Below are 57,671 nucleotides of genomic sequence, written 5' to 3' on the forward strand. Positions count from 1 at the left end.
GCTGCCATTTTGCAAAATAAGAGAGCGGAATCGCCTTCCCGTCGCTGTTAATGACGAACATCTTCTCCAGCGCGCTGATGTCCTGGGTATAGCGTGAGTCAACCTCCATCACAACCTTATACTGGTTCATCGGCTGATAGATGGTGGAAATTTGCCGTTGACCGAAGGCATTATTCAGCAGACTGTTGGCGGCCTGCACGTCGATCCCCAGCCGGGACATGGTTTCGCGGTCGTAAATCAGGTTCATCTCCGCGCCGTTATCTTGCTGGTCGGAGTTAACGTCCGCCAGTTGGGGGAGCGCCGCCAGCGCTTTACGGATTTTCGGCTCCCATTCCCGCAGCGCGCTTAAATCATCAGACAGCAGGGCATACTGGTAGCTGGCGTTAGCCTGCCGCCCGCCGACGCGGATATCCTGCACCGCCATCAGAAACAGGTTTGCGCCCGGCTCTTTTGCCAGCGCGACCCGCAGCCGGTCGATAACCTGCTGCGCCGTTTCATGGCGCTCGCCGCGTGATTTCAGCGTAATAAACATCATCCCGCTGTTGACCCGCGAACCGCCGGTGAAGCCGGTCACGTTGTCGACCGCCGGATCGTCGCGAATGATCTTCATAAAGTCCTGAAGTTTGCCGCGCATCGCCTGAAACGAAATACTCTGGTCAGCCTGAATGCCGCCCATCAGTACGCCTGTATCCTGTTCGGGGAAGAAGGTTTTGGGGATGGAAATATAGAGCCAGATATTCAGCGCAATGGTGCCCAACAAGACGACGCCCACCAGCCGCGTATGGTTTAGCACCCATTTCAGCGATGTGCCGTACCCCTGTTGCAGGCCAGTCAGCAGACGGCCAAAGCCGCGGCTTCGCGTCTGCTCGCGAGGCTTGCTGGACTTCAGCATCCAGCCGCACATCATGGGGGTTAGCGTGAGCGAGACGAGCAGCGAGATGCCGATCGCCACCGAAAGGGTGACGGCAAACTCGCGTAATAATCTTCCGGGCAATCCCCCCATCAGCAAGAGCGGCAGGAATACCGCCACCAGGGAGAGGCTCATGGAGAGCACCGTAAAGCCAACTTCACGCGTTCCCTGAAGCGCCGCCTGCAAGGGCTTCATGCCGGCTTCAAGATGGCGGGAGATATTTTCCAGCACCACAATGGCGTCATCGACGACAAACCCGGTGGCGATAGTCAGCGCCATCAGCGACAGGTTGTTCAGGCTAAAACCGCACAGGTACATTGCGGCGAAGGTGCCAATCAGCGACACGGGAACCGCAACGGCAGGAATCAACGTTGCGCGCCCGGAGCGCAGAAATAAAAAGACCACCAGAATGACCAGCGCGACGGAAATAACCAGCGTCTGCTCCACTTCCTCCAGCGAGGCGCGAATCGTCGGGGAACGATCCTGAGCGATTTGCAGGTCAATTGAGGCGGGAATCAGCGTTTGTAATTCCGGGAGCTTCTCGCGAATGCTGTCTACCGTCTGGATGATATTGGCTTCCGGCAGCTTGCGAATCATCAGCAAAATCGCCGGTTTGGCGTTGGTCATCCCGGCGTTACGCACATCCTGTACCGAGTCAGTTACCGTGGCGACATCGCCCAGACGCACGGCGGCGCCGTTGTTGTAGTGGATAATCAACGGCTGGTATTCCGTCGCCGTTTTCAGTTCATCATTTGTCTGAACCTGCCAGCGATGAGTCTTGTCGTCGATCGCGCCCTGCGGCTTACGCACGTTGGCATTGCTGATGGCGCTGCGCACGTCATCCAGCGATACGCCCTGATTAAACAACGCCTGCGGGTTAAGCCCCACGCGCACGGCGGGCAGCGAACTGCCGCCGACATCCACATCGCCGACGCCGTCAATTTGCGCGATTGTCTGCGCCAGCTGCGTTGAGGCGAAGTCATACAGCTCTCCCTGCGACCAGGTGTCCGATGTGAGCGTCAGAATCATAATCGGCGCGTCGGACGGGTTGGCTTTACGGTAGGTCGGGCGGCTGGGCATCCCGCTGGGCAGCAGACTCTGTGCGGCATTAATTGCCGCCTGTACGTCACGCGCCGCGCCGTTGATATCGCGGTCAAAGTTAAACTGAAGAATAATTCGCGTGCTGCCCAACGAGCTGCTGGAGGTCATCTCACTGACCCCCGCGATGCGTCCGAGCGAACGCTCCAGCGGCGTGGCGACCGACGACGCCATGGTTTCCGGCGAAGCGCCCGGAAGCGATGCGCTCACCATAATGACCGGAAAATCCACCTGTGGCAGCGGGGCGACCGGCAATAACCGGAAACCCAGCACGCCGCAGAGCGTAATGGCGATGGAGATTAAAATGGTCGCCACCGGGCGGTAAATGAAAAGGGCGAAAAATTTCATTTACGCCTCCTCTTCCTGGCGGGGGAAGCGGCTTTTCACATACAGCGACAGGCGGTCGAACAGCAGATAGATGACGGGCGTGGTGAACAGGGTTAAGACCTGGCTGACCAGCAGGCCGCCTACCATGCCAATCCCTAACGGGCGGCGTAATTCCGCGCCTGTGCCGGTACTTAACATCAATGGCAGCGCGCCTAACAGTGCCGCCAGCGTGGTCATCAGAATCGGGCGAAAACGCAGCAGACAGGCCTGGAAAATCGCATCACGCGGCGCCATTCCCTGCTCGCGCTCGGCGGCCAGGGCGAAGTCGATCATCATGATGGCGTTCTTCTTCACAATACCGATCAACAAAATGATCCCGATGATGGCAATCACGTCCAGTTCACTACCGGCAATCATGAGCGCCAGCAGCGCCCCGACGCCCGCCGTCGGCAGGGTGGAGAGGATCGTGATTGGGTGGATAAAGCTTTCGTACAGCACGCCAAGCACGATATACATCGCCACCACTGCCGCCACGATCAGCCAGACGGTGCTGCCGAGCGCGGCCTGGAAGGCCAGCGTGCTGCCCTGAAACTGGGTGGTGATATCGACTGGCAGGTTGACCGTTTTCTCCGTGTCCAGAATGGCCTGTACCGCATCGCCGAGCGAATAATTATCCGGCACGTTAAACGAGAAGGTCGTTACCGGGAACTGATCCAGGTGATTAATGGAAAGCGGCGCGAAACGCTGCTCGATTTTGGCGATGGCGCTAAGCGGCACAATCCCGCCGTCGCTGCTGGTCAGACGGATGGTGTCCATTGCCGCCAGCCCCGGCGTGGTGTCGGTGTTATGTTCCAGCACGACGCGATATTGATTCGCCTGGGTGTAGATGGTCGAAATCAGGCGCTGGCCAAAGGCGTTATACAGGGCGTTATCGACATCCGCCATGCTGATGCCAAGACGGCTGGCGCTGTCGCGGTCAACGTTCACATACGCCACCAGACCTTTGTCCTGCCAGTCGCTGCTGACGTCAGAAAGCTGCGGAAGCTGCTGGAGTTTTTCCATCAGTTGCGGCACCCAGGTGCTGAGCGCATCCAGTGAGGTGGCCTGTAGCGTAAACTGGTACTGCGTGCGGCTCACCTGAGTATCAATGGTGAGATCCTGCGTTGGCTGGAGGTAGAGATCGACGCCGGGCACTTTCGCCACGGCGTGTTGCAGGCGGGCGATGACTTTCTGTACCCGATCGTCACGTTCATTCAGCGGTTTAAGGTTAATTTGCAGACGCGCGCTGTTCAGCGCCGGGTTGGTGCCATCAACGCCGACAAAGGCGGTCAGGCTTTCTACCGCCGGGTCTTTTAAAATCACATCAGACACCTGGCGCTGGCGCTGGGCCATACTGGCGAACGAGCTGGATTGCGGAGCCTGCAATGTGCCCTGAATAATGCCGTTATCCTGCACCGGGAAGAATCCTTTCGGGATAAAGACCCACAGCATGATGCTGAGAAGCAGGGTGCCGAGCGCCACGCTCAGCGTCAGCCACGGATGGTTGAGCACTTTTGCCAGCCACTGACCGTATTTCTCAATGACGCGATCAAACATTTTTTCCGCCGCGCGGGAGAAGCGGTTTTGCTTGCGCAGCGACGCCTGGCTGAGCATCCGGGCGCACATCATGGGCGTCAGGGTCAGCGACACGACGGCGGAGATCAGGATCGCTACCGCCAGCGTGACCGCAAATTCGCGGAACAAACGCCCGACGATATCGCCCATGAATAACAGCGGGATCAGTACCGCAATCAGCGAGAAGGTTAATGAAATAATGGTAAAGCCGATTTCGCCAGCGCCTTTAAGCGCCGCCGCCAGCGGTTTTTCCCCTTTTTCGATGTAACGCGAAATGTTCTCAATCACCACAATCGCGTCGTCCACGACGAAGCCGGTGGCGATGGTCAGCGCCATTAGCGTCAGGTTATTGATCGAGAAATCGAGAAAGACCATTACCGCAAAAGTGCCGATCAGCGATAACGGCACGGCGACGCCCGGAATGATTGTGGCGGGGACATTACGCAGGAACAGGTAGATGATCATCACCACCAGCGCAATCGCCAGCATCAGTTCGAACTGGGTGTCGGTAACGGAAGCGCGAATGTTGGTGGTGCGATCCGACAGCACGGTGACATTGACCGATTTCGGCAGGCTTTCCGTAAGCTGCGGCAGCATCTGACGAATGCTGTCCGCCGTGGAGATAATGTTGGCGCCGGGCTGGCGCTGCACATTCATCACAATGGCCTGTTCTTTATTGGCCCACGCGCCGAGCCAGCTGTTTTCCGCGCCTTGTTCGACCGTTGCCACATCGCCCAGACGTACCGGCGCGCCGTTCTGCCAGGCGATGATTAACTGGCGATACTCATCGACAGACTGCATCTGATCGTTAGCAGAGAGCGTGACCGCGCGAGTTGGGCCATCAAGGCTCCCTTTCGCCGAGTTGACGTTAGCGCTGGTGATGGCGGCGCGAACCGTTTCGCTGGTAAGCCCCAGCGCGGCAATCGCCTGCGCATTCAGCTTCACACGCACGGCCGGGCGTTGGCCGCCGGACAGCGTGACCAGCCCTACGCCGGAAACCTGGGAAATTTTCTGCGCCACCCGGGTTTCCACCATATCTTCCACCTGCGTCATGGGCATAGCGGTTGAGGTGACGGCCAGCGTCATGATCGGTGGATCTGCCGGGTTAACTTTGCTGTATACCGGCGGGTTAGGCAGATCGCTCGGCAGCAGGTTTGTGGCCGCGTTAATGGCGGCCTGTACTTCCTGCTCGGCGACATCCAGCGGCAGAGTCAGCTGGAACTGCAACGTTACAACCGATGCGCCGCCGGAACTTTGCGACGACATCTGTTTCAGGCCGGACATTTGCCCGAACTGGCGTTCAAGCGGCGCGGTGACGGCAGAGGTCATCACATCCGGGCTGGCGCCGGGGTAGAGCGTTACCACCTGAATGGTGGGGTAGTCCACCTCCGGCAACGCGGCGACGGGCAGGAAGCGGTAACCGATAATCCCGGCGAGTAAAATCGCCACCATCAGCAGCGTGGTCGCGACAGGGCGCATAATAAACAGGCGCGACGGGCCGCCTGTGCTGCTCGGAGGTAACACCTGCATCAGGAGCGCACTCCTTTCTTACCGTATTCCCGATTCGTGGCTTTATCTTCTTTCGCCGCAGGCGCTTGCGCTTCCACCACTTCGACTTTCGCCCCATCCGTCAGACGATCGATCCCGTCCGTCACTACGCGATCGCCTGCCGACAGCCCGGCGCTGATTACCACTTTCTGACTGTCCTGAATACCCGGTTTAACCAGATGCTTGCTGACTTTGTTCTCATCGTTTAGTACCCAGACAAAGTGGCCTTCGTTACCCATTTGCACGGCCGCTGTCGGTATCACCACCGCGTTTTGCTGCGTATCGACCAGCATGCGGGCGTTAACAAACTGGTTAGGGAACAGCGCGTCATCCTGGTTGTTAAAACGGGCTTTGATTTTGATGGTGCCGGTCGTGGCGTCGATTTGGTTGTCCAGGCTGAGCAGTACGCCGTCGCTTAATTTCTGTGAGTTAGTGCGATCCCAGGCTTCAACGGTCAATGTTTTACCCGTTTTTTGCGCCTGTACGACGGTGGCGATATCGCTTTCCGGCAAGGTAAAAATAAGATCGATTGGGTGTGTCTGGGTGATAACGACAATGCCTGTGGTATCGCCGCTGGAAATTTGATTACCGACATCCACCTGTTTTAACCCCACGCGACCCTCTACCGGTGCGGTGATGCGGCTCCAGTCAAGCTGCAACTGCGCGCTGGCGACGCTGGCTTCATCGGCCTTAATGGTGCCTTCTGTTTCGCTGACCAGCGCCTGTTGCGCGTCCAGCTCTTGGCGGGAGACAAGGTTGGTTTTCACCAGCTGTTGATAGCGTGCTAAATCGCGACGGGCATTCGCCAGCGTGGCTTTGTCTTTCGCGAGCTGCCCCTGCGCTTGCGCTAAGGCGACTTTAAACTGGCTGGGATCGATTTCCGCCAGCAGATCACCCGCTTTGACCTGTTGTCCTTCCTGGAAGTGCAGCGCCATCAGTTGACCATCCACGCGGCTGCGTACCGTGACGGTATTGGCGGCAGCGATCGTGCCCAGCCCGGTCAGATAGCGTGGTACGGCTTGTTCCGTTGCGGTGGCCGCCTGAACCGGCGCCAGCGGGCCGGAACGCATGCCGCGACGTCCTGCGCCAGCCTGACGTTGCGCATGTTCGTTAGCGCCCGGCGCATTCCCCTGGGTTTCGCTGCGACTATGCCAGAACCCGTACACGGCAATGGCCGCCACAACGACCACGATTGCTATCACCCAGCGGGATTTTTTACTGCCTTTCATCGTTATAAGTTTCTCATCCTGAAACGTTTCGCGGAATGATACTAGTTTAGTCATCCATAACGGGAGAAAAATGGAGGAATTATGAAACACTGTCTGGATTCGTCTGAATGACGTCGGCCTTTGCGAGGCGGTTAACGAAATACGACGTCCGCCCATCGCGCAAGACCGGCGGTGACGGAACCGAAGTCATCGCCGCCAGCAATCGGAATGCCCGGCAACTGCTCCGCCAACGCGTTTTTGATCAGCGGTGAGCGTGCGCTGCCGCCGGTCAGATAGATGACATCCGGTTTTTCCTGCGCATTGTCCAGCGCCAGTTGTACCTGCTCCAGTATACGCGCCAGCGGCTGGCTCAGCGCTGCTTCCAGCCCCTGCTGACTGACAGACGTCGCCAGCTCATCGCTGATAAACGGCAGCGTGGTGAGGATATCGGGCTGCCCGGACAGGGCGATTTTGCTCTCTTCCGCGCTGCGTACCAGACGATAGCTGAGGCGCTGACGCCAGACTTTAAGCAGCAGCGCGACTTTATCCGCATCGCGGGCGTCCCGAACCAGCTCGTTGAGCAGGCGACCGTTGGCGCTGCTGTAGAAATCGCTTTGTGCGGGAACATCATTGATCGCGACAGCGTTCCACCACGGCAGAACCGGCAATGCGATGCCTTTTTCGGTTTCGCCGCCCATGCCCAGCAACGGCATCAGGTGTTTAAACGCCAGCGCGATGTCCAGGTCGTTACCGCCCACGCGACAGCCGCTGTGCCCGAGCAGGCTGGAGGCGCGGTCAGCGCGCTGATGCCACTGCGGCCCCATCAGCAGCAATGAACAGTCGGTCGTCCCGCCGCCAATATCCACCACCAGTACGCGTTTCTCTTCCTGCAACGTGGCTTCATAATCCAGACCCGCCGCAACCGGTTCAAACTGGAAGACGACATCCTGAAAACCGGCGCGTTTTGCCGCGCGCTCCAGAATGCCTTGCGCCTGGCGGTTGGCCTCGTCGCCACCCAGCCCCTGAAAGTTAATTGGTCGACCAATCACCGCCTGCGTGATGCTTTCCGGCAACTGCGTTTGCGCCATATGACGGATGTGCAACATCATCGCGCAAACCAGATCCTCAAACAGCGCAACCTGCTGCGGTTTTAGGCCGTTAGCGCCGAGGAAGGATTTTGGCGATTTAACGAAGTAAACCTCTTCCGGGTCGTCAATGTAGTGGCTCAGCGAAGCCAGCCCGAACTGCACGCTGCCTGCGCCGACCTCAATATCTTCTTCACGGTTGTAGCGCATTGCGCGCCGCAACAGCGCCTGTGTTTCGTCATCCGTCGCCGGAACCGCGTGATGGCGGTACAGCCACTCGCTGACGGCTTCACGCGTCGGGGCGCAAAGCATTGAGGGCAACAGCGTGCTGTTATTTTCCATTTTTAGCAGCTGCGGTTGCCCGTCGCGCATGACGGCAACGGAACAGTTTGCCGTGCCGTAGTCAAAACCAATAAACACCTTAATAATCCCCATGCCAGTGAAGAAGGGGCGTGACTTTAACGAAATGTTGTAATCCCGACAACTGGAATATGAAAGCAAGGCGCGGCGTTTGAATAGCGTTTATGCTGAAGGAGAATAAAAACAGGAGTTGCAATGTATATCCTAAGCTGGCAGCCGCCTTATGACTGGTCCTGGATGTTGGGTTTTCTCGCCGCGCGTGCGGTGAGCGGCGTCGAAACGGTTGAGCCCGCGCGTTACGTTCGCAGTCTGGCGACGGGAGAACATCGGGGACTGATCGCCGTTGTACCGGAGCACCAGACGCATACGCTGCGCGTAACCCTGAGCGCGGGCTTGTTGCCCGTCGCCGAAGAATGTCTGGCAAAAATTGAACGCCTGTTCGATCTGCGCTGTAACCCCGATCAGATTGCCGATGCGCTCGGCAGTCTGGGGGCTGCGCGACCGGGATTGCGTCTGCCAGGCTCGGTGGATGCCTTCGAACAGGGCGTAAGGGCGATACTCGGGCAACTGGTCAGCGTGGCGATGGCGGCAAAGCTGACGGCGAAAGTCGCCCGTCGTTATGGCGATGTGCTTGCCGACGCGCCGGAGTATGTCTGTTTCCCCACGCCGCAAACGCTGGCGGCGGCGGACCCATTCGCGCTTAAAGCACTGGGGATGCCGCTGAAACGCGCGGAAGCGCTGATCCATCTGGCGCGTGCGACGCTGGATGGAACGTTAGAGACGTCCGCGCCGCCGGATATTGCGCTGGGGGTGAAAAACCTGCAAACCTTTCCTGGGATTGGGCGCTGGACGGCCAACTACTTCGCGCTGCGCGGCTGGCAGGCGAAAGATATCTTTTTGCCGGATGATTATCTGATTAAACAGCGGTTTTCGGGAATGACGCCCGCGCAAATCCGCCGTTATGCGGAGCGCTGGAAACCCTGGCGTTCCTACGCGTTGCTGCATATCTGGTATACGGATGGCTGGCAGCCGTCAGTTGATGGCGAAATAACTGGTGTTCAGTAACAGATCCAGCGGCTGGGCATCGGCAATGACGTCGCCGTAAATCAGATCGATGCCAATACCGGAAAGCGCATCCATGATCAGCGGCATTTGTACCGGGCCGGCAATGGTTCTGACGCCCAGCCGCTGCGCATGGCTCTGAATAATCGATACCAGCATTTCATCCATTAAATTACCGTGAAGGCTGGCGCAGAGTTCGCTATCAAGCAACAGGTAGTCAGCCATGTGGGCGCTTAAGCAATCGAAAAGCGCCAGGTCACGGTTGACCTGGCTGAGAACAATGCGACAGCCCGCCTGACGCAGTATCTGTATCGCGGGTATGGCCTTATCGGACTCTTGCATCAGGACATGTGCCGGGATAACCAGATGCAATAAGCGCGGCGGAAGTGGGCTGCGCTCCAGCTGTTCGAGCAGCTCATCAATGAATGTTGCGCGGCTGAGTCCGGCGGCGGAAAGCGGCAGGGCGATGCTCACCCCCTTACTGGCGACGGTGGATGCCGCGTGCTGGAAAAATGTCTGAAACACGCGACGATCGAGCGCGTGGCTGAGTTCGGGATCGGTTAGCCCTGCGCGGAATGCCTGCTCCTCCATGATTTCGCCGTCGCTGGTCCACAGCCGCAGCGAGATCAGCCAAAAACCGCACGTTTCAGGGATGCGCGGCGACGCGACCCCACGGGCGATCATCAATAGAGGGTTATCTTTGATTATGCGCCATTGTTCATCCTGAGACGTGACTTCCCGCTCGCTGTGCGACTGTTCCTGCTGCGCTTCGTACACGGTGACACGTCCCCGACCGTTGTTTTTAGAGGCATAGCAGGCGATATCTGCCTGGGACATCACGTCTGCCGCAAGGCGATTGGCGTTATTGATTAGCGTGATCCCGGCGCTGGCGCCAATGGGGTGTTCACGGTCTTCCCACGTAAAGCGGTATTCATTAATCGCGTTGACGATCCGCGTAGAAATAAAGCGCGCGCTGTCGATATTGCAATCCGGCAGCAGGAGGCCAAATTCGTCCCCGCCCAGGCGGGCCAGCATATCGCTGGAACGCAGCATACTGAGCATTAAGGCGGCCAGTTCGCGAAGCAGCGCATCGCCTGCGGCATGCCCGGCGCTGTCGTTAACGGCTTTAAAGCGGTCAAGATCAATAAAGACCAGCGCATGATGCTGGCGCGTATCGCGTACCGTAAGCAGGATTTCTTTCAGATGGCCTTCAAAACTGACCCGGTTAGCCAGGTGGGTGAGGGCGTCATGAGAGGCGCTGTAGCTGAGCTGGCGCAGCATTTTCCGCGATTCCGTGACGTCCTGAATGACCAGTACGGAGCCGATATTCCCGCCATCCAGTGTACTGAGCGGCGTAATGCTGTAATGAATGTCGTAGCGACCGCCGTTGCGACAGTGAAGCACCACATCCTGCTCAATGGCGGAACGCGACATATCCGCGCTATAGATATTTTCCATCAGCGGGCCGTTATCGCCAAAAGTGATGCGCAATACCGTCAGCAGCGGGATGCCGATCGCATGCTCCTGCTGCCAGCCGCTCATCTTCTCGGCGACAGGGTTCATAAAGGTTACGTTCATATCGACGTCAATACAGACAACCGCTTCCCCGATGGAGTCCAGCGTAATGTGCAGGCGCTCTTTTTCCTGATACAGCGCCTCGTTAAGCTGCTTGACTTCGGTCATGTCCATGTTGATGCCAAGCAGGCGTTCCACGTCGCCGTCTTTATCCAGCACCCGGTTCGCCAGGGCGCGGATATGCCGGATGCCATCTTTTACGCCAATCCTGAATTCGAGCTTAAAGGGGAGACGCGCCGCCAGAGACTCGCGGATGATCTTTTCCGTCGGCGCGCGGTCTTCCGGCAACAGGCAGTCGTGCCAGAGTTGCCAGGTGGGTTTGATATGCGGCGGAACCTCATACAGCTCAAACATGCGCTTATCCCAACTGATCACGTCAGGCCGCAGTTCCCATTCCCAGATGCCGATACCGCCCGCTTCGTTCGCCAGCGTAATCCGCTCCATCAAGCGCTTGTTTACCCGTTCGGTATGTTTCAGGTCGTTGATATCTTCAATTTGCGCAATGAAATAGAGCGGGGTGTTGTCGCTATGGCGAACCAGTGAAACGGCCAGTAATGCCCAGACCACATCGCCGTCGCGGGTGTAATAGCGTTTCTCCATGGAATAGCTGTTGATATCGCCGCGCACCAGCATATTCAGCTGTTCAAGGTCGTTATGCAGATCCTCAGGCCAGGTGAGCTGTTGAAAGGTGAGGGCGCGCAGTTCATCCTGGCTGTAACCAAGAAACTGACACAATGCCTTGTTGGCCTGTAGCCATTGGCCTTCGGTACCCACTAACGCCATGCCGATCGCGGAATATTCCATCGCGTTACGAAAGCGTAATTCGCTTTCCGTGATATTTTTTTGTTCCGCCCGAAACGCGTACATCACCATTGTCATGATGTTGACGGGCAGCAGGATCATTAAAAGCGGCAGCCAGGGAACGTTCATCATGGCGTATGTTTTGGGCGTTGACAGCAGCGCCGGGTCGGATGCCAGCATCAGCGACGTCATCATGACGGTGGCGAGGAAGATCAGAAACGCTTCCATACGCGGCAGACGTATCGCGCTCCACATCAGCAGAACAATAATACAGGTGAAAGGCCACGGGACGTACAGCATAGAGAGCCAGCTTAGCCCCAGCGTTATCGTCAGCGTAAGCAGCGTTTCAAGCAGTAAACGGGGATCGCGATGGCGAAGCAGGTAGCGCGGTTTAAACAGCAAGCCTAATGGCACCAGCGCCAGCGCGCCGATAGACTCGGACAGAATCCAAATCAAAAATGTTTTTACTGGCGTCCCTTCGGGCATCAGCAGCCAGAGCAGCGCGCCTCCCAGTAGCGGTGGAATCACCGCGCTGCCCGTCGCCAGGCGGAGCCAGTCATTCAGATTTTGTAAGGGGTTATACCAGGGCAGTAGCTTACGTAACAGGATTGCGCCGACCACCGCTTCAATAATATTGATCGCCATCCAGCCAAAATTCAGCGAACCGGCAGGAGAAAAAACGAGTGACGCACTTATGCTGCCGAGGGAACAGACCAGTGCGATCCCCGGCCACATCCGTCCTGCGTGGCGATAAAAACCGACCATCATGATTGACGTCGGGAACCACAGCGGCGCCAGCGGCGTATCGAAACGCGACAGTTCCAGCGAGAAGAGTGTAAAGATAAAGGTGAGCAGACCTAAACTGACGAGACGCAGTAGAGGGTGAGGCAAGGTAACTAAAACATGTTGGGTTTGTTTACTCATTACCACGTTATCCGAATAGCCCTTGCCGTCGCGGAGGGCCCGGACGCGTCAGTTTTCATTCAGGATCATGCTAGTACAAACAATTTACGATTTATACGTCAGCGGCTCATAATTTGACATCTCCGGGGGATTAATTCCGGCATAAACGAATAAATCCGGCAGCTGCTTTAAAAATAAGCATTTTAATTTGCGACAAGGAGAGATGGACGGCAATTTAGCGTTCTGTTATCTCGACTGGTATCGTGCCGCTGAAATCCCTATAATTGCCGCGTTTGACGCTTCGGCGTCGCCCTCCCTAACATCCAGGTTAATCAGGTCGCTAAATTTATGACTGTTCAGTCTCATCAGTGCGTCATTATCGGTATTGCTGGCGCATCGGCTTCCGGCAAGAGTCTTATTGCCAGTACCCTTTATCGCGAATTGCGTGAACAAGTGGGTGATGAACATATCGGCGTTATTCCCGAAGACAGCTATTACAAAGATCAAAGCCATCTGTCGATGGAAGAGCGTGTAAAAACCAACTACGACCATCCTAATGCGATGGATCACAGTTTGCTGTTCCAGCATCTGCAAGCGCTCAAGCGCGGTTCGGCGATTGAATTGCCCGTATACAGCTATGTTGAACATACCCGCATGCAGGAAACCGTTCGCGTCGAGCCCAAAAAAGTCATTATTCTCGAAGGGATTTTGCTGCTGACGGACGCGCGTTTGCGTGAAGAGATGAACTTCTCTATTTTTGTCGATACCCCGCTGGATATCTGCCTGATGCGCCGTATTAAGCGCGACGTCAACGAGCGTGGGCGTTCAATGGATTCGGTGATGGCGCAGTACCAGAAAACCGTACGCCCGATGTTCCTGCAATTTATTGAACCTTCCAAGCAATACGCCGATATTATCGTACCGCGCGGCGGTAAGAACCGCATTGCGATTGATATTCTGAAAGCGAAAATCAGTCAGTTCTTTGAATAAGCCCAGCGAATTGTGTACCGTTCAGTGATAACCTGGTTCGCCCTTGACGCGTTGAACGTTAAGGGCCTGATGCACGAAAGGAGAAAGTGCCATGCGTTTGTGTGACCGAGATATTGAAGCCTGGCTGGATGAAGGCCGCTTGTCGATCAACCCGCGTCCTCCTGTTGAGCGTATTAATGGCGCGACGGTGGATGTGCGCCTTGGCAATAAATTTCGTACATTTCGTGGCCACACGGCTGCGTTTATTGATTTAAGCGGCCCGAAGGATGAGGTCAGCGCCGCGCTGGATCGCGTGATGAGCGATGAAATCGTGCTGGATGAAGGCGACGCGTTTTATCTTCATCCGGGCGAGCTGGCGCTGGCCGTGACCTTTGAGTCCGTCACGCTGCCGCCGGATCTCGTGGGGTGGCTGGATGGCCGTTCCTCGCTGGCGCGTCTTGGGCTGATGGTGCACGTTACCGCGCACCGTATCGATCCCGGCTGGTCTGGTTGCATCGTTCTGGAGTTCTACAACTCCGGGAAATTACCGCTGGCCTTGCGTCCGGGAATGCTGATTGGCGCCCTGAGCTTTGAGCCGCTCTCCGGCCCTGCCGCACGCCCTTATAACCGTCGCCAGGATGCGAAATACCGCGATCAGCAAGGCGCTGTTGCCAGCCGGATTGACAAAGACTGAGTCTGCTCCACTGAGGATAGCATGAGACGATTTCTGACGACGCTGATGATTCTCCTGGTCGTGCTGGTGGCCGGTTTCTCGGCGTTGGTGATGCTGGTGAATCCGAATGATTTCCGCGCGTATATGGTGCAGCAGGTCGCTGCGCGTAGCGGATATCAACTGCAACTGGATGGCCCTCTGCGCTGGCACGTATGGCCTCAACTCAGCATCCTCTCTGGACGGATGGCGTTGACGGCGGAAGGCGCCAGCGAACCCCTGGTTCGGGCCGACAATATGCGCCTGGACGTTGCGCTATGGCCGCTTCTTAGTCATCAGTTGAAGGTTGAACAGGTGATGCTCAAAGGCGCGGTCATCCAGTTGACGCCGCAGACGGAAGCGGCGCGCCGGGAAGACGCGCCTGTTGCGCCAAAAGACAATACGCTGCCGGATGTCCCGGAAGACCGTGGCTGGTCTTTTGATATCAGCAGCTTACGCGTTGCTGACAGCGTGCTGGTGTTCCAGCATGAAGACGACGAGCAAATTACGGTTCGCGATATTCGCCTGCAAATGGAGCAGGATGAACAGCATCGCGGGACGTTTGATTTTTCCGGGCGGGTGAACCGCGACCAGCGCGATCTCTCGCTCTCCTTCAACGGAACGGTCGATGCGTCTGACTATCCGCACAACCTAACGGCCGGTATCGAGCAGCTCAACTGGCAGTTGCAGGGGGCCGATTTACCGAAACAGGGTATTCAGGGCCAGGGGCAATTACAGGCGCAGTGGCAGGAAGGGCAAAAAAGGCTCTCTTTCAGTCAGCTCAGTTTAAGCGCCAACGACAGCACCCTGACCGGACAGGCTCAGGTGACGCTGAGCGATGAGCCGGAATGGGCGATCGATCTGCAATTTGGCAAGCTGAATCTGGATAACCTTCTTCCGCGAAATGACGTGGCAAGCACATCCAAAAACGTGGCGCAAACGGGGCAGCAGTCGACGCGGCCGCGGCCGGTTATCGCATCCCGCGTTGATGAACCCGCTTACCAAGGGCTAAAAGGGTTTTCTGCGGCCCTCTCTCTGCGGGCGGATAACGCGCAGTGGCGTGGCATGGCGTTTACCGGCGTGTCGGCGAAAATGACGAATCAGGCCGGTTTGCTGAATGTCGTCGAGTTGCAGGGGAAACTCGACGGCGGTGAGATTTCTCTGCCCGGTACGCTGGACGCGAGAGCGGCAAATCCGCGCGCCGTGTTCCAGCCGCGCCTTGAAGATGTGGAAATTGGCACGATTCTGAACGCGTTTGACTATCCCATCGCGCTGACCGGCAAAATGTCGCTGGCGGGCGATTTTTCCGGCGCGGATATTGACGCCCAGGCGTTTCGTCACAGCTGGCAAGGGCAGGCGCATGTTGAAATGCGCGACACGCGTATGGAAGGGATGAACTTCCAGCAACTGGTGCAGCAGGCGGTAACGCGTAGCGGTGGCGATGTGCAGCAATCGCAGCAGAATTTTGATAACGCGACCCGTCTGGATCGCTTTGTCACCGACCTGGCGCTGGATAACGGTAAGCTCACGCTGGGCAGCATGGAAGGGCAGTCTGCAATACTGGCGGTTTCCGGTAATGGCGCGTTGAATCTTGTTGAGCAGACCTGCGACACGCAGTTTAACGTGCGCGTGCTGGGCGGCTGGACAGGTGAAAGCAAGCTGATTGATTTCCTGAAAGAGACGCCGGTTCCGCTGCGCGTATACGGTAAGTGGCAGGCGCTGAATTACAATCTCCAGGTTGACCAGATTCTGCGTAAGCATTTGCAGGATGAAGCAAAACGTCGTCTGAGCGACTGGGCGGATCGTAATAAAGAGACCCGCAACGGTAAAGACGTGAAGAAGCTGCTGGATAAGCTGTAAGCGAATCTGAATGCCGGCTGTGAAAACAGACAGCATGTGTAGGCCGGATAAGGCGTTTACGCCGCCATCCGGCAACACCCTACGCCTGATGGCGCTGCGCTTATCAGGCCTACAACGACACAACCGTAGGCCGGATAAGGCGTCAGCCGCCACCCGGCATGCCGTTCAGCCTTACACCTCGTAATCTAACTCGTCATCGCTACGTAACGGAATAATCTGCACTTTCTGTACGCGGTGACTCTCAACCTGCAAGGTTTTCAACAGGTAATCTCCCACCTGAACCTCTTCTCCGGTTTTCGGCACGCGTTGCAGGTATTCCATCAACAACCCCGCGATGGTGTGGTACTCGCGTTTCTCATCCAGCGGCAGCGGAACGTACTGCACCAGATCTTCCAGCGGCATATGGCCGTTGGCGGTCCAGGAGCCGTCCGGGTTTTTCTGAATATCGTGACGGGCGTCGATCTCTTCCACTTCGTTTGGCAGATTACCGGCGATGGTTTCCATGACGTCGCTCAGGGTTACGATCCCTTCAACGGAACCAAACTCATCCACGACAAAAGCAAAATGCGTACGGGCGTTACGGAACTGCTCCAGCGCCGGAAGCAGCGGCAGCGTTTCAGGAAACACCAGCGGTTGACGGATCAACGCCCGCAGATCGAGGGGATCGCCGCGCAGCGATTGCTGTAGCAGGTCGATGACATGCACCACGCCAAGCAACTCTTCCTGTTCGTCCTCTCCGGTTACTACCAGACGCGTATGCTGGTTTTTTTCCAGCAGGGCGCGAATTTCCTCTTCAGGCGCGTCGAGATCGATGTGCTCAATATCATGGCGCGAGGTCATGATACTGCTGACGGTGCGCTGGTTGAGGTTCAGCACCCGCTCAATCATCTGCCGCTCTTGCGGGTTGAAAATCTGGCTGTCGTCATGATCCGCCAGCATAGCGGAGGTGTCAGCATCCAGCTCGGCATCCTCCTTTTTCCCGCTGAGCAAACGCATCACCGCTTCGGTGGTGCGCTGGCGCAACGTATGGTTGGCGGATAAGAAGCGACGACGGTTGAAGATCGCCAGTTGGTTCAGCGCTTCAATCATCACCGAGAAGCCGATCGCGGCATACAGATAACCTTTCGGAATATGGAAGCCAAACCCTTCCGCCACCAGGCTGAAGCCGATCATCAGCAGGAAGCTGAGGCAGAGGATCACGATGGTTGGGTGGCTGTTCACAAACCGGGTCAGGGATTTACTGGCCAGCAGCATCAGGCTGATGGCGATAATCACCGCCGCCATCATCACCGCAAGGTGTTCGACCATCCCCACGGCGGTAATGACCGAGTCGAGGGAGAAGATGGCGTCCAGCACCACAATTTGCGCCACCACGCCCCAGAATTTCGCCCCTTTGCGTTGGGTGGGGTTATCGCTGTCTTTCCCCTCCAGCCGCTCGTTGAGCTCCATCGTGGCTTTAAAGAGCAGGAAGAAACCGCCAAACAGCATAATCAGATCCCGGGCGCTGAAGCTCAGGTCGCGTATGCTGAAGAGAGGCTTCGTCAGCGTGACCAGCCACGAGATAGACGCCAGCAACAGCAGGCGCATGATCATCGCTAACAGCAGCCCGGTAATGCGCGCACGATCGCGCTGCGCAGGCGGCAGTTTTTCAGCGAGGATGGCAATAAAGACCAGGTTATCAATGCCGAGGACTAACTCGATGACGATAAGCGTGACGAGTCCGGCCCAGATTGATGGATCGGCAATCCATTCCATAGTGAGAATAATACCTTTCGTTATATGACAGTTGTCACAATTCGATCATGGATAAAGCTGGCGCAAAATGCAATGACATAACGTCATTTCTCTTTCTTTTATATCAGGCTTTTATGCTGAAAATGTGGCGGAAAAATAACCATAAAATTTCCATATGGTACGATTTTTTTAATGTGGACATATTTCGGAAATATCGCAGGTTGGGCGTTAAATATAGAATTTGTCAACATCAATAAAATCCTAAAATTATAATTTCGCCACGCTTAATATTAATCTTAAAAAGGGTGAAGTACAGGCTTGTTACCTTGCCTGCTATTACGTTAACTGCAACAATTCTTGCAGCATTAATGGTGGGCAACAAAAATATCCTGTCGCCGTCAAGCAGGCCATTACTGAGTAACTTTCTTATTTCCTGTGATGTTTCTCTGTCGCGAAGAAGAGGAAATAAAGAGGATTATAAAAACCTAAATTAATCAGTGTATTGGTAGCTAAAAAGCCAAGGGCGGTAGCGTGTCTGATAACCTGGTGACAAGTCTGAATTATTCTGTCAATAGCCTACGGATGAATCCAAATTTTTTAGGACTGATGCCAGTTAAATTTCTTTTCAATTAACTGCAATGTAAATGTGTACAGGCGAAGTCGCTATTTAAATTGCACGGGATAATTACTCTGCCAAAGTGATAAATAATCAATGATGAAATCCAAAATGAAATTGATGCCATTATTGGTGTCGGTAACCTTGATAAGTGGTTGCACAGTACTTCCGGGCAGCAATATGTCTACGATGGGTAAAGACGTGATCAAACAGCAAGACGCTGATTTTGATCTCGACCGTATGGTGAATGTCTATCCGTTGACGCCGCGCCTGGTGGAGCAATTACGACCACGTCCAAATGTGGCGCAGCCCAATATGTCACTGGACCAGGAGATCTCAAGCTACCAGTACCGCGTCGGCCCAGGCGATGTTTTGAATGTGACGGTCTGGGATCACCCGGAACTGACCACACCCGCCGGGCAGTACCGCAGCTCCAGTGATACCGGCAACTGGGTTCAACCCGATGGCACCATGTTTTATCCCTACATCGGCAAAGTGACTGTGGTGGGCAAAACGCTGGGTGAAATTCGCAGTGATATTACCGGGCGCTTAGCGAAGTACATTGCTGACCCGCAGGTGGACGTTAATATCGCCGCTTTCCGCTCGCAGAAGGCGTATGTCTCCGGGCAGGTGAATAAATCCGGCCAGCAGGCGATCACCAACGTGCCGCTCACCGTTCTTGATGCCATCAACGCCGCAGGCGGCCTGACCGAAAACGCCGACTGGCGCAACGTCGTGCTGACGCACAATGGCCAGGAGCAGCGAATTTCTTTGCAGGCGCTGATGCAAAACGGCGATCTCAGCCAGAATCGGTTGCTCTACCCTGGAGACATCCTGTTTGTACCGCGTAATGACGATCTGAAAGTCTTCGTGATGGGTGAAGTGAAGAAACAGAGCACCCTCAAAATGGACTTCAGCGGTATGACGCTCACCGAAGCATTGGGTACGGCGGAAGGTATCGACCTGACCACCTCCAATGCCAGCGGCATCTTCGTGATTCGACCGCTGAAAGGCGAGGGCGGACGCAATGGCAAGATCGCCAATATTTATCAGCTTGATATGTCTGATGCCACCTCTCTGGTGATGGCGACGGAGTTCCGACTGCAACCTTACGATGTGGTGTACGTCACGACCGCACCGGTTGCGCGCTGGAACCGTCTGATCAATCAGTTGCTGCCGACCATCAGCGGTGTCCGTTATATGACGGATACGGCCAGCGACATTCATAACTGGTAAACGTCATGTTTAACAAAATCTTAGTTGTTTGCGTGGGGAACATTTGCCGTTCCCCGACGGCAGAGCGCTTGCTGAAAAGTTATCACCCGTCGTTAACGGTGGAGTCTGCCGGGCTGGGCGCGCTGGTGGGAAGGGGCGCCGACCGGTCGGCGGTCAGCGTGGCGGCGGCGCATAACCTCTCTCTTGAAGGTCATTGCGCCCGCCAGATCTCCGGGCGTATGTGCCGGGATTATGACCTGATTCTGGCGATGGAAAAACGCCATATCGCCAGACTGTGCGAGATGGCGCCAGAGATGCGCGGGAAAGTGATGTTGTTCGGCCACTGGGACAGCGAGCGTGAAATACCCGACCCGTATCGCAAAAGTCGCGAGGCGTTTGAAGCGGTGTACACATTACTTGAAAGGTCTGCTCGCCAATGGGCGCAGGCATTGAACGCAGAGCAGGTATAACAATGACAGAAAAAGTAAAACAGCTTGCCGCTCCGGTAACGGGCAGTGATGAAATCGATATCGGTCGTCTGGTGGGAACCGTCATTGAAGCGCGCTGGTGGGTGCTTGGCATTACGGCGGTATTTGCGCTGTGCGCGGTGATTTACACGCTATTCGCCACGCCGATTTACAGCGCCGACGCGCTGGTGCAAATCGAGCAAAATACCGGTAACTCGCTGGTGCAGGATATTGGCTCTGCGCTGGCCAATAAACCGCCGGCATCAGAAGCGGAAATTCAGCTGATTCAGTCGCGTCTGGTTCTGGGGAAAACCGTTGACGATCTCGACCTGGATATCTCCGTCACCAAAAACACCTTCCCGCTGTTTGGCGCAGGCTGGGAGCGCCTGATGGGGCGGCAGAATGAGACGGTGAAAGTGACAACGTTCACCCGTCCAAAAGCGATGGGCGAGCAGGTTTTCACGCTTAACGTGCTGAGTGACAAAACCTACGAACTGACCAGCGACGGCGGCTTTAGCGCGCGCGGTCAGGCCGGGCAACTGCTGAGTAAAGATGGCGTGACGATGATGGTGAGCGCTATCCATGCCCGCCCGGACAGTGAATTTACCGTCACTAAATTCTCCACGCTTGGGATGATCAACAATCTGCAAAACAACCTGACCGTGACGGAAAACGGCAAAGATACCGGCGTATTGAGCCTGGCCTTTACCGGTGAAGACAAGGATCAGATCCGCGATATTCTCAACAGCATCACCCGCAACTATCTCGAACAGAACGTTGAGCGGAAATCTGCGGAAGCGGCGAAAAGCCTGGCGTTCCTGGCGAAACAGTTGCCGGAAGTGCGCAGTCGCCTGGACGTCGCGGAAAACAAACTCAACGCCTTCCGTCAGGATAAAGACTCCGTGGACTTACCGCTGGAGGCCAAGGCGGTGCTGGATTCGATGGTGAATATCGACGCCCAGCTTAACGAACTGACCTTCAAAGAGGCGGAAATCTCCAAGCTGTTTACTAAAGCGCATCCGGCTTACCGTACGCTGCTGGAAAAACGTAAAGCGCTGGAAGATGAAAAAGCCAAACTGAACGGGCGCGTGACGGCAATGCCGAAAACGCAGCAGGAAATTGTGCGTCTGACGCGCGACGTCGAATCCGGTCAGCAGGTTTATATGCAACTGCTGAACAAGCAGCAGGAGCTGAAGATCACCGAGGCCAGCACCGTCGGGGATGTGCGTATTGTTGACCCGGCGATTGCCCAGCCGGGCGTGCTGAAGCCGAAAAAAGCGCTGATTATTCTTGGCAGCATTATTCTTGGCCTGATGCTCTCTATCGTCGGCGTGTTGCTGCGTTCGTTGTTTAACCGTGGGATTGAAAGTCCGCAGGTGCTCGAAGAACACGGCATCAGCGTCTATGCCAGCATTCCGCTGTCGGAGTGGCAGAAAGCGCGCGATAACGTCAAAACGATTAAGGGCGTTAAGCGCTACAAACAGAGCCAGTTGCTGGCGGTGGGGAATCCAACCGATCTGGCGATTGAAGCGGTGCGTAGCCTGCGTACCAGTCTGCATTTCGCCATGATGCAGGCGCAAAACAATGTGCTGATGTTGACCGGGGTCAGCCCGTCTATCGGCAAAACCTTTGTCTGCGCCAACCTGGCGGCGGTCATCAGCCAGACCAACAAACGCGTGCTGCTGATCGACTGCGATATGCGTAAAGGCTATACCCACGAGCTGCTGGGCACCAACAACGTGAATGGTCTGTCCGACATTCTGGTGGGCAAAGGGGATATCGCCTCCTGCGCTAAACCCACTTCCATTCCGCATTTCGATCTGGTGCCGCGCGGACAGGTGCCGCCTAACCCGTCGGAACTGCTGATGAGCGAGCGCTTTGGCGAACTGATTGCCTGGGCCAGCGCGCACTATGACCTGGTCTTAATCGATACGCCGCCGATTCTGGCGGTGACCGATGCGGCGATCGTCGGACGGCATGTCGGCACCACGCTGATGGTGGCGCGTTACGCCGTTAACACATTAAAAGAGGTGGAAACCAGCCTGAGCCGCTTTGAGCAGAACGGTATTCCGGTAAAAGGCGTAATCCTCAACTCCATCTTCCGACGGGCGACCGGTTATCAGGATTACGGTTACTACGAGTACGAATACAAGTCGGATTCAAAATAATAAGTCGCCTGATGACGCTGCGCTTATCAGGCCTACAGGGCCGACAAAATTGCTGGTGACTGTAGGCCGGATAAGGTGTTTACACCGCCATCCGACACTATCCGGGGAATGAGAATGACAATAGACAACCCACTGATTTCGATCTACATGCCAACCTGGAATCGGCAGCAACTGGCGATTCGCGCGATTAAATCGGTGCTGCGCCAGGACTATACCCACTGGGAAATGATCATTGTGGATGACTGCTCCTCATCGTATGAGCAGTTGCAGCAGTTTGTTGAAGGGTTAAACGACCCGCGCGTGCGCTACACCCACAATGCGATTAATTCCGGCGCCTGCGCGGTGCGTAATCAGGCCATTATGCAGGCAAAAGGGCAGTACATCACCGGGATCGATGATGATGATGAATGGACGCCGAACCGTCTGAGCGTGTTCCTTGAACATAAGCATCAGCTGGTAACGCACGCGTTTTTATACGCCAATGACTATGTCTGCGAAGGCGAGGTTTACTCGCAGCCGGCCAGTCTGCCGTTGTACCCGAAATCGCCGTACTCACGCCGTCTTTTTTATAAACGCAATATCATTGGCAATCAGGTCTTTACCTGGGCCTGGCGCTTTAAAGAGTGCCTGTTTGATACCGAACTGAAAGCCGCGCAGGACTACGATATTTTCCTGCGTATGGTGGTTGAGTACGGCGAACCGTGGAAAGTGGAAGAGGCGACGCAGATTCTGCACATCAATCACGGTGAAATGCAGATCACCTCCTCGCCGAAAAAATTCTCCGGCTACTTTCATTTCTACCGCAAGCATAAAGACAAATTCGACCGCGCCAGCAAAAAGTATCAGCTGTTTACGCTGTACCAGATCCGCAATAAGCGAATGACCTGGCGCACGTTGCTGACGCTGTTTTCTGTGCGTAACGGCAAACGCCTGGCTGACGGACTGCGGGGGCGTTAAGGATGCTGGAGGATCTACGCGCAAACAGCTGGAGTCTGCGCCCGTGCTGCATGGTGCTGGCCTACCGCGTCGCCCATTTTTGTTCCGTCTGGCGCAAAAAAAATGTGCTGAATAACCTGTGGGCCGTGCCGGTGCTGGTGCTGTACCGCCTGATGACCGAATGCCTGTTTGGTTACGAAATTCAGGCCGCCGCAACCATCGGCCGACGCTTCACCATCCATCACGGTTATGCCGTCGTGATCAATAAGCATGTCGTCGCGGGCGACGACTTCACTGTGCGTCATGGCGTCACCATCGGCAACCGGGGCGGCGACAGCCTGGCGTGCCCGGTCATTGGTAACGGCGTTGAGCTGGGCGCTAACGTCATTTTGCTGGGGGATATCACCATCGGCAATAACGTGACTATCGGGGCGGGCAGCGTGGTGCTCGACACGGTTCCCGATAACGCGCTGGTAGTGGGAGAGAAGGCGCGAGTGAAGGTAATTAAATGAATATTCTGCAATTTAATGTTCGACTGGCGGAAGGCGGCGCGGCGGGCGTGGCATTAGACCTGCACCTGCGCGCGCTACAAAAAGGCCTGACCTCGCACTTTGTCTATGGCTACGGCAAAGGCGGGAAGAAAAGCGTCAGCCACAGCAACTACCCGCATGTGATTAAACAGACGCCGCGTCTGACATCGGTCGCCAATATCGCGCTGTTTCGTCTGTTTAACCGCGACCTTTTTGGCAATCTCGATAATCTGTACCGCAAAGTGACCCGGACACCCGGCCCGCTGGTGCTGCATTTTCATGTGCTGCACAGCTACTGGCTGAATCTGGCGGAGGTTGTCGCTTTCTGCGAGAAGGTGAAAAACCACAAGCCGGACGTGAGGCTGGTCTGGACGCTGCACGATCACTGGAGCGTGACCGGACGCTGTGCCTTTACCGACGGCTGTGAAGGCTGGAAAAGCGGCTGTCAGAAATGCCCGACGCTGACCAATTATCCGCCGGTAAAAGTGGACAGAGCGCACCAGCTGGTGATGGGCAAGCGGCAGCTGTTTCAACAGATGCTCTCGCTGGGCTGTCAGTTTATCTCACCCAGCCAGCATGTGGCGGAGGCGTTTAACAGCCTGTACGGGGCAGGGCGTTGTCGCATTATCAATAATGGCATTGATGTGGCGACCGAAGCGATTCTGTCCGAACTGTCACCGGTGAGCGAGCGCCAGGGCAAACCGAAAATTGCCGTGGTGGCGCACGATCTGCGCTATGACGGCAAAACAAACCAACAGCTGGTGCGCGACATGATGGCGGCAGGCAACAACATTGAGCTGCACACCTTCGGTAAGTTTTCCCCCTTCGACGGTGAGAACGTGGTGAATCACGGCTTTGAAACCGATAAGCGCAAGCTGATGAGCGCCCTTAACCAGATGGATGCGCTGGTGTTCAGTTCCCGGGTCGATAATTACCCGCTGATTTTGTGTGAAGCGTTATCTATCGGCGTGCCGGTGATCGCCACGCACAGCGACGCGGCGCAGGAGGTGCTGGCAAAATCGGGCGGGCGAACGTTCAGTGAAGACGAGGTGCTTAACCTGGTGCAGATGAGCAAATCCGACATTGCCCAGGCCGTATTTGGCGCCTCGCTGGAGGCCTTTTGCGAGCGTAGCCGCACCGCATACAGCGGACAACAGATGCTGGAGGAGTATGTCTCGTTCTATCAGAATCTGTAGTTACCTGCTACTGCCGCTGATCTACCTGCTGGTCAACGTCAAAATTGCCCAACTGGGCGAAAGCTTCCCCATCACCATCGTCACCTTTTTACCCGTTTTGCTGTTGTTGTTCATTGAGCGCATCAGCATTAAAAAATTGATGATTGCGCTGGGCGTGGGGGCGGGGCTGACGGCGTTTAACTACCTGTTCGGTCAGTCGCTGGATGCCAGCAAATATGTCACCTCGACGATGCTGTTTGTTTACATCGTCATCATTATCGGCATGGTGTGGAGTATTCGCTTTAAAACCGTTTCCCCGCATAACTACCGCAAGATATTACGTTTTTTCTATATGGTGGTGGCGTTTGTGGTGGCGCTGGCGGCAGTTGAGATGGCGCAGATCATTCTCACCGGCGGCAGCAGCTTAATGGAAGGAATTTCGAAATATCTTATTTACAGTAATAGCTATGTGCTGAATTTTATTAAATTTGGCGGTAAGCGAACCACTGCGCTCTATTTTGAACCGGCGTTTTTTGCTCTGGCGTTAATCTCAATTTGGCTCAGCATCAAACAGTTTGGTATCAAAACCCCTAAGACCGATGCTATGATTCTGGCAGGGATAATATTATCAGGATCATTTTCAGGGGTAATGACCTTTATCCTGTTTTACTTACTGGAGTGGGCATTTCAGTATCTGAATAAGGATGCGATAAGGAAAAAATTGCCACTGGCGATTATTTCGTTGGGCGTATTTTTAGTCGGTGTGGTTTTTGCGTTTCCTTATATCGCTGAACGTCTTGGAGATTTAGGAACGGAAGGTTCGTCATCGTATTATCGTATCGTTGGGCCATTAGTGATGGTTGGTTATTCGTTGACCCATATTGATGGCGTAGTCAGATTTGGCTCACTTTATGAATATGTCGCATCATTCGGAATTTTTAACGGTGCGGATGTCGGGAAAACAATAGACAATGGCCTGTATCTGCTGATTATTTATTTCTCATGGTTCGCGGTGTTATTGACCGCATGGTACATGTGGAAAATCTTAAAAATGACGCTGAATGCGTTTGGCGATAATCAGAATTTTCGGGTGCAGCTTTATCTCTTTACGCCGGTATCGTTGTTTTTTACCGGTTCGATATTTAGCCCGGAATATGCATTTTTAATCGTTTGTCCTTTTATTTTGCGCAAAGCGCTAAATATTACGAATTCATGACGAGGTGGTTTTATGTTACTTAGCGTCGTTACTGTCGCCTTTCGTAATTACGACGGCGTGGTAAACACCTGGCGCTCGCTGCGCAACCTGGCGCGCGATCCCAGCCTGACCTTTGAATGGATTGTCGTGGACGGCGGTTCGGATGACGGCACCGCCCAGTTTCTGGAAAAACTCAACGGTGAGTTTAACTTACGCTTCGTAAGTGAAAAAGATCGCGGTATTTACGACGCGATGAACAAAGGCATTGCGATGGCGCAAGGGCGCTATACTCTTTTCCTCAATTCCGGCGATGTGTTTCATGAAGATGTCACCGATTTTGTCCGTCAACTGGGGCGAAAAAATGATGACGCGATGTACATTGGCGACGCGTTACTGGATTTTGGTGAAGGAAATAAAACCCGACGAAGCGCCAAACATGGCTGGTATATCTACCACAGCTTACCCGCCAGCCATCAGGCTATTTTCTTCCCGACCGCAGGGCTGAAAAAACATCCATACGATCTGCAATATAAGGTGTCATCTGATTACGCGCTGGCGGCCAGTCTTTATAAATCAGGCTATCCTTTCCGTCGAATCAAAGGGTTGGTGTCTGAATTTTCTATGGGCGGCGTGTCAACCTCAAATAATCTGGAATTATGCCGGGATGCAAAAAACGTGCAGCGTAAAATATTACGCGTACCCGGATTCTGGGCGGAATTATCTTATTTATTACGTCTGAAAACGACAGGCAAAGCAAAAGCCTTATATAACAAAGCCTGAATATAAGGAAAAATGATGCAGGATTTAAGCGGCTTCTCGGTGCCGAAAGGGTTCCGGGGCGGCAATGCAATAAAAGTGCAATTATGGTGGGCGGTGCAGGCGACGTTATTTAGCTGGTCGCCGCAGGTGATGTATCGCTGGCGCGCATTTTTATTACGGATGTTTGGCGCAAAAATAGGAAAAAACGCAGTCATCCGACCTTCTGTAAAAATTACGTATCCGTGGAAATTGACGTTAGGTGATTACGCCTGGGTCGGCGATGACGCCGTTTTATATACGCTGGGTGACATTACGATTGGCGCACATTCTGTTATTTCGCAGAAAAGCTATTTATGTACCGGCAGTCATGATTATGCCAGCGCCCATTTTGATATTAACGCCACGCCAATTGTGATTGGCGAAAAATGCTGGCTGGCGACGGATGTCTTTGTCGCTCCCGGCGTAACGATAGGCGACGGCACCGTCGTTGGTGCGCGAAGCAGTGTTTTTAAATCGCTACCGGCAAACACAATCTGCCGTGGCAATCCCGCAGTGGTAACGCGCGAGCGCGTTGAGAAAGTTACTCCCTAACGGGACTATTTGAGGAAAATAAAATGTCAAAAGTCGCTCTCATTACTGGCGTAACCGGGCAGGATGGTTCTTACCTGGCGGAACTTCTGCTGGAGAAAGGTTACGAGGTTCATGGTATCAAGCGTCGCGCGTCTTCGTTCAATACCGAACGCGTGGATCATATCTATCAGGACCCGCATGCCAGCAACCCGAAATTCCACCTGCACTACGGTGATCTGACCGACTCATCCAACCTGACCCGCATTTTGCAGGAAGTGCAGCCGGATGAAGTCTACAACCTGGGGGCAATGAGCCACGTTGCGGTTTCGTTTGAGTCCCCGGAATACACTGCTGACGTAGATGCGCTGGGTACGCTGCGTCTGCTGGAGGCAATCCGCTTCCTGGGCCTGGAAAAGAAAACCCGTTTCTATCAGGCCTCCACCTCTGAGCTGTACGGTCTGGTGCAGGAAATTCCGCAAAAAGAGACCACGCCGTTCTATCCGCGCTCTCCGTATGCCGTCGCCAAACTGTACGCCTACTGGATCACCGTTAACTACCGCGAATCCTACGGCATCTACGCCTGTAACGGCATTCTGTTCAACCATGAATCTCCGCGTCGTGGCGAAACCTTCGTGACCCGCAAAATCACCCGTGCGATTGCCAATATCGCTCAGGGGCTGGAGTCCTGCCTGTTCCTCGGCAACATGGATTCCCTGCGTGACTGGGGCCATGCCAAAGACTACGTCAAGATGCAGTGGATGATGCTGCAACAAGAGACGCCGGAGGATTTCGTGATCGCGACCGGCGTGCAGTACTCCGTGCGTCAGTTCGTCGAAATGGCGGCGGCACAGTTGGGAATCAAACTGCGCTTTGAAGGGGAAGGCGTGGAAGAGAAAGGGATTGTCGTTTCTGTCACCGGTCATGATGCGCCGGGCGTGAAGCCGGGTGATGTGATTATCGCCGTTGACCCGCGCTACTTCCGTCCTGCGGAAGTGGAAACCCTGCTGGGCGACCCGTCAAAAGCGCACGAGAAGCTGGGCTGGAAACCGGAGATCACACTCCAGGAGATGGTGTCTGAAATGGTTGCGAAAGACCTGGAAGCGGCGAAGAAACATTCCTTGCTGAAATCTCATGGCTACGAGGTTGCCATCGCGCTGGAGTCCTGAGGATGATGAAACAACGTATTTTTGTGGCGGGCCATCGCGGGATGGTGGGTTCCGCCATCGTAAGACAGCTGGCGCAGCGCGAGGATGTGGAGCTGGTGCTCCGCACCCGCGACGAGCTGAATTTGCTGGACAGCCGTGCGGTACAGGCATTCTTCGCTGAAGAACGCATTGACCAGGTTTATCTGGCGGCGGCGAAGGTGGGCGGTATTGTCGCCAACAATACGTACCCGGCCGATTTCATCTACGAGAACATGATGATTGAGAGCAACATCATTCACGCCGCGCATCTGCACAACGTGAACAAGCTGTTGTTCCTCGGTTCCTCCTGTATCTACCCCAAACTGGCAAAACAGCCGATGGCGGAAAGCGAACTGCTGCAAGGGTCGCTTGAACCAACCAACGAGCCGTATGCCATCGCCAAAATTGCCGGGATCAAACTGTGCGAGTCCTGGAATCGCCAGTTTGACCGCGATTACCGCTCGGTTATGCCGACCAACCTGTACGGGCCGCATGACAACTTCCACCCGAGTAATTCGCACGTCATTCCCGCGCTGCTGCGTCGCTTCCATGAAGCGACCGAACAGAACGCGCCGGATGTGGTGGTATGGGGCAGCGGGACACCGATGCGCGAGTTCCTGCATGTGGATGATATGGCCGCTGCCAGCATCCATGTGATGGAGCTGGATCGCGAAGTGTGGCAGGAGAACACGCAGCCGATGCTCTCGCATATCAACGTCGGTACTGGTGTGGATTGCACCATTCGGGAGCTGGCGCAAACGATCGCTCAGGTCGTGGGCTACAAAGGGCGGGTGGTGTTTGACGCCACGAAACCGGACGGCGCGCCGCGCAAACTGCTCGACGTAACGCGCCTGCATCAGCTTGGCTGGTATCACGAGGTGTCGCTGGAGGCCGGGCTTGCCAGCACTTACCAGTGGTTCCTTGAGAACCAGCACCGGTTCCGGGGGTAAACATGTTTTTACGTCAGGAAGATTTCGCTACCGTCGTGCGCTCTACGCCGCTGATCTCCATTGATTTGATCGTGGAGAATGAGCGCGGCGAGTTCCTGCTGGGCAAGCGCACCAATCGCCCTGCGCAGGGTTACTGGTTCGTACCGGGCGGGCGCGTGCAGAAGGATGAGACGCTGGAAAAAGCGTTTGAGCGTCTCACTCAGGCGGAACTGGGGCTGCGTTTACCGCTGTCCGCAGGCGCGTTTTATGGCGTCTGGCAGCACTTCTATGACGATAACTTCTCCGGCGAAGACTTTACCACTCATTACGTTGTGCTTGGTTTTCGCCTGAAGGTGAATCAGGCGGATCTGCATCTGCCTGATGAACAACATGAAGATTATCGCTGGCAGACGCCTGAGCGGCTTCTGGCAAGCGCCAGCGTTCACGACAACAGTCGGGCGTACTTCCTCGCGGATCGTCAGTCCGGGGTGCCTGGATGTTACACGAAATCATTCAGCCTGAATCAAGGCGGCAGGGGTGAGCAGATGCAGCCAACGCAGAGTCAGGTTGAAGGATGAAGCGTATGAGAATCCTTGTGTACGGCATCAACTACTCGCCGGAGCTAACCGGCATCGGTAAATACACCGGCGAGATGGTGGAGTGGATGGCGCGTGAAGGGCATGAAGTTCGGGTGATCACCGCGCCGCCTTATTACCCGCAGTGGAAAGTGGGCGAGCAGTATTCCTCCTGGCGCTATCGCCGGGAAGAGGGGGCGGCCACCGTCTGGCGCTGCCCGTTATATGTTCCGACGCAGCCATCGACGCTGAAACGCTTGCTGCACCTGGGCAGTTTCGCCCTGAGCAGTTTCTTCCCGCTAATGGCGCAGCGACGCTGGAAGCCGGATCGGATTATCGGCGTGGTGCCGACGCTGTTTTGCACGCCGGGTATGCGTTTGCTGGCGAAACTCTCCGGCGCGCGCACGTTGCTGCACATTCAGGACTACGAGGTGGATGCGATGCTCGGTCTGGGGCTGGCCGGGCAAGGCAAGAGCGGTAAGGTTGCCCGACTGGCCGCCGCGTTCGAGCGCAGCGGTCTGCACAACGTCGATAACGTCTCCACCATCTCCCGCTCAATGATGAATAAAGCGCAGGAAAAAGGGGTCGCGGCAGACAAGGTGATTTTCTTCCCTAACTGGTCGGAAGTGGCGCGTTTTCGCGACGTGACCGCTAGCGATGCGGCCCGCTTACGCCAGACGTTGGGGTTGCCGGATGATAAAAAAATCATTCTGTACTCTGGCAATATTGGTGAAAAACAAGGGCTTGAGAACGTGATCGACGCCGCTGAGCGTCTTACCGATCGCCCCTGGTTGTTTGTCATTGTCGGGCAGGGCGGCGGCAAAGCGCGGCTGGAAAAAATGACCCGTGAGCGCGGCCTGGATAACGTCAAATTTTATCCGCTTCAGCCTTATGAAGCCTTACCTGCGCTGCTGAAGATGGGCGATTGCCATCTGGTGGTGCAAAAGCGCGGCGCGGCGGATGCCGTTTTGCCGTCGAAACTGACCAATATTCTGGCGGTGGGCGGCAACGCGGTGATTACCGCTGAACCGGAAACCGAACTCGGCCAGCTTTGTCGCGACTATCCCGGCATTGCCGTTTGCGTGGAACCGGAGTCGGTCGACGCGCTGGTGACGGGGATTACCCAGGCGCTTGCCATGCCTGAGAACAACACGGTGGCATGCGAATATGCCGAACGCACGCTCGATAAAGAGAACGTGTTACGTCAATTTATTACAGATATTCGGGGATAAATCATGGGTCAACGTAAACTTTATCCGGTCGTGATGGCGGGTGGCTCGGGTAGCCGTTTATGGCCGCTTTCTCGTGTACTTTATCCAAAACAGTTTCTCTGCCTGAAGGGCGATCTCACCATGCTGCAAACGACCATTTGTCGTCTGAACGGCGTGGAGTGCGAAAGCCCGGTGGTGATCTGCAATGAGCAGCACCGCTTTATTGTCGCCGAACAGTTGCGCCAGCTAAACAAACTGACGGAGAACATTATTCTTGAGCCTGCCGGGCGCAATACCGCGCCAGCGATTGCGCTGGCGGCGCTGGCGGCGAAACGCCACAGCCCGGAAGGCGATCCGCTGATGCTGGTACTGGCGGCCGATCACGTCATCGCTGATGAAGGAGCGTTTCGCGACGCGGTGCGTAACGCCATTCCGTATGCCGAAGCGGGTAAGCTGGTCACGTTCGGCATCGTGCCGGATCTGCCGGAAACTGGCTATGGCTACATTCGTCGCGGCGATGTCTCTCCCGGCGAGCAAGACGCGGTCGCTTTTGACGTCGCGCAGTTTGTCGAAAAACCCAATCTTGAAACCGCGCAGGCCTACGTGGCGAGCGGCGACTACTACTGGAACAGCGGGATGTTCCTGTTCCGCGCCGAGCGTTATCTGGAAGAACTGAAAAAATATCGTCCCGATATTCTGGACGCCTGCGAAAACGCGATGAGCATCGTTGACCCCGACCTCGACTTTATCCGCGTGGATGAAGAGGCGTTCCTCGCCTGCCCGGAAGAGTCGGTGGACTACGCGGTGATGGAGCGCACGGCGGATGCGGTGGTTATGCCGATGGATGCCGGCTGGAGCGACGTGGGTTCCTGGTCTTCACTGTGGGAAATCAGCGCGCACACCGCCGAGGGAAACGTGCATCACGGCGACGTCATTAGCCATAAAACGGAAAATAGCTACGTTTATGCGGAGTCGGGCCTGGTGACGACCGTCGGGGTGAAAGACCTGGTGGTTGTACAGACCAAAGATGCGGTGCTGATTGCCGATCGCAATGCGGTGCAGGATGTGAAAAAAGTGGTGGAGCAGATTAAAGCTGACGGTCGCCATGAGCACCATATCCACCGTGAAGTCTACCGGCCGTGGGGCAAATACGACTCTATCGACGCCGGCGACCGTTATCAGGTGAAACGTATTACCGTTAAACCCGGCGAGGGGCTCTCCGTGCAGATGCATCACCATCGGGCGGAGCACTGGGTGGTGGTTGCAGGGACGGCAAAAGTCACCATCAACGGCGAAATCAAACTGCTCGGTGAAAACGAGTCTGTCTACATACCTCTGGGGGCGACCCACTGCCTGGAGAATCCGGGAAAAATTCCGCTCGACCTGATTGAAGTTCGCTCCGGTTCGTACCTTGAAGAGGACGACGTGGTGCGCTTCGCCGATCGCTACGGGCGGGTGTAAGCCCGGTAAGTTGCCGGATGGCGCGTTGCTTATCCGGCCGACAGGTCCGTAGGCCCGGTAAGCGTAGCGTCACCGGGCAATAAAACAAAAATTGAAAAAGGCTCTTACGAGAGTCAGGGCCAACTGTTGCCTGAAGAAGGGTAAAAACATGACGAAATTAACCTGTTTTAAAGCCTACGATATTCGCGGCAGGCTGGGCGAAGAGTTGAATGAGGATATCGCGTGGCGTATTGGCCGCGCTTACGGCGAGTTCCTGCAACCGAAAACCATTGTGCTGGGCGGCGATGTGCGCCTGACAAGCGAGTCGCTGAAACTGGCGCTGGCGAAAGGGTTGCAGGATGCGGGCGTTGACGTACTGGATATCGGCCTTTCCGGCACGGAAGAGATCTATTTTGCGACCTTCCATCTGGGCGTTGATGGCGGTATTGAAGTGACCGCCAGCCATAACCCGATGGACTACAACGGTATGAAACTGGTGCGCGAGGGCGCGCGCCCCATCAGCGGCGACACCGGCCTGCGCGACGTGCAGCGTCTGGCGGAAGCCAATGATTTTCCACCGGTCAACGAAGCCAGACGCGGCAGCTATAAGCAGATCAATCTGCGTGACGCCTACATCGACCACCTGTTCGGCTACATCAACGTCAACAATCTCACGCCATTGAAGCTGGTCATCAACTCCGGCAACGGCGCGGCAGGCCCGGTGGTGGATGCCATTGAAGCCCGCTTTAAGGCGCAGGGTGTGCCGGTTGACTTCATCAAAATCCACAACACGCCGGACGGCAACTTCCCGAACGGCATCCCTAATCCGCTGCTGCCGGAGTGTCGCGATGACACCCGCAACGCCGTTATTGAACACGGCGCAGATATGGGCATTGCCTTTGACGGGGATTTCGACCGCTGCTTCCTGTTCGATGAGAAAGGGCAGTTCATTGAGGGCTACTACATTGTCGGCCTGCTGGCGGAGGCATTTCTGGAGAAATACCCGGGAGCGAAGATCATCCACGACCCGCGTCTGTCCTGGAACACCGTTGATGTGGTGACGGCGGCGGGCGGCACGCCGGTGATGTCGAAAACCGGCCATGCCTTTATTAAAGAACGTATGCGCCATGAAGATGCTATCTACGGCGGCGAAATGAGCGCCCATCACTACTTCCGGGATTTTGCGTACTGCGACAGCGGGATGATCCCGTGGCTGCTGGTGGCGGAGCTGGTATGTCTGAAAGGGCAGTCGCTGGGGGAACTGGTGCGTGACCGGATGGCGGCGTTCCCGGCCAGCGGTGAAATCAACAGCAAACTGGCAGAGCCTGCGGTCGCCATCAGCCGGGTGGAAGCACACTTTGCGCGTGAAGCGCTGACGGTGGACAGAACTGACGGCATCAGCATGTCGTTTGCCGACTGGCGCTTCAACCTGCGTTCTTCCAATACCGAACCGGTGGTGCGGCTGAACGTGGAATCACGCGGCGACATTCCGCTGATGGAAGCGCGAACGCGAACCCTGCTGACGTTGCTGAATCAGTAATGTCGGTTCTTCCCTTACCCGGCGACGGGTAAGGGGCTAATAACAGGAACAACGATGACAAATCTAAAAAAGCGCGAGCGAGCCAAAACCAATGCATCGTTAATCTCTATGGTGCAACGCTTTTCGGATATCACCATCATGTTTGGCGGGTTATGGGTTGTCTGCAAGCTGAGCGGATTGCCTTTCCTGTATATGCATCTGTTGGTGGCGCTGATCACGCTGGTGGTTTTTCAGATGCTGGGCGGCATAACTGATTTTTACCGTTCCTGGCGCGGCGTGAAGATTTCGACGGAACTGGCGCTGCTGCTGCAAAACTGGACGCTGAGTCTGGTCTTCAGTGCGGGCCTGATTGCCTTCAATAACGACTTTGATAACCGTCTTACCGTCTGGCTGGCGTGGTATGCGCTCTCCAGCGTGGGTCTGGTGGTCTGCCGCTCGTTCATTCGCTACGGAGCCGGATGGCTGCGTAACCGTGGGTACAACACGCGCCGGGTGGCGGTGGCAGGGGATCTTCCTGCCGGTCAGTCGCTGCTGGACAGCTTCCGCAAGGAGCCGTGGTTGGGTTTTGAAGTGGTCGGCGTTTACTACGATCCGAAACCGGGCGGCGTCTCTTCTGACTGGGCCGGAAATCTGCAACAGCTGGTCGAGGATGCTAAAGCCTCACGCATTCATAACGTCTATATCGCCATGTCGATGAGTGACGGGGCGCAGGTAAAAAAACTGGTGCGCGCTCTGGCGGACACTACCTGCTCGGTCATCCTCATCCCGGATGTTTTTACCTTCAATATTCTGCACTCGCGCATTGAAGAGGTAAGCGGCGTGCCGGTCGTGCCGCTGTATGACACGCCGCTGTCAGGGATCAATCGTCTGCTGAAACGCGCGGAAGATATCGTGCTGGCGTCGCTGATTCTGCTGCTGATCTCTCCGGTGCTGTGCTGCATTGCGCTGGCGGTCAAATTCAGTTCGCCAGGGCCGATCATTTTCCGCCAGACCCGTTATGGCATGGACGGTAAGCCGATCAAAGTGTGGAAATTCCGCTCCATGAAGGTGATGGAAAACGACAAAGTGGTGACGCAGGCGACGCAAAACGACCCGCGTGTAACCCGCGTGGGGAATTTTCTGCGCCGTACCTCGCTTGATGAACTGCCGCAGTTTATCAACGTTCTGACCGGCGGCATGTCTATCGTCGGGCCGCGCCCGCACGCGGTGGCGCATAACGAGCAGTATCGCCAGCTTATCGAAGGCTACATGCTGCGCCATAAAGTCAAACCCGGCATTACGGGATGGGCGCAGATCAACGGCTGGCGCGGCGAGACCGACACGCTGGAGAAAATGGAAAAGCGCGTGGAGTTTGATCTGGAGTACATCCGCGAGTGGAGCGTGTGGTTTGACATCAAGATTGTTTTTCTGACGGTGTTCAAAGGCTTTGTGAATAAAGCGGCGTACTGAGGAACGATCATGAGCTTACGAGAAAAAACCATCAGTGGGGCGAAGTGGTCGGCGATCGCTACGGTTATCATTATCGGGCTGGGACTGATTCAGATGACCGTGCTGGCGCGGATTATTGATAATCACCAGTTTGGTCTGCTGACCGTGTCGCTGGTGATTATCGCCCTCGCCGATACGCTGTCGGACTTCGGTATTGCCAACTCCATTATCCAGCGTAAAACGATAAGCCACCTCGAACTCACCACCCTGTACTGGCTGAACGTTGGCTTAGGGCTGGCGGTGTGCGTTGTGGTGTTTTTGCTTAGCGGCGTGATCGGCAACGTGCTGCATAACCCCGATCTGGCGCCGCTGATTAAAACCCTGTCGCTGGCGTTTGTGGTGATCCCTCACGGGCAACAGTTTCGCGCGTTGATGCAAAAGGAGCTGGAATTTAACAAAATAGGCATGATCGAGACCAGCTCGGTGCTGGCAGGGTTCACCTTTACCGTGGTCAGCGCCCATTTCTGGCCGCTGGCAATGACGGCTATCCTCGGCTATCTGGTCAACAGCGCCGTCCGTACGCTGCTGTTCGGCTATTTTGGCCGGAAGATCTACCGCCCCGGCCTGCGTTTTTCGCTGGCGTCTGTTTCGTCGAACCTGCGCTTTGGCGCATGGCTGACGGCGGACAGCATCATCAATTACGTCAATACTAACCTGTCGACGCTGGTGCTGGCGCGTATTCTCGGCGCGAGCGTCGCCGGGGGATACAACCTTGCTTATAACGTGGCGGTGGTTCCGCCAATGAAGCTTAACCCGATCATTACCCGCGTATTGTTCCCGGCGTTCGCCAAAATTCAGGATGATACGGAGAAGCTGCGCGTCAACTTCTACAAGCTGCTGTCGGTCGTGGGGATTATTAATTTTCCCGCGTTGCTCGGTCTGATGGTGGTATCGAATAATTTTGTACCGCTGGTTTTTGGCGAGAAGTGGAACAGCATCATTCCGGTGCTGCAACTGCTGTGCGTGGTGGGGCTGTTGCGCTCTGTCGGCAACCCGATTGGTTCGTTGCTGATGGCGAAAGCGCGCGTCGATATCAGCTTCAAATTCAATGTGTTCAAAACCTTTCTGTTCATTCCGGCAATTATCGTTGGCGGCCATCTGGCGGGGGCGACAGGCGTGACGCTGGGCTTCCTGCTGGTGCAGATCATCAATACCGTTCTGAGCTATTTCGTCATGATTAAACCGGTGCTGGGGTCGAGTTACCGCCAGTACATCCTTAGTTTGTGGCTACCGTTTTATCTCTCTTTACCTACCCTGGCGGTGAGCTATGGGTTGGGGATTGCGCTGAATGGACATCTGCCGCTGAGCGTACTGCTGGCAACGCAAATCGTGGCGGGCGCGCTGGCCTTCGCCGTGATGATTGTGCTTTCGCGCCATCCGCTGGTGGTGGAGATGAAGCGCCAGTTTTGCCGTAGCGAAAAAATGAAAACACTGCTTCGCGCAGGATAACTTTTGCTGGATGGCGACGTTTACGCGTCGTATCCGGCCTATGAATTGATTTTGCTGTAGGCCGGATAAGGCGACAGCCGCCAGCCGGCAACGATTTTAAGGGGCAAATATGAAATTACTGATCCTGGGCAACCACACCTGCGGCAACCGTGGCGACAGCGCAATTTTGCGCGGCCTGCTGGATGCCATTAACCGTCTTGAGCCTGACGCAGAAGTGGATGTGATGAGTCGCTATCCGGTGAGCTCATCCTGGTTATTGAATCGCCCGGTGATGGGCGATCCGCTCTATTCGCAGATGAAACAGCATAATAACGCGGCGGGCGTGATGGGGCGTGTGAAAAAAGTGCTGCGTCGCCGCTATCAGCATCAGGTACTGCTCTCCCGCGTCACCGATACCGGCAAGCTGCGCAATATTGCCATTGCGCAAGGGTTTACCGACTTCGTGCGTCTGTTATCCGGTTATGACGCCATTATCCAGGTCGGGGGCTCGTTTTTCGTCGATCTGTACGGTGTACCGCAGTTTGAACATGCGTTGTGTACTTTTATGGCGAAGAAGCCGCTGTATATGATTGGTCACAGCGTCGGCCCCTTCCAGGACGAGCAGTTCAACACGCTGGCGAATTACGTCTTTGGTCATTGTGATGCGTTGATTCTGCGTGAATCAGTCAGTCTGGAGCTGATGAAGCGTAGCGATATCACCACGACGAAAGTTGAAGCGGGGGTCGATACCGCCTGGCTGGTTGATCATCACAATGACGATTTTGAACCGGGTTATGCCGTTCAGCACTGGTTAGCCCTCGCCGGAAAGCAAAAGACGGTTGCGATTACGCTGCGTGAACTGGCGCCATTCGATAAGCGTCTGGGAACCACCCAACAGGCTTACGAGAAGGCGTTTGCTGGCGTGGTGAACCGTATCCTTGAGGAAGGCTATCAGGTGATTGCGCTGTCAACCTGTACCGGTATCGACAGCTATAACAAAGACGATCGCATGGTGGCGTTAAACCTGCGCCAGCACGTCAGCGACCCGGATCGTTACCATGTGGTAATGGACGAACTCAACGATCTTGAAATGGGGAAAATCCTCGGCGCCTGTGAGCTGACCGTGGGCACGCGCCTGCATTCCGCCATTATTTCCATGAATTTCGCGACCCCTGCGATTGCCATTAATTATGAGCACAAATCTGCCGGAATTATGCAACAGCTGGGATTGCCTGAAATGGCGATCGACATTCGTCATTTGCTGGACGGCAGCCTGGAAGCGATGGTGGCCGATACGCTGGGGCAGTTGCCCGCGCTCAACGCGCGACTGGCGGACGCCGTAAGCCGCGAGCGTGAACAGGGCTTTCGCATGGTGCAGTCAGTATTAACCCGTATCGGGGAGGGGAAATGAAGGTCAGCTTCTTTTTACTGAAGTTCCCACTGTCGTCAGAGACCTTCGTGCTGAACCAGATCACCGCGTTTATCGATATGGGGTTTGAGGTGGAAATTGTCGCGTTGCATAAAGGCGACCTTGAGAACACGCATGCGGCGTATGACACCTACCGCCTGGGTGAAAAAACGCACTGGCTGCTGGATGAGCCGGAAGGCAAGCTGGCGAAGCTGCGCTATCGCGCCATTGCGTCTTTGCGTGGCGGTACGCGCGCATCGACCTGGAAGGCGCTGAATGTTTCACGTTACGGTGATGAAGCGCGCAACCTGATTCTGTCCGCAATCTGCGGGCTGACGCCAAAAATGTTCCAGGCGGATGTTTTTATCGCCCATTTTGGCCCGGCGGGCGTAACGGCGGCGAAGTTGCGGGAACTTGGCGTGATCAAAGGCAAAATCTCCACCGTTTTTCACGGTATTGATGTATCGCACCGCGATGTGCTCAATCACTACACGCCTGAATATCAACGCCTGTTCCAGCGTGGCGATCTCATGCTGCCCATCAGTGAATTATGGGCAGGACGCCTTAAAACGATGGGGTGCCCGCCCGAGAAAATTGCGGTCTCGCGGATGGGCGTCGATATGACGCGCTTTACTCACCGTCCGGTAAAAGCGCCGGGTACGCCGCTGGAGATTATCTCCGTGGCGCGATTAACCGAGAAGAAAGGACTGCACGTAGCGATTGAGGCCTGCCGACAGCTCAAAGCGCAGGGGGTGGCGTTCCGTTATCGCATCCTGGGCATGGGGCCGTGGGAGAGACGCCTGCGCACATTGATTGAACAGTACCAGCTTGATGATGTGATTGAGATGCCCGGCTTTAAGCCCAGCCATGAAGTGAAAAAGATGCTGGATGACGCGGATGTGTTTCTGCTGCCGTCCATCACCGGTACGGATGGCGATATGGAAGGTATTCCGGTGGCGCTGATGGAAGCGATGGCAGTCGGGCTGCCGGTGGTTTCAACCGTTCACAGTGGAATTCCTGAACTGGTGGATGCCGGTAAGTCGGGCTGGCTGGTGCCTGAAAATGATGCTGAGGCGTTGGCGGAGCAACTGGCGGCATTCAGTCGTATCGACACCGAGTCGTTGCGGCCTGTGGTACAACGCGCCCGTGAAAAAGTTGAGGCTGATTTTAATCAGCAGGTAATTAATCAACAGTTAGCCAGCCTGCTGCAAACGATGTAAACCGAGGTTGTATGCCAGAGAATAAACTCTCCCGTCGCACCTTCCTGACGGCAGGCTCTGCGCTTGCCGCACTTCCTGTCCTCCATTCCCCCTTTGCCCGCGCGCTTGAACCCCGGCAAACCGTCAATATTCAGGATTATAACCCCCGAGACTGGATAGCCTCGTTTAAACAGGCGTTTAGCGAAGCGCAGACGGTCGTTGTTCCTGCGGGGCTGGTCTGCGAGAACGTCAATACCGGCATCTTTATCCCGGCAGGAAAAACGCTGCATGTGCGTGGGCGCTTAAGCGGCAATGGTCGCGGTCGGTTTGTGTTGCAGGATGGCTGCCAGGTAACAGGGGAGCAGGGCGGCGGCCTGCACAACATCACCCTGGATGTGCGCGGTTCAGATTGCACCATCAGGGGGATTGCCATGAGCGGGTTCGGCCCCGTTACCCAGATCTACATTGGCGGCAAAAAGCCGCGAGTGATGCGTAATCTCACCATTGATGATATTACGGTCAGTCATGCAAATTACGCCATTCTGCGCCAGGGATTCCACAACCAGGTGGACGGCGCGCGCATCACCAACGGCCGATTCAGCGATCTGCAAGGGGATGCTATCGAATGGAACGTGGCGATTAACGATCGTAACATTCTGATCTCTGACCATGTTATAGAACGCATCGACTGCACCAACGGGAAAATCAATTGGGGGATTGGCATCGGGCTGGCGGGCAGCACCTACGATAATGCCTACCCGGAAGAGCAAACCGTAAAGAACTTTGTCGTGGCCAATATTACCGGATCGGATTGCCGACAACTGGTTCATGTGGAGAACGGAAAACACTTTATCATTCGTAATGTAAAAGCGCGGAATATCACGCCTGATTTCAGTAAGAAAGCGGGCATTGATAATGCGACGGTAGCAATTTATGGGTGTGATAATTTCGTGATTGATAATATCGATATGGTGAATTGTGCGGGGATGCTTATTGGTTATGGCGTCGTCAAAGGCAAATATTTATCCATTCCGCAAAACTTCAAATTAAATGATATTCATCTTGATAACACTCGCCTGGCCTATAAACTGCGCGGCATTCAGATCTCTTCAGGGAATGCGACCTCCTTTGTGGCGATCACCAATCTGGATATGAAGCGCGCTACGCTTGAACTACACAACCAGCCGCAGCATCTTTTCCTGCGTAATATCAAGGTAATGCAGGAGTCTGCGACAGGGCCCGCGCTGAAGATGCACTTTGATCTGCGTAAAGATATACGCGGCAAGTTTATGGCGAAACAGGACACTTTGCTGTCGCTGGCGAACGTTCATGCAGTCAATGAGAAGGGGCAGAGCTCTGTCGATATCGACAGGATTAACCACAAGGTGGTGAATGTGGAAGCGGTCAATTTCAGGTTGCCGGAGCGGGGGAGGTAGTTTTGCGACCATTCCTGGCGAAAGTTACTCATACTTAAGATTATGGCTACTGCAATCTGCGGATAAGCGGCGTACCATCACATCCAACGCCATAATGTAATTCATGCTGGCTAAAACATGCTAAAGAGCTATAATTCAGCAACCATTTTATAGGTGGATGAAATAATGATTAATTTGAAAGCAGTTATTCCGGTAGCTGGTCTGGGTATGCACATGTTGCCTGCCACCAAGGCAATCCCCAAAGAGATGCTGCCGATTGTTGACAAACCGATGGTACAGTACATTGTTGACGAAATTGTTGCTGCTGGGATCAAAGAAATCGTTCTGGTTACTCACGCTTCCAAAAATGCGGTAGAGAACCACTTCGACACCTCCTACGAATTAGAGTCACTTCTGGAGCAACGCGTGAAACGTCAGTTGCTGGCGGAAGTGCAGTCCATTTGCCCACCAGGCGTGACGATTATGAACGTTCGCCAGGCTCAACCGCTGGGTCTGGGGCATTCCATTTTATGCGCACGTCCTGTGATTGGTGACAACCCGTTTGTGGTGGTGCTGCCTGATATCATCATTGATGACGCGACGGCCGATCCGCTTCGCTATAATCTTGCGGCAATGGTAGCGCGTTTCAACGAAACGGGACGCAGCCAGGTGCTGGCAAAACGCATGAAAGGCGACCTTTCAGAGTATTCCGTTATCCAGACCAAAGAACCTCTGGATAATGAGGGGAAAGTCAGCCGTATTGTTGAGTTTATTGAAAAGCCGGATCAACCGCAGACGCTGGACTCAGATCTGATGGCGGTAGGTCGCTATGTGTTGTCGGCAGATATCTGGGCAGAACTGGAAAGAACAGAACCCGGCGCCTGGGGCCGTATCCAGTTGACGGATGCAATTGCAGAACTGGCGAAAAAACAGTCTGTTGACGCCATGCTGATGACAGGCGACAGCTACGACTGCGGTAAGAAAATGGGCTATATGCAAGCGTTCGTTAAGTACGGGCTGCGCAACCTGAAGGAAGGGGCGAAGTTTCGGAAGGGGATTGAGGCGTTGCTTAACGAGTAAGCTAAGCCAGGATACTGTCATTAGACCCATAGACAGTTATCACTCGACAATAAGCTCGACTGTGGAAAGTTGATGCTTATTGCCGTTTTGTTTTGCACTTTAGTGTAAAATGATCAACAAACAACCCCTGCCAAACTCTTTCTTAGGGCAATCACAAACAACTGTCGTGAGGTTGTGTCTCACACGGAAACGGAAGTTGAGATTGATTTCAGAAGAGGTTGACTGGGGTATTAATTACATGGATTTTTGAATCCTTGTTTCTCAGTGTATTGGTAGCTGTAGAGCCAAGGGCGGTAGCGTGGACAGCATATCAAAAATTCGACGCGATTTTTAATTTTGTCATCAAAAAAGATTTTTGTAGAAATGAAAAAAATAGCAATAATGTCCTTTTATGAGAGTAATTCAAGATATATACATCAACTATCAAAACAGATAAAAGAGGTGACTGGTAGAGATACTGTCCAGTTGTGTATGTATGCTTCTTCGACTAACTATTGCATCAAAAACTCATTAGAATATATTGATTTACCTGGAAATGTTCGTAAATATAAGTCAGAAAAAAATATTACAATACCTCGTCATTTTTATGAGTTTCATGTCTCTCTTTTCCCTGAATTAGAAAAATATTTTTTAGATATCTCTAGGAAATATTGGGATTTTTATGAGAATTATTTCCCATGGGAAGATTTCCACAGTGTGGTATTTATTGGAGATAAACGTTTATATTCTTCTATTGGTGGCTATTTTGCAAAATTAAAAGAGGTTCAAGTATTCTATTTTGAACCTGGCCCATATGGGACGATGATTTTTGATCCGAAAGGCGTCAATTGTAATATGAGCATCACTACTGCTAGTCTCGATATGATGCGGAATAATGTAAATGAAGATGAAATAGAATATTTATATAATAAATGCATTACATCTGTCAGTGAAAAGAAATTTTATGAAAAGAATATTGGTTCTTATTTCAGGAAGATAAAAGATGTCCTTCAAAGTGTCCCTCCATCTATTTTTAGGAAAGTATGTGCTGTCGAGCTATATACAGGGGAGGGTTTTTGGGAGTCTATTCCTTATTTATTAGGACGTCTGCCATTTAAAAAGAATAGTAAAGCAAATAATATTGATATAGAAAAACAAGGGAAATATATTTTTGTTGCGTTACAAGTGCCAAATGATGTCCAGATTATCTCAAACTGTAAATTATTTTCATCAATTGATGATATGTTAACTTCAGTTATTAAATCATTACCTGAGGGATATGATCTTATTGTTCGTGAACATCCAATGAATAAAGGGAGATATAATAAATCACTGTATAAGTTAATTAATGAAAATGTGAATGTACATATTGATAATAATACTCCAATTGATCATTTAATCGATAAATCTTCGTTAGTAATTGTAATAAACTCAACTGTAGGACTTGAGGCTGCTGTAAGAGGTGCTGCTGTATTAACACTTGGTGATATATATTATCCTCAAATAGTAAATAATCTAACATCTCGAGAATCGTTAAAAACTGAAATAGTTAAAGCCATCGATAATAAAGCTACCCAGGAAGAAGTGAAACTTTATATAGCTTATTTATTTAAAAACTATATGGTTAAAGATAATTATAAAAATAGCAATTATTATGATCTCAACAATGCGGTAGAAAAAATATGCTGCAGGTAATATTTTCACCAATTGGTTTTGCAGCATTCTCTGTTTTACAGATTTTTTTTGTTTCTATAATATCTTTCTTAAAAAGAAGCAAGTTTTCCTTTTTTTTATTGGCTATTAACATAACACTTATTGGATTATATCTTGGTATAGCTAATCGTTGGGGATATGATTCTATTCACTATTATATACCTTTTTATGAGGGTGATACCTCCAGAAAGTTTGAGCCAGGATTTACTTTATTAGTCTATATATTACGAACAATAGGTATACCATCTGAGTTATTTCCTGTAATAACAATATTAATTACAACATGGTTATCTTTTATAGCAATACTGAAGCTAACAAATGAATATGTACAGACAACTATAATTGCTTTTTGTCTGACAAGTATGATAAGTTTCATGTATCTCTATATGGGAGGAATGCGACAAGCTATCAGTTTTAGTTTTATTCTTTTATCAATAGCATACCAATCAAGAAATGCATCGATTAAATCTTTTATCACTATTATTATAGCTATCAGTCTACATTTCTCTGCTTTAATATTTTTGGTTATGCCTATATGGAGACGACTTGATTTTCATAAAAAATATATAATTATTTTGCTATCACTTATTTTTGCTTTGGCATCAGAATATATTGTTGGTTTTGTGCTCAAAGCATTACCCCCGGGAAGTGTGTTTGCTAATAAAATAATTCGAGCATTTGAGTATTCAGATCGAAATAATGAACACGCCATATATATATATAAGTTTTTATATTCTTCAATATTTGTATTTATTCCTTTATTCTTATTGGATAAAATAATAAAAAATAAAAGCGCGTCTCTTATTTTAGAATATGCTCTGTTAGCATATGTTTTCTCTGCCATCTTATTTTTCACCAAAGAATCATCGATCAGATATTTGTTTGTAGTAAATGTTTTTTTAATCCCTTTTTATATTATGAGTATAGAACACGTTTTTGTTAAAACTCAACGAAGGGTAATATTATTACTAATAGTTATTATTTTTATGCTTTATGGGGTTATATCACATAACTGGTTATCTGAATTAGTGACTCGATTTATCTAATGACTAGAAAAAAAACTAAGGCATTGTTTGCTGTTATCGCAGCGAGAGTAATTGGTGTATCCATTAGTTTTTTGATGAATATACTTGTTACTCGCTGGGTCAATGTAAATGAAGCCGGAATATTCTTCACCTCCTTCTCTATTATTATGTTGTGGGGACTTATCGGTACATCAGGGTTTTGTGATGCCATTCTTAGAATGCGACCGCAACTTATAGCCACAAGAAATTATATCCAGGCAAGTTCATTGGCATTGTTTGGAGCATTAATAATTATAGTTATATCATGTCTGTTATCAGGCGCTATATATCTTTTTCTGACTTACGGAGAGTCATTAAAGGTCTATGGTGCTTTATATATTTGTGCGAGCATCCCTCTTCTTTCCATGATCCAATATACGGGATATATATTTCAGACTAATGGGAGATCATTATTATCTGTTATTATAATTAATATATCCTATCCGCTGATATTTTCGTTTATTGTTTTAGTATGTGCCGTTCTGCATATGGAAGCTAATGCATTAAATTTAGTAAGGTTTTTATTTTTATCAATTATACTTAGTTTTATCTTTTGTGCTGTTTTGTGGAAAAAATATATATTTACTAATATAAATGCTGTTGTTTATTTGAAGAAGCTTAAATATAAATATATAATTACAACATTACTATCTTTCTTGCTAATATTAATATGTAATACCATTATACAATGGATTACACCTATCATCTCTAACTACTATATTTCAAGTGAAGACGTTGCTCTTATCTCTGTTTGCTTGCGGATTGGTTTAGTTATCAGTTTCTTCCTTATTTCATTAAATGTTGTTTTTGCACCAAATTTTTCCAAGCTGTATACTGAAGGGAAATTTGATGAGCTTAAATTAATGGTAAGAAGTAGCACCCGTCTTGTCGTTATTTTGTCATTGCCAGGAGTAGCGTTTCTCTTACTATTCCCTGAGTTTGTGCTTTCAATTTTTGGGCGTGAATATACTCAAGCATCTATCATACTTAGAATAGTTTGCATTGGTCAGTTAATTAATGTCCTGACAGGGTCGGTCGCTTTCTTATTAACAATGACAGGTAATGAGAAAATATTTAGAAATATTATTTTCTTTAATGCATTTATGATGATTATCAACCTTAACTTCATGGGGGGGGGATTCGGCATAAAAGGAATTGCCTGCGCTGTTGCTCTTTCTGTGATTATACAGAATGTCATTGCTGTCTATTTTGTGAAAAGAAAACTGGATATCAATATCCTTGATTATTTTTATTTGAAGTAAAATTGGTAATATCATGATTAGAATATATATCGCAACACATAAGCAATATGATTTTCCTGTAGATGAAGGTTATCAACCTATCCATGTAGGTAAGAAGAATAGTACATCAGATTTAGGTATAAGTGTTATCGGTGATAATGAAGGAGATAATATATCAGAATTAAATCCATCATATTGTGAATTGACTGCATTATATTGGATCTGGAAAAATTCAGATGAAGATATTGTTGGTTTAGTTCATTATCGTCGTTATTTCGCTGGCGTTCATAATATTATACCGCTCCATGGTAAGGGCATTGCTTCTAGTAATGATTTTGACCTAAATAAATATGATTTAATTGTCGCTCGTAAACGTAATTACTATGTTACGAATATAAAAAATCATTACTGCCGAGCTCATTCAGAAGGTGATTTGAATATATTACGCTCTATCGTGGAGGCTATGTATCCTGATTATAATCAAGCCTTCGATACGGTTATGCATGGTCGGAAAATAAGTCTGTATAATATGTTCGTAGGTAAGGCCGATGTGGTCAATCAGTATTGCCAGTGGCTTTTCCCTCTATTAGACGAAGTGAATAAACAGATTGATTTCTCTGGTTATGATTCTTATCAAAAAAGAATTTTGGGATTCATGGCAGAAAGATTATTTAATGTATGGATTGAACATAATAAAAGAAATATTAAAGTTGGATACAGAAAGGTTGTAAATATTGAAGGTGAAAATTTAATAAAAAAAGGAAGTGCACTCTTGGTTAGGCATTTCCTAAAATAAAATATAAGCAGCGAGAGTATTCAATGACTCGACGTACGGATATAGATATATATCGTGGACTGGGGATATTGTTGGTTGTGTTAGGACATGTATCCTTCCTCAGTCCATCTTGGCATAAGATTATTTATAGTTTTCATATGCCTGCTTTTTTCATTCTTTCTGGTTATCTGATAAATGTTAAAAATCTGGAGTTGAAACCTTGGATATTTATCATCCAGCGATTTTATAGATTGATTATTCCTGCATGGACGATTGGAGTAATTTGTGGCTTGCCGTTTGTTGCTATGTTATTGATGAGTAATATATCTGGTAGTGATTTCCTTATGAAACTATATGGAACATTAACAGGTGCAACAAAAGTAGCAAATAATTTCTTTGTTACTCCCATTTGGTTTTTATATTGCCTGTTTATAGTTGAGGCTATGTTTTATTTAATAATGAAAATCTCTTCAAATAAATATATTATTGCCTTGATTGTAATTTCCTTTTATTTAATTGCGAAAAATGTAGATATTTTTCATTTTTTTAATGTGAATATAGCTTTTATCGCTATGCCATATTTTTTAATTGGATACATATTGCAAAGTATTGTCATAACCAGACATATTAATTATGCGATGATTTCTGTTGTACTGCTTTTGGGATTTTCGTATTTAACTCCCACTGAGGTTGATATGTCTGCATTACAGGTGGGGAATGGAGTATGGGCTTTTATAAATCTTGCTTCTGCTTTAGCAGGAAGTTATCTGCTCTATTATATTGCGGGTTATATTAATTCGGAATTTATCTCTTGGTTGGGTAAAAATACCTTAGTTATATTGGGGTTTAATTATTATATTAATGCCATAGCGAAAAATATATTAACTTTTGCACATATGGAATACTATGTCATATTAAGTTTTATTATTCAGATCATATTGCTCGCTATTCTTGTGAAAATAATTGCATGCTGGCCAGCTCTTAATTCCCTGGTGAATGGGAAAATGTTTGTAACTTACAAAGAAGCAAAATAATTGAGGTCATTGATGAAATCTGTTGCTATTGTCGGTGCGGGTATTTCTGGTGCGGTTATTGCGAGATTATTAGCAGAGGAAGGGATTGAGTCTGTTGTTTTTGACAAACGTTCTCATATTGCTGGTAACTGTCATTCAGAACGTGATCCGCAGACCAACGTCATGTTGCACGTTTATGGTCCCCATATTTTTCATACAGATGATAAAGAAGTTTGGGATTTCGTTAATCAGTATTCAGAGTTTATGCCTTACACCAACCGTGTGAAGGCCATTTACAAAGGCAATGTTTACTTACTACCAGTAAACCTGCATACGATTAATCAGTTTTTCAATAAAACAATGCGTCCGGATGAAGCTCGTGCTTTCATCGAATCTAAAGCTGACAAATCTATTGTCGAACCGAAAAACTTTGAAGAACAGGCCATCAGCATGATTGGTCGGGAACTGTATGAAGCATTCTTTAAAGGCTATACGCGTAAACAATGGGGTTGTGAGCCGACGGAGTTACCAGCCAGTATTTTGAAACGCTTGCCGCTTCGTTTTAACTATAATGACAATTATTTTAACCACCAGTATCAGGGGATGCCCAGAGATGGCTATACCGATATGGTTGGAAAAATTCTTGATCACGAACTGATTGAAATAAGAACAGATACTGAGTTTTCAGCTACCGAGAGTGGGGCCTACCAGCATGTATTTTGGTCAGGCGCGCTGGATGGTTACTTTAACTTTAGTGAGGGGCGTCTGGGTTATCGCACGCTGGATTTCGAAAAATTCTCAGCAGAAGGTGACTACCAGGGAACGGCTGTTATCAACTACTGCGAAGAAAATGTACCTTATACCCGAATCACTGAGCATAAGCATTTCTCACCTTGGGAGTCACACGAAAAAACAACATGTTATCGTGAATTTAGTCGCTTCTGCACCGAAGATGATATTCCGTATTATCCGATCCGTATGGTTAAGGAAAAAGAACTGCTCAATCGCTACCTGGATAAAGCGATGGAATTAAGCAATACCACTTTTGTCGGGCGTCTTGGTACCTACCGCTATCTGGATATGGATGTCACTATTCGTGAAGCTATTGATGTTGCAAATAAATTCCTTGAATGTCAAAAGAGTCAGGAGCCAATGCCTGTATTTAATATAAATCCTCGCTAACGTCAGGTGTTGTCATGGATACGGATAATTTTTTGAATAAATATAATCCATTGCTATGCAAGGTTTTTCTCGCAGCATCGGATTTTATATTTTTTAACTTATCACTGGCCCTCTCTATTGGTTGTGTATACTGGATTTTTAACGATCTTTATCGTTTTATCCCCGATGCTCAACTAGAGATGCGCATAATTTCTCATGTCATCCTGAGTTTGATATGTGTGGGATGGTTCTGGGTTCGGTTGCGACATTATTCCTATCGCAAACCCTTTTGGTTTGAATTGAAGGAGATTATCCGTACTATTGTGATCTTTGCTGTTTTTGATCTGGCGCTGGTCGCTTTTTCTAAATGGCAATTTTCTCGGTATGTATGGGTCTTTTGTTGGACGTTTGCATTAATTCTGCTACCGCTTTTCCGAGCAATGACCAAACAACTTCTTAATCGTCTTGGGATTTGGAAGAAAAAGACTGTCATTATGGGTAGCGGAAGTAATGCAGTGGAAGCTTATTATGCACTGCAAAGTGAGGAAATGCTTGGCTTTGATGTTGTCGCATTTTATGACGAAGAGTGTACAGAGGCAACGCTACAGGGACTGCCGGTTCTTCAGGACCCCAATATTCTTTGGGAAATGAAGAAAACAGGCGATATTCATTTCATTGTAGCTTTTGAAATGGAAAACAGCGATAAGACCATTAACTGGTTGCGCGAACTATCGAAGAAGGACTGCCGTTCTGTCACGGTTATTCCGTCCCTGCGCGGGTTACCACTTTATAATACCGATATGTCTTTCATCTTTAGTCATGAAGTCATGTTGCTGCGTATTCATAATAATCTGGCAAAACGGACATCTCGTTTCCTTAAACGGACTTTCGATATTGTCTGTTCATCACTGATTATCTTAATTTCTTCGCCACTGCTCATTTATCTTTGGTACAAAGTTACCCGTGATGGTGGTCCGGCAATCTACGGTCATATGCGAGTAGGGCGTCACGGTAAGCTTTTCCCTTGCTATAAGTTTCGCTCAATGGTGATGAATTCGCAGGAGGTTTTACAAAAGCTCCTTGATTCCGATCCTGCTGCACGGGAAGAATGGGAGCGTGACTTTAAGTTGAAAAACGATCCGCGAATCACTCCTGTCGGTCGATTTATTCGTAAAACCAGTCTTGATGAATTGCCTCAGTTATTTAATGTGCTGAAAGGTCAAATGAGTCTGGTTGGCCCGCGTCCGATTATCTCTGAAGAGTTACCACGCTATGATGAGAATGTTGATTACTATCTAATGGCGAAACCGGGAATGACAGGGTTGTGGCAGGTAAGTGGACGTAACGATGTGGATTACGATACCCGAGTCTACTTTGACTCCTGGTATGTCAAGAACTGGTCGCTGTGGAATGACATCGCTATTCTTTTCAAAACAGTGAAGGTAGTCCTCCATAGAGATGGTGCATATTGATGTAGCAGAAACTGCATTTTATGTGCATTAAGTTCATTCTGAAGAGGACATCTATTGCTACCTTCTGGCCTCTAACCTGAGTTAACATGTTCTTCACTTTACTCGCCGCCATTTTACGGCGGGGTATCCACACCTGACAGGAGTATGTAATGTCCAAGCAACAGATCGGCGTCGTCGGTATGGCAGTGATGGGGCGCAACCTGGCGCTCAACATCGAGAGCCGTGGTTATACCGTCTCCGTTTTCAACCGCTCCCGTGAAAAGACCGAAGAAGTGATTGCCGAAAACCCAGGCAAAAAACTGGTGCCTTACTACACGGTAAAAGAGTTTGTTGAATCCCTTGAAACGCCTCGTCGTATCCTGTTAATGGTGAAAGCAGGGGCGGGCACTGATGCTGCTATCGATTCCCTGAAGCCGTATCTGGATAAAGGCGACATCATCATTGATGGTGGTAACACGTTCTTCCAGGACACTATCCGTCGTAATCGCGAACTTTCTGCTGAAGGCTTTAACTTCATTGGTACCGGCGTTTCCGGTGGTGAAGAAGGGGCGCTGAAAGGCCCATCTATCATGCCTGGCGGTCAGAAAGAGGCCTACGAACTGGTTGCGCCGATTCTGACTAAAATTGCCGCAGTTGCAGAAGATGGCGAACCTTGCGTGACCTATATTGGTGCCGATGGTGCCGGTCACTATGTGAAAATGGTTCACAACGGTATCGAATACGGCGACATGCAGCTGATCGCAGAAGCCTATTCTTTGCTGAAAGGTGGCCTGAATCTGTCTAACGAAGAGCTGGCAGATACTTTCACTGAGTGGAACAAAGGCGAGCTGAACAGCTACCTGATCGACATCACCAAAGACATCTTCACCAAAAAGGATGAAGAGGGTAAATATCTGGTTGATGTGATTCTGGATGAAGCGGCGAACAAAGGCACCGGTAAATGGACCAGCCAGAGTTCTCTGGATCTGGGCGAGCCGCTGTCGCTGATCACGGAATCCGTTTTTGCACGTTATATCTCTTCTCTGAAAGAGCAGCGTGTCGCAGCGTCTAAAGTGTTGTCGGGACCTAAAGCGCAGCTTGCGGGTGACAAAGCGGAATTTATCGAGAAAGTCCGTCGCGCGCTCTACCTTGGCAAGATCGTCTCTTACGCACAAGGGTTTTCCCAGCTGCGTGCCGCTTCTGACGAATACAACTGGGATCTGAACTACGGCGAAATTGCGAAGATCTTCCGTGCCGGCTGCATTATTCGTGCACAGTTCTTGCAGAAAATCACCGACGCATATGCAGAAAATGCGGGTATCGCTAACCTGCTGCTGGCACCGTACTTCAAGAAAATCGCGGACGATTATCAGCAAGCGCTGCGTGATGTGGTTGCGTATGCCGTGCAGAATGGTATCCCGGTTCCGACGTTCTCTGCCGCTGTTGCCTACTACGACAGCTATCGCGCAGCCGTTCTTCCTGCGAACCTGATCCAGGCGCAGCGTGACTACTTTGGGGCGCATACGTATAAGCGTACTGATAAAGAAGGCGTTTTCCATACTGAATGGCTGGAGTAATTCCTGATTCGCATCAAAAGCCCGGTGATTCGCCGGGCTTTTTTTTGTCCCTAATCTGATTGATTTATTTTTACTTCTTAATATTAACTTAATAATTAATGTTTAACCTGATAAAGAAAATCTGAATTGTTTTAGCCTTCATTGACACAATATTCATTCAGGCGTTAAAACTTTTATATCTTATCAGGATGTATAAACATCATGATGCATAATTAAGTTAATTCTGAGAGCGTGAAATGAAAATCACCATTTCTGGAACCGGGTACGTTGGTCTGTCAAACGGTTTGCTTATCGCACAGCATCACCAGGTTACCGCGTTAGACATTATTCCCGAACGTGTAGAAATGCTAAATGATCGGATATCTCCGATTGTTGATAAAGAAATACAGCAATTTTTAGCGTCCGGGAATATTAATTTTGAAGCAACCTTAGACAAGGTATCCGCCTACCAAAATGCTGATTATGTCATTATTGCAACACCAACCGACTATGATCCAAAAACAAATTATTTCAACACATCAAGTGTAGAATCGGTTATTCAGGATGTGACAGAGATTAACCCATCGGCAGTGATGGTGATCAAGTCAACGGTGCCGGTTGGCTTCACCGCAACGATGAGTAAAAAATTTAATACGCAGAATATCATTTTCTCCCCCGAGTTCCTGCGCGAAGGTAAAGCGCTTTATGATAATTTGCATCCTTCGCGGATTGTGATTGGTGAACGCTCTGAGCGTGCGGAGCGATTCGCTGCTTTGCTACAGGAAGGCGCCATAAAACAGAATATTCCAACCCTGTTTACCGATTCGACGGAAGCAGAGGCGATTAAGCTTTTTGCTAATACTTACCTTGCGATGCGCGTTGCTTACTTTAATGAACTTGATAGCTATGCGGAAAGTTTAGGACTGAATACCCGACAAATTATTGAAGGTGTGTGTCTGGATCCTCGTATTGGCAATCATTACAACAATCCTTCATTTGGTTATGGCGGTTATTGTCTGCCGAAAGATACGAAGCAACTTCTGGCGAATTATCAGTCAGTGCCAAACAATATTATCTCCGCGATCGTGGATGCGAACCGGACGCGTAAAGATTTTATTGCAGATGCCATCTTGTCCAGAAAACCCAAAGTGGTGGGCATCTATCGTCTGATTATGAAGAGCGGTTCTGATAATTTCCGTGCGTCTTCAATTCAGGGGATTATGAAGCGTATCAAAGCTAAAGGTGTGGAAGTTATTATTTACGAACCGGTTATGAAGGAAGCGTCGTTCTTTAATTCCCGCCTTGAACGTGATTTGAATACGTTTAAACAGCAGTCCGACGTGATTATCTCCAATCGCATGGCGTCTGAACTGCTGGATGTTCAGGACAAAGTTTATACACGCGATCTCTTTGGCAGTGATTAACCTTCTGTTATTGGGGCTACAATAGCCCCTGATTGGCTATCAAAGTGTTTGAAATAATCCGTAAATTTTATCAATAATCCTATAGCATTAACGATGTTTATGACTACACTGTCTCCAGCTTAAGCATTTTCTTAGTTAGGGTACTGATGACAGTGAACAATAACAATGCTACCGGGCGCAGTAATGACCCGGAACAGATTGATTTGATTGATTTAGTGATGCAATTGTGGCGCGGAAAAATGACAATCTTTGTGTGTGTCATTGTCGCAATTCTATTGGCTGTTGGTTACATCCTGGTAGCGAAAGAGAAATGGACCTCTACCGCCATCATCACCCAGCCTGATGTAGGGCAAATTGCCACTTATAATAATGCGATGAGCGTTTTGTATGGCGATAACGCTCCGAAAGTTGCGGATATCCAGACTGGTTTTATCGGTCGCTTTAGCTCCGCCTTTTCCGCATTGTCAGCAGCCCTGGATAATCAGGAAGAACCTGAAGAATTAACCATTACTCCTTCTGTTAAGGGTCAATCATTGCCGTTGGCTGTTTCTTACGTTGGAGAGTCTGCGGAAGGGGCGCAGCGCCAGCTGGCAGAGTATATCCAGCAGGTAGATGAGAGCGTTGCGAAAGAACTGGACGCGGATCTAAAAGATAACATCAAGTTGCAGACAACTACGCTTGAGGACTCGTTAAAAACGCAGGAAGTGGTCGCGCAGGAGCAAAAAGATTTGCGTATCAAGCAAATTCAGGAAGCATTGCGTTATGCGGAACAGGCGAATGTGATAAAGCCACAAATTCAGCAAACTCAGGATGTCACCCAGGACAGTATGTTCCTTCTTGGTAGTGATGCGCTGAAATCAATGATCGAACACGAGGCCACGCGTCCGCTGGTTTTCTCTGGGGCCTACTATCAGACCAAGCAAAATCTGCTGGATATCGGAAATCTGAAAATCGAAACCGCATCCATTCACGCCTACCGTTACGTCATGAAGCCGACGCTACCGATTCGTCGTGACAGTCCGAAAAAGGCAATTACGCTGGTTCTGGCGGTATTGCTGGGCGGGATGATTGGTGCGGGTGTGGTGCTGGGACGTAATGCGTTACGTAACTATAAGCCGAAAGCGCAGTAATTTATTGGTATCCCGGATGGCGCTACGCTTATCCGACCTACAAAAAACCGGGCATTGCCCGGTTTTTTCGCATCTGAAGCTATTGATGACGCTTACGCAAATTCTCAATGACAGTCGTTAAATCAAGGTCCTGGTCCTGTAGCAGCACCAGCAGGTGGTACATCAGGTCGGAGGCTTCATTGGTCAGCTCAAAACGGTCATGTACCGTTGCGGCCAGCGCGGTCTCGACACCTTCTTCACCCACTTTCTGCGCGATACGCTTGGTGCCGCTGGCGTAAAGTTTCGCCGTGTAAGAGCTTGCCGGATCGGCGGTTTTACGCTCGGCTAACAGTTGCTCAAGTTGATACAGGAATAACCACTGATGGCTGGCATCCCCAAAGCAGCTGCTGGTGCCTTTGTGGCAGGTTGGTCCAATTGGATTGGCCAGCACCAGCAGTGTGTCGTTATCACAATCCGGCGCAATGCGGACTACCTTCAGGAAGTGGCCGGATGTTTCGCCTTTGGTCCACAAACGCTGTTTGGTTCGTGAGAAGAAAGTGACGTTGCCGCTTTCGATTGTTTTATTCAGCGCTTCAGGGCTCATGTAACCCAGCATCAACACTTCACCGGATACCGCATGTTGCACGACAACCGGCATCAATCCATCGGTTTTTTCCCAGTCGAGTTCGCGGCGCTGTTGCTCTGTTAACATATCCTGATCTCCACGCCCTGTGCTTCCAGGTACGCTTTTAATTCACCAATATTAATAATCTGTTTGTGGAAGACGGAGGCAGCAAGCGCCCCGTCGACATCGGTATCGCGGAAGGCTTCAAGGAAGTGCTCCATCGTGCCCGCGCCGCCGGAGGCAATCAGCGGTACATGACAGACGTCACGGACTTTTTTCAGTTGCTCCAGATCGTAACCGTTACGCACGCCGTCCTGATTCATCATGTTAAGCACGATTTCACCGGCCCCGCGTTTTTGCACTTCCTGCACCCAGTCGAGAGTTTCCCACTGCGTCACGCGAGTACGGCTTTCATCGCCGGTATACTGGTTGACGTGATACTTGCCGGTTTCGGCATCAAACCAGGTATCAATGCCCACGACGATGCACTGTACGCCAAAACGGTCAGCAAGACGGGTGATCAGCGTTGGGTCGGCCAGCGCAGGGGAGTTGATGGAAATTTTATCAGCGCCGAAAGAGAGGATTTTAGCGGCGTCATCAATAGACCTGATGCCACCCGCGACACAGAATGGAATGTCGATCACTTCCGCGACGCGCGACACCCAACTCTTATCAACCACGCGCCCGTCGCTGGAAGCGGTAATATCATAGAATACCAGCTCGTCTGCGCCTTCATCGGCATAGCGTTTTGCCAGCGGGACGATATCGCCGATGATTTCATGATTGCGGAACTGTACGCCTTTTACCACCTGACCATCGCGTACGTCCAGGCAAGGGATTATACGTTTTGCCAGCATTGGATGGCCTCCTTAACGGTGAATTTACCTTCCAGTAGGGCGCGGCCGACAATCACGCCGCGAACGCCCGTGCCGCGCAGAGCGGCTACGTCTTCAATCCCGCCAATTCCGCCGGAAGACTGAAAGGCGATCTGCGGATATTTCGCGCACACTTCGTCATATAATGAGACGTTGGAACCCGCCAGCGTGCCGTCACGGGAGATATCGGTGCACAGTACATGCTTCAGGCCAACCGGCAGATAAGTCTCGACCAGCTCCTCCAGCGAAACGCCGGAGTTCTCCTGCCAGCCGCTGACGGCAACCTGTTTGTTGCCCCGATCATCAATACGCACATCCAGCGCCAGCACCAGCGCGTCAGCGCCAAAGCGCTCAAACCAGCCTTTGACCACCTCGGGAGATTTGACCGCCGTAGAGCCGACCACCACGCGGGCAACGCCTGCGTCCAGCAGCGCCGCAACATCGTCCTCAGTACGCACGCCGCCGCCAACCTGCACGGGCACGTTCACACCCGCGACCAGCGTTTTAATCAGCGGGATCTGCCGTCTGGCCGGATCTTTCGCCCCGGTCAAATCGACCAGATGCAGCACTTCGGCGCCCTGGGCGGCATAATCCCGCAGACGGGGAAGGGGATCGTTACCGTAATCACGCTGCCGGGCGTAGTCGCCCTGATGGAGACGCACTACGGTGCCATCGATCAAATCTAATGCCGGAATAATCATCACATCTCCAGGAAGTTTTTCAGCAACTGCGCGCCAGCGGCGCCGGAACGTTCCGGGTGGAACTGCACGCCGAAGAAATTGTCTTTTTGCACCGCCGCAGTGAAGGGTTCGCCGTAGTTGCATTGAGCAATGGTCCACGGATTTACGGGCATAGCGTAGCTGTGAACAAAGTAGAACCAGGCGCCATCTTCAATGCCCTGGAAAAGACGATTACCCGCCTGCGGGTAAACGCGGTTCCAGCCCATATGCGGGAGCGGCAGGCCAAAATCGGTCATCTTCGGGACGTCCTGGTCAATAATGCCCAGAAGGTCGACGCCGTTTGTCTCTTCACTGTGGCGCCCGAGGATCTGCATGCCTAAACAAATTCCCAGAACGGGCTGAGTACAAGCCTTAATCAATTCGACAAGCTCACGCTCGCGCAACTGATCCATCGCCGCCTGGGCGGTTCCCACGCCGGGCAGGAAGAGTTTGTCAGCTTTTAAGACGACCTCCGGGTCGCGGCTGACCTGCGGATCATAACCGTGGCGCGCCACGGCGGATTTCACCGAGTTCAGGTTGGCACAGCCGGTATCAAGGATGACGACGTTCATCACAGCACTCCTTTAGAAGACGGCAGCGTGTCGCCTTCTACCCGAATGGCCTGGCGCAACGTGCGGCCAAACGCTTTAAACAGGCTTTCTACACGGTGGTGAT

Annotated in this window: 45 protein-coding genes and 1 pseudogene (2 of these 46 cut by a window edge); 35 read left to right on the top strand and 11 right to left on the bottom strand. The window is 51.6% G+C overall.

Annotated elements, in window-relative coordinates; all coding sequences use genetic code 11:
• The 4 genes from mdtC to yegD all read right to left on the bottom strand — a co-directional run.
• Positions 1-2,356 carry the 5' portion of a multidrug efflux RND transporter permease subunit MdtC gene (gene mdtC / locus OGX81_RS17775; RefSeq protein WP_012131682.1) on the bottom strand. It extends 731 nt beyond the left edge of the window, so the window shows 2,356 of its 3,087 coding nt (coding positions 1-2,356); it begins with the start codon at positions 2,354-2,356; its stop codon lies beyond the left edge, outside the window.
• Positions 2,357-5,479, bottom strand: a complete 3,123-nt coding sequence (gene mdtB, locus OGX81_RS17780; protein WP_012131683.1) for a multidrug efflux RND transporter permease subunit MdtB — start codon at positions 5,477-5,479, stop codon at positions 2,357-2,359.
• Positions 5,479-6,726, bottom strand: a complete 1,248-nt coding sequence (locus tag OGX81_RS17785; protein WP_047462585.1) for an MdtA/MuxA family multidrug efflux RND transporter periplasmic adaptor subunit — start codon at positions 6,724-6,726, stop codon at positions 5,479-5,481. The genes mdtB and OGX81_RS17785 overlap by 1 nt, the downstream gene beginning before the upstream one ends.
• 131 nt (positions 6,727-6,857) lie before the next feature.
• Positions 6,858-8,210: a molecular chaperone gene (gene yegD / locus OGX81_RS17790; RefSeq protein WP_104869119.1), complete on the bottom strand. Its 1,353-nt coding sequence runs from the start codon at positions 8,208-8,210 to the stop codon at positions 6,858-6,860.
• 135 nt (positions 8,211-8,345) lie between these two features.
• Here yegD and alkA point away from each other — a divergent pair, with 135 nt between their 5' ends.
• Positions 8,346-9,215: a DNA-3-methyladenine glycosylase 2 gene (gene alkA / locus OGX81_RS17795; protein WP_104868465.1), complete on the top strand. Its 870-nt coding sequence runs from the start codon at positions 8,346-8,348 to the stop codon at positions 9,213-9,215.
• Here the strand turns inward: alkA and OGX81_RS17800 are convergent.
• Positions 9,183-12,512 (bottom strand): diguanylate cyclase, encoded by a 3,330-nt coding sequence (locus tag OGX81_RS17800; protein WP_104868466.1) that lies wholly within the window; start codon positions 12,510-12,512, stop codon positions 9,183-9,185. The genes alkA and OGX81_RS17800 overlap by 33 nt on opposite strands.
• Positions 12,513-12,839: 327 nt before the next feature.
• On the opposite strand from OGX81_RS17800, the gene udk reads away from it, so the two are divergent.
• The 3 genes from udk (at position 12,840) to asmA (ending at position 16,029) form a co-directional block, all read left to right on the top strand.
• Positions 12,840-13,481, top strand: coding sequence for a uridine kinase (gene udk / locus OGX81_RS17805; protein WP_024130192.1), 642 nt, complete (start codon positions 12,840-12,842; stop codon positions 13,479-13,481).
• A 91-nt stretch (positions 13,482-13,572) separates the two neighbouring features.
• Positions 13,573-14,154: a dCTP deaminase gene (dcd, locus tag OGX81_RS17810; RefSeq protein ID WP_012131692.1), complete on the top strand. Its 582-nt coding sequence runs from the start codon at positions 13,573-13,575 to the stop codon at positions 14,152-14,154.
• Positions 14,155-14,175: 21 nt separating this feature from the next.
• Positions 14,176-16,029, top strand: a complete 1,854-nt coding sequence (asmA, locus tag OGX81_RS17815) for an outer membrane assembly protein AsmA (RefSeq protein ID WP_104868467.1) — start codon at positions 14,176-14,178, stop codon at positions 16,027-16,029.
• Between the two features lie 171 nt (positions 16,030-16,200).
• Here the strand turns inward: asmA and OGX81_RS17820 are convergent, their stop codons facing one another.
• A complete protein-coding gene (locus tag OGX81_RS17820; protein ID WP_058669389.1) occupies positions 16,201-17,784 on the bottom strand; it encodes a TerC family protein in 1,584 nt (527 codons plus the stop codon).
• A 691-nt stretch (positions 17,785-18,475) separates the two neighbouring features.
• On the opposite strand from OGX81_RS17820, the gene OGX81_RS17825 reads away from it, so the two are divergent.
• The 31 genes and pseudogenes from OGX81_RS17825 to wzzB all read left to right on the top strand — a co-directional run bounded on the left by OGX81_RS17825 (position 18,476) and on the right by wzzB (position 54,798).
• Positions 18,476-19,615, top strand: coding sequence for a polysaccharide export protein (locus OGX81_RS17825; protein ID WP_012131699.1), 1,140 nt, complete (start codon positions 18,476-18,478; stop codon positions 19,613-19,615).
• Positions 19,616-19,620: 5 nt separating this feature from the next.
• Complete coding sequence (gene wzb / locus OGX81_RS17830; protein ID WP_012131700.1) at positions 19,621-20,064, top strand: low molecular weight protein-tyrosine-phosphatase Wzb; 444 nt, start codon at positions 19,621-19,623, stop codon at positions 20,062-20,064.
• Positions 20,065-20,066: 2 nt separating this feature from the next.
• Positions 20,067-22,229, top strand: coding sequence for a tyrosine-protein kinase Wzc (wzc, locus tag OGX81_RS17835; RefSeq protein WP_104868468.1), 2,163 nt, complete (start codon positions 20,067-20,069; stop codon positions 22,227-22,229).
• Positions 22,230-22,343: 114 nt separating this feature from the next.
• The gene (gene wcaA / locus OGX81_RS17840; RefSeq protein ID WP_024130193.1) at positions 22,344-23,186 is read left to right on the top strand and encodes a colanic acid biosynthesis glycosyltransferase WcaA; all 843 of its coding nucleotides are present in this window, start codon (positions 22,344-22,346) and stop codon (positions 23,184-23,186) included.
• A 2-nt stretch (positions 23,187-23,188) separates the two neighbouring features.
• A complete protein-coding gene (wcaB, locus tag OGX81_RS17845) occupies positions 23,189-23,677 on the top strand; it encodes a colanic acid biosynthesis acetyltransferase WcaB (protein ID WP_060816109.1) in 489 nt (162 codons plus the stop codon).
• A complete protein-coding gene (gene wcaC, locus OGX81_RS17850; RefSeq protein ID WP_104868469.1) occupies positions 23,674-24,891 on the top strand; it encodes a colanic acid biosynthesis glycosyltransferase WcaC in 1,218 nt (405 codons plus the stop codon). The genes wcaB and wcaC overlap by 4 nt, the downstream gene beginning before the upstream one ends.
• On the top strand, positions 24,866-26,086 hold the full coding sequence (wcaD, locus tag OGX81_RS17855; RefSeq protein ID WP_012131705.1) for a colanic acid polymerase WcaD: 1,221 nt from the start codon (positions 24,866-24,868) through the stop codon (positions 26,084-26,086). Before wcaC ends, wcaD begins: the two co-directional genes overlap by 26 nt.
• A gap of 12 nt (positions 26,087-26,098) precedes the next feature.
• A complete protein-coding gene (gene wcaE, locus OGX81_RS17860; protein WP_012131706.1) occupies positions 26,099-26,845 on the top strand; it encodes a colanic acid biosynthesis glycosyltransferase WcaE in 747 nt (248 codons plus the stop codon).
• Between the two features lie 15 nt (positions 26,846-26,860).
• On the top strand, positions 26,861-27,415 hold the full coding sequence (gene wcaF / locus OGX81_RS17865) for a colanic acid biosynthesis acetyltransferase WcaF (protein ID WP_047462599.1): 555 nt from the start codon (positions 26,861-26,863) through the stop codon (positions 27,413-27,415).
• 23 nt (positions 27,416-27,438) lie between these two features.
• Positions 27,439-28,560 carry a GDP-mannose 4,6-dehydratase gene (gene gmd, locus OGX81_RS17870; protein ID WP_012131708.1) on the top strand — a complete coding sequence of 374 codons (1,122 nt, stop codon included), beginning with the start codon at positions 27,439-27,441 and terminating at the stop codon, positions 28,558-28,560.
• A 2-nt stretch (positions 28,561-28,562) separates the two neighbouring features.
• Complete coding sequence (gene fcl, locus OGX81_RS17875; protein ID WP_047462602.1) at positions 28,563-29,528, top strand: GDP-L-fucose synthase; 966 nt, start codon at positions 28,563-28,565, stop codon at positions 29,526-29,528.
• Between the two features lie 2 nt (positions 29,529-29,530).
• Positions 29,531-30,004: pseudogene (locus OGX81_RS17880) on the top strand (GDP-mannose mannosyl hydrolase); the annotation flags it as partial.
• 86 nt (positions 30,005-30,090) lie between these two features.
• Complete coding sequence (gene wcaI / locus OGX81_RS17885; protein WP_104868470.1) at positions 30,091-31,314, top strand: colanic acid biosynthesis fucosyltransferase WcaI; 1,224 nt, start codon at positions 30,091-30,093, stop codon at positions 31,312-31,314.
• 3 nt (positions 31,315-31,317) lie between these two features.
• The gene (gene cpsB / locus OGX81_RS17890; RefSeq protein ID WP_104868471.1) at positions 31,318-32,754 is read left to right on the top strand and encodes a mannose-1-phosphate guanyltransferase; all 1,437 of its coding nucleotides are present in this window, start codon (positions 31,318-31,320) and stop codon (positions 32,752-32,754) included.
• Positions 32,755-32,902: 148 nt separating this feature from the next.
• On the top strand, positions 32,903-34,273 hold the full coding sequence (gene cpsG, locus OGX81_RS17895; protein ID WP_286487625.1) for a colanic acid biosynthesis phosphomannomutase CpsG: 1,371 nt from the start codon (positions 32,903-32,905) through the stop codon (positions 34,271-34,273).
• 54 nt (positions 34,274-34,327) lie between these two features.
• A complete protein-coding gene (gene wcaJ, locus OGX81_RS17900) occupies positions 34,328-35,722 on the top strand; it encodes an undecaprenyl-phosphate glucose phosphotransferase (RefSeq protein WP_047462612.1) in 1,395 nt (464 codons plus the stop codon).
• Between the two features lie 9 nt (positions 35,723-35,731).
• Positions 35,732-37,210, top strand: a complete 1,479-nt coding sequence (gene wzxC / locus OGX81_RS17905; protein ID WP_104868473.1) for a colanic acid undecaprenyl disphosphate flippase WzxC — start codon at positions 35,732-35,734, stop codon at positions 37,208-37,210.
• A 109-nt stretch (positions 37,211-37,319) separates the two neighbouring features.
• Positions 37,320-38,600: a colanic acid biosynthesis pyruvyl transferase WcaK gene (wcaK, locus tag OGX81_RS17910; protein WP_104868474.1), complete on the top strand. Its 1,281-nt coding sequence runs from the start codon at positions 37,320-37,322 to the stop codon at positions 38,598-38,600.
• Positions 38,597-39,817, top strand: coding sequence for a colanic acid biosynthesis glycosyltransferase WcaL (gene wcaL, locus OGX81_RS17915; protein WP_047462621.1), 1,221 nt, complete (start codon positions 38,597-38,599; stop codon positions 39,815-39,817). Before wcaK ends, wcaL begins: the two co-directional genes overlap by 4 nt.
• 11 nt (positions 39,818-39,828) lie before the next feature.
• Positions 39,829-41,232, top strand: a complete 1,404-nt coding sequence (gene wcaM, locus OGX81_RS17920; RefSeq protein ID WP_104868475.1) for a colanic acid biosynthesis protein WcaM — start codon at positions 39,829-39,831, stop codon at positions 41,230-41,232.
• 165 nt (positions 41,233-41,397) lie between these two features.
• The gene (galF, locus tag OGX81_RS17925; protein WP_012131721.1) at positions 41,398-42,291 is read left to right on the top strand and encodes a UTP--glucose-1-phosphate uridylyltransferase GalF; all 894 of its coding nucleotides are present in this window, start codon (positions 41,398-41,400) and stop codon (positions 42,289-42,291) included.
• A 363-nt stretch (positions 42,292-42,654) separates the two neighbouring features.
• Positions 42,655-43,965, top strand: coding sequence for a capsular polysaccharide export protein, LipB/KpsS family (locus OGX81_RS17930; RefSeq protein ID WP_104868476.1), 1,311 nt, complete (start codon positions 42,655-42,657; stop codon positions 43,963-43,965).
• Positions 43,953-45,029: an EpsG family protein gene (locus tag OGX81_RS17935; protein ID WP_101743975.1), complete on the top strand. Its 1,077-nt coding sequence runs from the start codon at positions 43,953-43,955 to the stop codon at positions 45,027-45,029. Before OGX81_RS17930 ends, OGX81_RS17935 begins: the two co-directional genes overlap by 13 nt.
• Positions 45,029-46,309, top strand: coding sequence for an MATE family efflux transporter (locus tag OGX81_RS17940; RefSeq protein ID WP_012131726.1), 1,281 nt, complete (start codon positions 45,029-45,031; stop codon positions 46,307-46,309). Before OGX81_RS17935 ends, OGX81_RS17940 begins: the two co-directional genes overlap by 1 nt.
• 13 nt (positions 46,310-46,322) lie before the next feature.
• Positions 46,323-47,084: a DUF4422 domain-containing protein gene (locus OGX81_RS17945; protein WP_012131727.1), complete on the top strand. Its 762-nt coding sequence runs from the start codon at positions 46,323-46,325 to the stop codon at positions 47,082-47,084.
• Between the two features lie 23 nt (positions 47,085-47,107).
• On the top strand, positions 47,108-48,097 hold the full coding sequence (locus OGX81_RS17950) for an acyltransferase family protein (RefSeq protein WP_104868477.1): 990 nt from the start codon (positions 47,108-47,110) through the stop codon (positions 48,095-48,097).
• A 12-nt stretch (positions 48,098-48,109) separates the two neighbouring features.
• A complete protein-coding gene (gene glf / locus OGX81_RS17955) occupies positions 48,110-49,258 on the top strand; it encodes a UDP-galactopyranose mutase (protein WP_047462637.1) in 1,149 nt (382 codons plus the stop codon).
• Between the two features lie 14 nt (positions 49,259-49,272).
• Entirely contained in the window at positions 49,273-50,709 is a 1,437-nt protein-coding gene (locus tag OGX81_RS17960; protein WP_012131730.1) for an undecaprenyl-phosphate galactose phosphotransferase, read from the top strand.
• A gap of 149 nt (positions 50,710-50,858) precedes the next feature.
• Positions 50,859-52,265, top strand: coding sequence for an NADP-dependent phosphogluconate dehydrogenase (gene gnd, locus OGX81_RS17965; protein WP_047462640.1), 1,407 nt, complete (start codon positions 50,859-50,861; stop codon positions 52,263-52,265).
• Between the two features lie 236 nt (positions 52,266-52,501).
• The gene (ugd, locus tag OGX81_RS17970; RefSeq protein ID WP_104868478.1) at positions 52,502-53,668 is read left to right on the top strand and encodes a UDP-glucose 6-dehydrogenase; all 1,167 of its coding nucleotides are present in this window, start codon (positions 52,502-52,504) and stop codon (positions 53,666-53,668) included.
• Between the two features lie 146 nt (positions 53,669-53,814).
• Entirely contained in the window at positions 53,815-54,798 is a 984-nt protein-coding gene (gene wzzB / locus OGX81_RS17975) for an LPS O-antigen chain length determinant protein WzzB (RefSeq protein WP_104868479.1), read from the top strand.
• 79 nt (positions 54,799-54,877) lie between these two features.
• Here the strand turns inward: wzzB and hisIE are convergent, their stop codons facing one another.
• The 5 genes in view from hisIE to hisB are tightly spaced (each overlapping or abutting the next) and all read right to left on the bottom strand, a layout consistent with a single transcriptional unit that may run on beyond the window.
• Entirely contained in the window at positions 54,878-55,489 is a 612-nt protein-coding gene (gene hisIE, locus OGX81_RS17980) for a bifunctional phosphoribosyl-AMP cyclohydrolase/phosphoribosyl-ATP diphosphatase HisIE (RefSeq protein ID WP_104868480.1), read from the bottom strand.
• Entirely contained in the window at positions 55,483-56,259 is a 777-nt protein-coding gene (hisF, locus tag OGX81_RS17985; protein ID WP_012131735.1) for an imidazole glycerol phosphate synthase subunit HisF, read from the bottom strand. The genes hisIE and hisF overlap by 7 nt, the downstream gene beginning before the upstream one ends.
• The gene (hisA, locus tag OGX81_RS17990; protein WP_047462648.1) at positions 56,241-56,978 is read right to left on the bottom strand and encodes a 1-(5-phosphoribosyl)-5-[(5-phosphoribosylamino)methylideneamino]imidazole-4-carboxamide isomerase; all 738 of its coding nucleotides are present in this window, start codon (positions 56,976-56,978) and stop codon (positions 56,241-56,243) included. Before hisA ends, hisF begins: the two co-directional genes overlap by 19 nt.
• Entirely contained in the window at positions 56,978-57,568 is a 591-nt protein-coding gene (hisH, locus tag OGX81_RS17995; RefSeq protein WP_071258894.1) for an imidazole glycerol phosphate synthase subunit HisH, read from the bottom strand. Before hisH ends, hisA begins: the two co-directional genes overlap by 1 nt.
• A protein-coding gene (gene hisB, locus OGX81_RS18000) for a bifunctional histidinol-phosphatase/imidazoleglycerol-phosphate dehydratase HisB (RefSeq protein ID WP_047462654.1) crosses the window boundary here: on the bottom strand, positions 57,568-57,671 show its end. 964 nt of this gene lie beyond the right edge of the window; the window shows 104 of its 1,068 coding nt (coding positions 965-1,068); the start codon falls outside the window, past its right edge — the gene reads right to left on this strand; its stop codon occupies positions 57,568-57,570. Before hisB ends, hisH begins: the two co-directional genes overlap by 1 nt.

The sequence above is a fragment of the Citrobacter sp. CK206 genome (genome assembly GCF_030333125.1).
In the GTDB taxonomy this organism is placed as follows: domain Bacteria; phylum Pseudomonadota; class Gammaproteobacteria; order Enterobacterales; family Enterobacteriaceae; genus Citrobacter_B; species Citrobacter_B koseri.

Bases quoted from the DNA above. Each gene is read 5' to 3' on its own strand.
- gnd (WP_047462640.1), top strand. From the start codon at position 50,859: ATGTCCAAGCAACAGATCGGCGTCGTCGGTATGGCAGTGATGGGGCGC.
- wcaA (WP_024130193.1), top strand. From the start codon at position 22,344: ATGACAATAGACAACCCACTGATTTCGATCTACATGCCAACCTGGAAT.
- galF (WP_012131721.1), top strand. From the start codon at position 41,398: ATGATTAATTTGAAAGCAGTTATTCCGGTAGCTGGTCTGGGTATGCAC.
- wcaJ (WP_047462612.1), top strand. From the start codon at position 34,328: ATGACAAATCTAAAAAAGCGCGAGCGAGCCAAAACCAATGCATCGTTA.
- OGX81_RS17825 (WP_012131699.1), top strand. From the start codon at position 18,476: ATGATGAAATCCAAAATGAAATTGATGCCATTATTGGTGTCGGTAACC.
- hisH (WP_071258894.1), bottom strand. From the start codon at position 57,568: ATGAACGTCGTCATCCTTGATACCGGCTGTGCCAACCTGAACTCGGTG.
- hisA (WP_047462648.1), bottom strand. From the start codon at position 56,978: ATGATTATTCCGGCATTAGATTTGATCGATGGCACCGTAGTGCGTCTC.
- wcaI (WP_104868470.1), top strand. From the start codon at position 30,091: ATGAGAATCCTTGTGTACGGCATCAACTACTCGCCGGAGCTAACCGGC.
- asmA (WP_104868467.1), top strand. From the start codon at position 14,176: ATGAGACGATTTCTGACGACGCTGATGATTCTCCTGGTCGTGCTGGTG.
- OGX81_RS17945 (WP_012131727.1), top strand. From the start codon at position 46,323: ATGATTAGAATATATATCGCAACACATAAGCAATATGATTTTCCTGTA.
- glf (WP_047462637.1), top strand. From the start codon at position 48,110: ATGAAATCTGTTGCTATTGTCGGTGCGGGTATTTCTGGTGCGGTTATT.
- gmd (WP_012131708.1), top strand. From the start codon at position 27,439: ATGTCAAAAGTCGCTCTCATTACTGGCGTAACCGGGCAGGATGGTTCT.
- wcaB (WP_060816109.1), top strand. From the start codon at position 23,189: ATGCTGGAGGATCTACGCGCAAACAGCTGGAGTCTGCGCCCGTGCTGC.
- OGX81_RS17820 (WP_058669389.1), bottom strand. From the start codon at position 17,784: ATGGAATGGATTGCCGATCCATCAATCTGGGCCGGACTCGTCACGCTT.
- OGX81_RS17800 (WP_104868466.1), bottom strand. From the start codon at position 12,512: ATGAGTAAACAAACCCAACATGTTTTAGTTACCTTGCCTCACCCTCTA.
- udk (WP_024130192.1), top strand. From the start codon at position 12,840: ATGACTGTTCAGTCTCATCAGTGCGTCATTATCGGTATTGCTGGCGCA.
- OGX81_RS17930 (WP_104868476.1), top strand. From the start codon at position 42,655: ATGAAAAAAATAGCAATAATGTCCTTTTATGAGAGTAATTCAAGATAT.
- wcaM (WP_104868475.1), top strand. From the start codon at position 39,829: ATGCCAGAGAATAAACTCTCCCGTCGCACCTTCCTGACGGCAGGCTCT.
- OGX81_RS17935 (WP_101743975.1), top strand. From the start codon at position 43,953: ATGCTGCAGGTAATATTTTCACCAATTGGTTTTGCAGCATTCTCTGTT.
- fcl (WP_047462602.1), top strand. From the start codon at position 28,563: ATGATGAAACAACGTATTTTTGTGGCGGGCCATCGCGGGATGGTGGGT.
- wcaC (WP_104868469.1), top strand. From the start codon at position 23,674: ATGAATATTCTGCAATTTAATGTTCGACTGGCGGAAGGCGGCGCGGCG.
- wcaK (WP_104868474.1), top strand. From the start codon at position 37,320: ATGAAATTACTGATCCTGGGCAACCACACCTGCGGCAACCGTGGCGAC.
- wzxC (WP_104868473.1), top strand. From the start codon at position 35,732: ATGAGCTTACGAGAAAAAACCATCAGTGGGGCGAAGTGGTCGGCGATC.
- hisIE (WP_104868480.1), bottom strand. From the start codon at position 55,489: ATGTTAACAGAGCAACAGCGCCGCGAACTCGACTGGGAAAAAACCGAT.
- OGX81_RS17785 (WP_047462585.1), bottom strand. From the start codon at position 6,726: ATGAAAGGCAGTAAAAAATCCCGCTGGGTGATAGCAATCGTGGTCGTT.
- wcaD (WP_012131705.1), top strand. From the start codon at position 24,866: ATGTCTCGTTCTATCAGAATCTGTAGTTACCTGCTACTGCCGCTGATC.
- dcd (WP_012131692.1), top strand. From the start codon at position 13,573: ATGCGTTTGTGTGACCGAGATATTGAAGCCTGGCTGGATGAAGGCCGC.
- mdtB (WP_012131683.1), bottom strand. From the start codon at position 5,479: ATGCAGGTGTTACCTCCGAGCAGCACAGGCGGCCCGTCGCGCCTGTTT.
- cpsB (WP_104868471.1), top strand. From the start codon at position 31,318: ATGGGTCAACGTAAACTTTATCCGGTCGTGATGGCGGGTGGCTCGGGT.
- cpsG (WP_286487625.1), top strand. From the start codon at position 32,903: ATGACGAAATTAACCTGTTTTAAAGCCTACGATATTCGCGGCAGGCTG.
- wcaF (WP_047462599.1), top strand. From the start codon at position 26,861: ATGCAGGATTTAAGCGGCTTCTCGGTGCCGAAAGGGTTCCGGGGCGGC.
- wzzB (WP_104868479.1), top strand. From the start codon at position 53,815: ATGACAGTGAACAATAACAATGCTACCGGGCGCAGTAATGACCCGGAA.
- wcaE (WP_012131706.1), top strand. From the start codon at position 26,099: ATGTTACTTAGCGTCGTTACTGTCGCCTTTCGTAATTACGACGGCGTG.
- alkA (WP_104868465.1), top strand. From the start codon at position 8,346: ATGTATATCCTAAGCTGGCAGCCGCCTTATGACTGGTCCTGGATGTTG.
- OGX81_RS17960 (WP_012131730.1), top strand. From the start codon at position 49,273: ATGGATACGGATAATTTTTTGAATAAATATAATCCATTGCTATGCAAG.
- OGX81_RS17950 (WP_104868477.1), top strand. From the start codon at position 47,108: ATGACTCGACGTACGGATATAGATATATATCGTGGACTGGGGATATTG.
- hisF (WP_012131735.1), bottom strand. From the start codon at position 56,259: ATGCTGGCAAAACGTATAATCCCTTGCCTGGACGTACGCGATGGTCAG.
- wcaL (WP_047462621.1), top strand. From the start codon at position 38,597: ATGAAGGTCAGCTTCTTTTTACTGAAGTTCCCACTGTCGTCAGAGACC.
- wzb (WP_012131700.1), top strand. From the start codon at position 19,621: ATGTTTAACAAAATCTTAGTTGTTTGCGTGGGGAACATTTGCCGTTCC.
- wzc (WP_104868468.1), top strand. From the start codon at position 20,067: ATGACAGAAAAAGTAAAACAGCTTGCCGCTCCGGTAACGGGCAGTGAT.
- ugd (WP_104868478.1), top strand. From the start codon at position 52,502: ATGAAAATCACCATTTCTGGAACCGGGTACGTTGGTCTGTCAAACGGT.
- OGX81_RS17940 (WP_012131726.1), top strand. From the start codon at position 45,029: ATGACTAGAAAAAAAACTAAGGCATTGTTTGCTGTTATCGCAGCGAGA.